Source organism: Planctobacterium sp. R6 (assembly GCF_055755215.1).
The window spans coordinates 1-57,671 of the sequence record NZ_JBVTQY010000022.1 but is presented as its reverse complement, the minus strand read 5'-3'; the positions used below and the strand labels follow the sequence as shown (position 1 = coordinate 57,671).

Below are 57,671 nucleotides of genomic sequence, written 5' to 3'. Positions count from 1 at the left end.
TCTCTTTTGCCCAGGCTGCAAATTCCACTAACGAACACGTGCCGGACTGCCCCTTGCCTTCACCGTCAACGATGCGATAGATGATCTGATGGCGGGTTGGCTCCGGGTGTTCATGTTGATCGATGACCTGGCGCACCGACCATTTCCTGCCTGGCTGACTATTGGTATAAAAAGCGCCGGCCTCGAGATTAAAGCCTTTCAATAGTTCCTCGTGAAAAATGGCATCGGCCAAATCAATAATGTGTTTGATTTGTTCATCGCTGGCATCAATCACTAATTCTGAGCGGTTTATTGCTTCGTGAATATGCTGCTTTTTAATTTGACGGGTGTCAGGGTGATAACCCACACTTTGATAACGCATCAGGCTTTGTGGGTATCTGCGCCAACTGAAGATGTTGTTGAACAGCAGCGCTACCAAAAACAGTACACTGCAGTTAAGTAGTGTGGGGGTAATAACGTACCAGTATCCTAATTCGGTAATACTGGTGCCGCCGATAACAGCGGCTAATGCTGTGGCCCCGCCAGGCGGATGTAAACTGCGGGTCAGGTGCATGACTAAAATGGACAGCGCCACTGCGATGGCGGCAGCCAATCCAACCGCAGGGATAAAAAGTGCGCAGGTTACTCCGATAATGGCGGATAACAGGTTGCCGGCAAACAATGCCCAGGGGGTGGACAGCTGTCCGTGTGGTACGGCAAACAGCAAAACCGTAGATGCACCCATGGAGGGCAGTATTGCAGCGGTTCCGGCAGTACCGGTAAAAAACTGAGTAAGGTAAAAACAGCAAAATATGGCCAGTACGCCCCCCAGTGTTGCCACCAGTTTTTCAGACGAAACCACATTACTTTGGAGCCCCAGGAAGCGGACAATAGCGTGCAGCATGATATAAAACTATTATTGAGTGTAATTTTTTGCGATGGCGTAATGTCTACTATTACGCATTGAGTTACAAGAATTGAAGGTTTTTTAATATGCGGTTTAATTATTACTGATTGGTATTATGCCTTCAGGCAAAAAATACCGGGCCACGAAACAAAAACTGAGGTGATTATGGTGATTGCGAACTATTTTGCTGGCAAGTCCCGTCAACTGTTGATGGGGTTGGGTCTGATGCTGACGGCCTTACCGGCGCTGAGCGAACCACCGGCGCAACTGCAACTATGTACCGCCTGTCACGGCCTTTCCAATCTGGAGTACAGTGCCGGGTACAATCAGGCACACTGGAAAACGCTGATGAGTTACATGGTCGACTTGAACGAGTCTCAGGCCGATGAATTAAGCGCCTATCTTGCTAAACAATATCCTGAAAACCAACGTCGAGCCTCTGTACAGGTGCCCGGTGAGAGGCAGCTGAGTTATCGTTATTGGCAGGTTCCGACACTCGGACAGCGTGCCCGCGATCCGGTGCAGGGTAAAGACGGTGTGATATGGTGGGTAGGGCAGTGGGGAAATATACTCGGGCGACTGGATCCCAAAACCGGTGCGATGAAAGAGTATGTGCTTCCCCCCGGTACATTTCCCCACAGTGTGACACTGGATAAAAATCTCACTCCCTGGTTTTTGGGCAACAAAAACGGCACTGTCGGCTATTTAGAGCCTGAATCTGGCACTTTTAAGGTGTTCAGAATGCCAGATGCCAATGCCCGGGACCCTCACACCGGCGAGTTTGATCCGCAGGGGATTTTCTGGTTTACCTTACAGCACAGCAATATGATTGGGCGATTAGATCCGGCTACCGGTGATATTAAACTGGCCACACTGCCAACCCAGGGCTCGCGCCCCTACGGCATTAAGATCGATTCATCAGGCACCCCCTGGGTATCCTGCAACGGCAGCAACTGCCTGATCAAAGTTGACACCGAATCCATGCACCTGGAGGAAATCAAATTGCCCGGAGACAAGAGCCACTCGCGACGCCTGGCCATTACGCCTGACGATATGGTGTTTTATGTGAATTCAGGTATGGGTAAACTGGGCAGATATCATCCTAAAACCGGCACAATAACAGAGTGGGACAACCCCAGTGGAGAGGACAGCCATCCCTATGCGATTGAATACGCCGATGGTGCCATTTGGTTTAATGAATCCAGCAAAAGGCCGGAAACGCTGGTGCGCTTTGATTTAGCGACAGAAACCATGCAAAGCTGGCAAATCCCCAGCAAAGAAGGCGTTTACAGCGGACTTATAAGACATATGCGGATGGGCAATCAGGGACTGATTATTCATCAGACGGCCACCAATCAGTTAGCTGAAATTACCTGGTCGCAATAGCTTATTTGGCGATTAAGACAACTGGATGGGGCTGATGTTTGCTATCCGATTAGCCCAATCCTTTTTTTAACAGGCGTTTCAACGTGGCTGGCTTGACCGGTTTTGCGATAAAGCTGAAGCCCTGTTCCATGGCCATTTCCCGAATGGTTTCGGCATGATCGGCACTGTTAATAATTACCGGGATTGCTTGACCCAAACTGGCGCGAATGTGTTGCACCGCGTCTATGCCATTTTCACCATTGTCCAGGTGGTAATCGGCCACAATGATATCGGGGGCAAAATGCGCACAGGCTTTCAGCGCCTCCTGGAGATTGCTGGCACTGTGCACCAGGCATCCCCAGGTTTCCAATCGTAGAGTCATGGCTTCCAGCAAAGCCGGTTCGTTATCAATGACCAGCACATTCACACCCTGCATATCGGTTTTACACACCGCTTTGTTTTGCAGGGTTTCACCCGGATTAATGTCTCCTTTAATACAGGGCAGCGTAATTCTGAATTCACTGCCCTGTTTCCAGGTGGAGTCAAAGCTTAGCTCATGACCCAGGATACGGCATATACGGGAAGCAATGGCCAGGCCTAACCCAAGCCCCTGGCCTGTGTGTTGACGGCTGGCTTGTTCGAAATCTTTAAAGATACGCGCTTTATCTTCATCCTTGATGCCCTCTCCTGAATCTTTGACGATGATCATCAACTGCTTTTCAATGCGGCATTCAATATTGACGAATCCAGATTCTGTATAGCGGATCGCATTGGTCAGTAAGTTCTGCAATACCCGCTTTAACAATCTGGCATCGGTACGGGTGAGTTGATGCAAAATGGCGGCCTGAAAAACCAGCCCTTTTTGTTCACACATGAGTCGGTACTCGTCCAACAGGGGCGTGATCAGTTGATAAACATCGACATCTTCCACTTGTGGTGAGATCACTCCGGCATCCAGCTTGGTAAGTTCCAGTACAGAATTAACAAGTTGTTCGGCGTTTTCTAAAGCGTTCTGAATATTACTGCTCAGCTCAGCCAGTTCTGGTGTTTGCAGCTTTTCTTTTAGTATGGAATTAAACAGGGTTGCGGCATTGAAGGGTTGCAGTAAATCGTGACTGATTGCCGCGAAATAACGGGTCTTGTCCTCATTCGCCTGAACAGCCAGTTGTCTTGCATCTTCCAGTCGCTGATTCATCGCCTCCAGATCCTGGGTACGTTGCTGAACCCGGTTTTCCAGATGTACATTGAGTTCTTCCAGGGCCTTCTGGTTTTCCACAAATTCCGTGATATCGGTATAGGTGGTAACAAACCCACCACCGGGCAGTGGGTTGCCTTTCATTTCTAATACTTTATTGCTGGGATGCACACGGCGAAAACTGTAAGGTTTTCCGGAACGCAGGTAGGCGACACGTTTGGCAACTTCTTCGTCGATCTGGCCTTTCTCAATATCACCAAATAAGCCGCGTTGCGCGTTAAGTTGAATTACCTCTTCCACCGGGCGGCCCACGTAAATTTCGCCGTCCGGGTAGTTGAACATATCGATATAAGCGCGATTCCAGGCCACGATACGCAGCTCTTTGTCCACTACGGAGATGCCCTGGTCGATGTTCTGTATGGTGGACTGCAGCAGGGCGCGATTAAACTTGTACACTTCACTGGCTTCGTCCACCAGTTCGACCACTTCACTGAGCGCTACATTGTTGCTGCCGCTGGCCGATTCCAGCACCAACCGGGCGGACGCACCGCCAATAATGGCAGACAGCTCCTGTTCTAATTTATCTGACAGTACTTTGGGGGCCGTGCTATTCCAGTCGGGTTCAGTCTCACCATAATGGCTATGAAAAAACTCCTGTACCCGGTCGGTTTCCAAAAATCGGGATAACAAGCTTTGGATGCTGGCCAGACTCAGGTTGTCGTAGCCGCGTTTTTGATTGTCGTTGCGCACCTGGTTGTTGATAAACAATGAGGCCTGCAACTGTTCGGCCACCAGAGGGCGTTGACGCCAGCACAGCCAGAAAAAAGTAAGCAGGTTACCGCCTAAACTGATCACCAGACCATGGCTGATAAAATCCAGTTGCAAACCAAACATGGCGGTTGGCAGCAACAAACTGAACCCCATAAAACCCTGCTGCAATATTTCACTGTCCGGAGCGCTGGAAAACAACAGCGTCGGCAGTAACAGGGTGTAGCTCCAAAGTGCGGTGCCCACCAAAATACTGTACAGGGCGGCCTTTTCATTGGCATTGCGCCAGAACAGTCCCAACAACAGTGCCGGAGCACATTGTGCCACGAGTGTCATGGCCATCAGACCGGTATTGGCCAGCAAACCATAGTCCCGGGTGATTTGGTAATACAACCAGGCCGAAAGCAATACGATGATAATGGTGAGACGGCGAAACAGGATCAGCTTTTTCGGGCTTAGTCGTTCGGCTACCTGCAATTGCCGCGTGCGGCTTACTAACCAGGGGGTAATCAGATCGTTAGACACCATGATACTGAGTACAATGGCGCTGACGATCACCATGCTGGTGGCAGCAGCAAATCCGCCTAAAAAGGAAACTAAGGTCATAAACTGACTGTCGGCCGCCATAGGCAATAACAACATAATGTTGTCAGGCGCCAGTTGGCTATCCTGAAACCAGAGTAAACCGGCCGATGCGATGGGCAGGGCAAATACATTTAATGCCAGCATATACAGCGGAAACAACCAGCGAGAGGGCAGCATTTCTTTTTCGCTGGTTTGTTCGATAAAACAAACGTGAAATTGGCGGGGCAGACAGAACATCATCAGTACCCCGATAAAGGTCTGGCTGACATAGGTGTACCAGCTGGCCGATTCGTCGCTGTGATAACTCAGGTGCTGACTCTGAGCGGTCAGATCTGCAATGCCATCAAACATAAACCAGACCACAAAGATGCCAACGGCCAAAAAGGTCAGCAATTTTATGATGGACTCAAACGCGATGGCCAGCATCAGGCCGGGGTTGTGTTCAGAAGTACGAACCCTGCGGGTACCAAACAAAATGGCAAAGGCCGCCAACAACAAAGTGAAGAATAAGGCGCTGTTGCCACCGGCGCCACTGTTGCCGGTAACAATATTGACACTGTTGGCAACGGCGCGAATTTGCAGACTGATATACGGCACGATGGCAATCACGCACACCAGACTAATCAGCGCTGAGATGCGCATAGAGCGACCATAACGGGTAGCGATAAAATCCGCCATGGAGGTCAGGTTGTTGTCGCGGCAAATTCGCGCGACTTTCAGCACCAGCGGCCAGGCCAGGATATAGACTAAAATCGCCCCGGTGTAGGTGGGCGTGATCCACCAACCGGTTTCGGCTGTCTGGCCAGGTACACCATAAAAAGACCAGGAGGTGCAGTACACTCCCAGGCCCAGACTGTAAATAGCCGGTTTTATCTTCTGCCAGCGGCTGGCTCGGTCACCCCAAAAAGCAATGCCGAATAACACCAGCAAATACAACAGCGAGGCAATCAGTAACAGTGTAGGTGTCAGCATGGGACTTTCAGCATAGAGTTGTTATTCTTGGCGCGTTAACAGCCCACTTTAACGAATCTCAGCCTGAATGAGAATGGGTAATTAGATCCATGGATAGGGGCCATCGGCACTGACGGGCACTAAGGCCATGGTCAAATGATGCAATGATGATAGTGATATCACCCTTATCAGGATGCGGGCAGCGAGGACTTTTGACGGTCATTGAACATCATTAGTGATTAACGTTTGCATGATCAAACGCCAAATCAGCAACGATGGCGGGATGATAGTGAGTCATACAATAGGTGTGAAGGGAGTATTTAACCACTGCACCTGTGGGCAATTAAATTGAACAAAGAGTATGGTAGTGATGCTCAAACATTGGCATCTTTCCGGCCTTGAGTGTTTTTGTATTTAAGGCGTATTGGTTTTAGGGGAGCGCACCTTATTGAGGTATTATCCGCCCTGAATTATCGCAAGCGTAGGGAATTAAAGTGGAAGTTATCAGAAGTAAAGAGTTCACCGCAAATAGTGCCTGGGGAGCGAAGGATATTGCTAATATGAACGGCATTACCACCCGGTTGCATTGGACAGATCAACCCTATAAATGGCACGTCAATGACGGTGAAGAAGTGTTTGCTGTTATGGATGGTGTTGTGGAAATGTTGTACAAAGAAAACAACGAAATTAAGTCTGCAATCCTGCATTCAGGCGACATATTTTTTGCCTCTGTAGGTACGGAACACGTTGCTCACCCTAAGGGGCAGGCCAGGATTCTGGTGGTTGAGCGAGCGGGTAGCGTGTAGTACATACACAAAAAAGGCCAGCATTGCTGACCTTTTAAATGTGTGATTGCGAGACGCTTAGATATTCAGGTAATCCAGAATACCGTCTGCGGCTTTGCGACCTTCATCAATGGCAGTAACCACTAAATCTGAGCCACGCACCATATCGCCGCCAGCAAAGATTTTTGGGTTGCTGGTTTGATAGGCGTATTTGCCTTGCGATGGGGCGCGTACCCGGCCTTTTTCATCCAGAATAATACCGTAGTCGGCAAACCAACTGGCGGGGCTGGGCTGGAAACCGAAAGCGACGATAACGGCATCGGCTTCCAGAATATGCTCTGAACCTTCTACCGGTTCAGGGCGACGACGACCTGCGGCATCAGGTGCACCTAACTGGGTTTTCACCAGTTTTACGCCCACTGCTTTGCCGGTTTCGTCGACAGCGATATCCAGCGGCTGCAAATTAAAGCGAAAATCAACACCCTCTTCACGGGCATTGGTAACCTCGCGGCGTGAACCAGGCATGTTGGCTTCGTCACGACGATAGGCACAAATAACGCTTTCAGCGCCCTGGCGTACCGACGTTCGCACGCAGTCCATCGCGGTATCACCACCGCCCAGTACGACGACTTTTTTACCTTGCATACTGATGTAATCAGCCGGATCTTTTTCCAGCTTCATCAGGCGATTTGTATTGGCAATCAGGAAGGGCAGCGCATCGTATACACCTGGCGCCGCTTCGTTGTCGAAACCGCCTTTCATATACTTGTATGTGCCCATACCCAGAAATACCGCATCGTATTTATCGATCAGGTCCTGGAATTGCACGTCTTTTCCTACTTCCGTGTTGAGCACAAACTCCACACCCATTTCGGTAAAGATTTCGCGGCGCAATTGCACCACTTCTTTTTCCAGTTTGAAGGACGGGATACCAAAGGTCAGCAGACCGCCAATTTCCGGGTATTTATCGAATACCACGGGTTTAACACCGTTGCGCACCAGGATGTCGGCACAGGCCAGGCCCGCAGGACCGGCACCAACGATAGCGACCTTTTTACCGGTTTGCACCACGTCCGACATATCCGGACGCCAGCCCATTTTAAAGGCGGTGTCGGTAATGTATTTTTCGATACTGCCAATGGTGACCGCACCAAAGTCATCGTTCAGGGTACAGGCCCCTTCACACAAACGGTCTTGCGGACACACACGGCCACAGACTTCCGGTAAGCTGTTTGTCTTATGGGAAAGCTCTGCGGCTTCCAGAATACGCCCTTCGTTGGCCAGCTTTAACCATTGCGGGATAAAGTTGTGTACCGGGCACTTCCATTCACAATAAGGGTTACCGCAGTCCAGACAACGGTCGGCCTGTCCCTCTGTTTGGGAAGCCGACAATGGATGGTAAATCTCGCCAAAGTCAGCGCGGCGCACGTGCACCGGCTTTTTCGGCGGATCGATACGTTCTACATCAACAAATTGATAAACATTCTTAGCCATAAATTACTCCGTTACTGCGCCTGCACTCTGAGCTCATTCGTAGAGCGACTGATATGGCCAAGCAGGTTCTTCACATCACTGGTTTTGGGTTTGATCAGTTTGAACTGTTCTAAATAATCCGCGAAATTAGTCAGGATCTTCAGTGCGTGTTCGCTACCGGTTTCTTCATAGTGTTGATCCACCAGGCCGCGAAGATGCTCTGACAGAATGATTTTGTCACCGATGTCCAGAATTTCCACCAGTTCCTGGTTTACCCGGTTTTGCAGATCGCCTTGCTCGTCAAGAATATAAGCAAAGCCACCGGTCATACCGGCACCAAAGTTCACGCCAATCTTGCCTAAAATAGCAACAATACCGCCGGTCATGTATTCGCAGGCATTGTCACCTGTACCTTCTACCACCGCGATTGCCCCGGAGTTACGCACCCCAAAACGCTCACCGGCACGTCCGGCGGCGAACAATTTACCGCCGGTGGCGCCGTACAAACAGGTGTTACCAATGATGGCGCTGTTGTGGGGGTCGTATTCCACGCCTGCGGGTGGGTAGATCACCAGCTTGCCGCCGGTCATGCCTTTGCCTACATAATCGTTGGCATCACCTTCCAGGCGCATTTCCAGGCCACCGGCATTCCATACGCCAAAGCTTTGCCCGGCTGTACCCTTAAAGCTGATGTTTACCGGGTAATCTGCCATGCCCTGGTTGCCATAATGGCGGGCAATAAAGCCAGACAACGACGCACCTACAGAGCGATCGGTATTGCGTATGTTGAAATTCAACTGAATACCGGACTTGTTTTGCACCGCAGATTCGGCGCGAGCCAGAATCGCCAGGTTCATATCACCGTTATCCAGAGGCTTGTTGGTCACTTCTGAACAGAACAGGCGCGTATGCGAACCGGCTTCCGCTTTGGCCAGCATGGGTTTTAAATCCAGTTTGCGCTGTTTGGCGTTGACGCCGTCCAGTACCTGCAGATATTCTGTGCGACCAATCAGGTCGTCCAGCTTCTGAACCCCTAAACTGGCCAGAATCTCTCTGACTTCCTGAGCGATAAACTTAAAGTAGTTCATCACCATTTCCGGCAGACCGATAAAGTATTCGCTGCGCAGTTTTTCGTCCTGAGTGGCAACACCTGTGGCGCAGTTGTTCAAATGACAAATACGCAGGTACTTACAACCCAGCGCTACCATAGGTCCGGTACCAAAGCCGAAGCTTTCTGCGCCCAGAATCGCGGCTTTAACCACGTCCAGACCGGTTTTTAATCCACCGTCGGTTTGTACCCGTACTTTGTGGCGTAAACCATTTTCTACCAGAGCCTGCTGGGTTTCAGCCAGGCCAAGCTCCCAGGGGCAACCGGCATATTTAACTGAAGTCAGTGGGCTGGCACCGGTGCCACCGTCGTAACCAGAAACAGTGATCAGGTCTGCATAGGCTTTGGCAACACCGGTTGCGATGGTGCCTACACCTGGCTCTGATACCAGTTTTACCGAGATCAGCGCTTTTGGATTGACCTGTTTTAAGTCAAAGATCAGCTGTGCTAAATCTTCAATCGAATAGATGTCATGATGGGGCGGTGGTGATATCAGTGTTACACCTGGCACTGAGAAACGCAGTTGCGCTATATATTTGTTCACCTTATCGCCGGGCAGCTGGCCACCTTCACCGGGTTTTGCGCCCTGGGCCACCTTGATCTGAATAACATCGGCGTTCACCAGGTAATGTGGGGTTACCCCAAAGCGGCCTGATGCCACCTGTTTAATTTTCGAGTTGCGGGAATTACCGAAACGCTTGGGATCTTCACCCCCTTCTCCGGAGTTGGATTGTCCACCCAGGGTGTTCATGGCAATCGCCAGCGCTTCGTGGGCTTCCGGGCTCAATGCGCCGATAGACATGGCCGCACTGTCAAAGCGTGGATAAAGACTTTCAGCCGGCTCCACCTGATCAATAGAGATAGGCTCTTTGCCGGTATTCAGTTTTAATAAATCGCGGAAATGCGCCGGTGAACGTTGATTCACCAGATCTGCAAACACCTGGTAATCGGCATAATCGCCGGATTTAACCGCTTTTTGCAGACTGGTTACCACGTCCGGATTATAGGCGTGGTATTCACCGCCATGCACGTATTTCAGTAATCCACCATGACTCAACTGCTTGCGTTTTAGCCAGGCAACACGGCCCAGGTTCATCAAATCCTGCTCGAAATCACTGAAGCCTGCACCCTGAATGCGCGATGGCACACCACGGAAACAGATTTCCATGACCTCATCAGCGACACCCACTAATTCAAACAGTTTGGAACTGCGGTAACTGGCGACCGTAGAGATCCCCATTTTCGACATGATCTTAAACAGCCCTTTGTTGATCCCCTTGCGGAAGTTCATAAAGGCCTGCATGTGGCTTAATTCAATCTCGCCTTTTTCCACCATCTGCTCGATAGTTTCATAAGCAAGGTAAGGATAAACGGCAGTAGCTCCAAGTCCTAACAACACCGCAAAATGATGAGGGTCACGGGCTGAGCCGGTTTCCACCACAATATTTGCGTCACAGCGCAAAGACTTGTCCACCAGGCGGCGCTGAACTGCACCAACGGCCATCGCAGCGGGAATGGGTAAGCGATCTTTTTTGATATTGCGATCAGACAGTACCACAAATACTGCTTTTTTGGTTTTCACCAGGTATTCGGTTTCATCACAGATACGTTCAATGGCGCGTTTTAAACCTTCTTCAGGCTTGTAGTTCAAATCCACCACTTCGGAATAGTAGTGTTCCGGATCGTACTCTCTCAACTGCACTAAATCGGTATAAGTCAGAATAGGCGAAGAAAACAATACTCTGTCGGCATAGCCGGAGGTTTCACTGAAGACGTCCTTTTCCCGACCAATACAGGTGGCCAGAGACATCACGTGATTTTCCCGCAGCGGATCGATAGGCGGGTTGGTGACCTGCGCGAATTGCTGACGGAAATAATCATACATAATGCGTGGTTTTGAGGACATCACCGCCATCGGCGTATCATCACCCATGGATCCCACAGCTTCCTGACCATCACTGGCCAGCACTTTAACCACCTGTTGTAACTCCTCATAAGAGTAGTTAAACAGTTTGTGATAGACGTTCAGTTCATCATCGTTGTAGGTGCGCTGACCAATCAGCGTTTCTTCGTACTCTTCGATGGGTTTTAAACGACGGATATGGCTATCAATCCACTCTTTGTATGGGTGACGGCCTTTCAAATCTTCATCAATTTCGGTACTGCGCCAGATTTTCCCGGTGCGGGTATCTACCGCCAGCATTTCACCGGGGCCAACCCGGCCTTTTTCGACCACATCAGCGGGTTGATAGTCCCAAATACCCACTTCTGAGGCCAGGGTAATAAAGCCGTCTTTGGTGATGACATAACGGGCCGGACGCAAACCGTTGCGATCCAGGTTACAGGCCACATGACGACCGTTAGTTAGTACGATACCAGCCGGGCCATCCCAGGGTTCCATGTGCATGGAGTTAAACTCATAGAAAGCACGTAAGTCCTCATGCATGGTTTTATCGTTCTGATAAGCGGGTGGCACCAGCAAGCGCATGGCGCGGAATAAATCCATACCACCGGCCAAAAACAGTTCCAGCATGTTATCCAGCGAAGACGAATCGGAACCTTCCATATTTACAAAAGGTGCCGCTTCTTTTAAATCCGGGATCAAAGGCGTGCGGAATTTATAGGTTCTGGCCTGTGCCCAGTCGCGGTTACCGCGAATGGTATTAATTTCACCATTGTGGGCCAAAAAGCGGAAAGGCTGTGCTAACGGCCACTTTGGCAGGGTATTGGTGGAGAAGCGCTGATGGAAGACACAAATGGCTGATGCCATGTCTTTGTCAGCCAAATCCAGATAAAAACGTGGTAAATCTTTCGGCATTACCAGGCCTTTGTAGATCGACACCAGATTTGACAATGATGCGATATAGAAATCTTGATCTTTAGCAAGGCGTTTTTCAGCGCGGCGACGGGCCATAAATAACCGGCGCTCAAGATCCACAGCTCGCCAGCCTTGTGGCGCATTCACAAACACCTGTTTAATCGTTGGCAAACAGGAAACCGCCAGGTCTCCCAGTACTGAAGGATCAGTAGGGACTTCGCGCCAACCTAATACCGCCAGTGTTTCGTTTTCAAGTTCTTCATCCAGGATGGCCATGGCCGTCTGGGCTTTTTTGTCATCCTGGCTAAGGAAAATCATTCCGACCGCATAGTTCTTTGCTAAAGTCCAACCATGCTCTTTGGCGACTTTTTGAAAAAATGCGTCAGGTTTTTGTAATAAAAGTCCACAACCGTCACCGGTTTTGCCATCTGCAGCGATACCGCCACGGTGCTGCATGCGGTCCAGGCCATGAATTGCGGTGTGCACCAAACGGTGACTTGGCTCGCCATTCACATGGGCGATCAGGCCAAAGCCGCAATTATCCCGACTGTCATTGGGATTGTATAGTTTCATTAACTCAACTCCTTCAACCTAAGACTGGGCAGGGTATATGTTCTCTCACCCAACGTTATCGTTGGTGTTCTTTCAATTTTGCGACTTCCATGTTCTTATTTTGTGTCGTCAGGGGTATACCAGTCTGGCTCGAATCTTTATGCAATTTGTTTTCAAGCGGGCTGATCAAAATAACTGTATTACAGAAATAAATCAATTGCTGTAATAAAATTACAAACGGGAAAGTGGGATAAAAATATTGTTTTCATGCTGCAAAATTACACTATTGTGACAAAGTTTTCATTTGGGGGTTTACCAATAGGATAAAACTTCTATTTTTGGAAACCTTATTAAAATCACCCGCTAATAGAACAGTAAGTTTACAGCTAGAACAGTTTAGAATATTTATGTTTATTATATGAATAAACAATAGTGATGCTGTTCCACTCGTGGCAGACCAGGCAATTACTTGCTAGGATGCGGCTAAAAATTTAAGTGAGTTGAGTATGTCGTCAAAACCAGAACAGCAACCCAATCCGGTTGAGCAAGTTCAATCCCAGCAACTGGATTCCTGGGCGGAAAGGGCTGCCCGTTGGATTTCTCAATACGGCGCAACCAAAAGCACCCTGGTGCTGTTTCTGTTTAGTCTGGTGGTGACTTCCATAGGTTCATTTATTATTCGCTTTGTTATCGGGGCGCATATCGAGCTGGAAGATTTGATCACGGCGATTGTGCTGACCTGCACCGTGGCGCCAATGGTATTTTTAGTGTTTAGTGCCCTGGTTAAACAGTTGGAAGTATCCCGGCAAAAAATGCAATCTGCGGTTGCCGAGATGGAGCGGATGCGGGAGGCAGACATTCGTCTGCATCAGGAGCTACAAAATAATATTCATCAACTCAATAAAGAAATAGAAACCCGTCAGCAGGCGCAACTGGACCGCGAGCGGGTGTTTGCTGAGCTGGAAAACCAGATGCACAACCGCACGGAAAAAGAAGAACAGGCCCTGCGCTATTCTATCTTGCTGCGCTCTATTATTGATGCCTCGCCGGATTTGATTTACTACCGCAACGAAGAAGGCAAATTTGCCGGTTGCAACCGGGTTGCCGAACAGATGACGGGTAAAACCGAAGAAGAGTTGATGGGGCTGACACCGCATCAGGTTTACGATGAAGAGCTTGCCCGCCAGGTGGTGATGAGTGACAACGAAGTACTGGAAAGTAACGCCAGTATCACTGAAGAACTATGGTTGCGCTTTGCTGACGGTCGCCGTCGCTATTATGAAATGCGCAAGGTGCCGTTTTTTGATCCCAAAGGCAACCGTTTAGGCTTGCTGGCCTTTGGTCGTGATATTACAGAGCGCAAGCAAGCTGCCGACGCGGTGAAAAAAGCCAGTAAAGATAAAACAGCATTTATTGCCACCATTAGCCATGAATTACGTACGCCGCTAAACGGTATTGTCGGTCTGAGCCGTATGCTGCGGGATACTCAGCTCAACAAGGAACAATTTAACTGGGTCAGTACCATTTATGCCAGTGCCATTACCCTGGGCAACATCTTCAACGATATTATTGACCTGGATAAAATCGAACGGGACAGACTGGAACTGCAGCTTAAAACCGTTAATCTGAAAGAGTTTTCTCTGGAGCTGGGCAGTATCATCGAATTACTGGCGGCCGATAAAGGCCTGAGCTTTAAATCCCATCTGGTCGAACCCATTCCACCATTTCTGGAAGTAGACGGTACCCGCCTGCGCCAGATTTTATGGAACCTGCTGTTTAATGCTGTGAAGTTTACCCCGCAGGGCCATGTCAGTCTGACCATCGAAGCATCGATGCCGGAGGACGGCATTTCACTGGTGAAGTTTAAGATCACCGATACCGGGGTGGGGATACCGCAGGAAGAACTGGAAAAGATCTTTGCCATGTATTACCAGGTGGACCATCCCAACCATAAAAGCGCTACCGGCACCGGCATTGGTCTGGCGATATGTCAGCAGATGGTGTCTATGATGAAAGGCCATATCTCAGTAAACAGCGTACTGGGTGAAGGTACCTGTTTTACCGTTGAGTTACCGCTGGCGGTAAGTTCTCAGGGCATACGCACGCAACAGTTGATGACGCGCTCGCTGGATATCCTGTTGGTAGAAGACATTCAACTTAACGTTATGGTGGCCAAGGCGCTGTTGGAAAAATTAGGGCAAAAAGTGTCGGTGGCCATGACCGGCGAAGACGCGTTGGAGCAGGTGCGCAATCATCATTATGATCTCATTTTGCTGGATATTCAGTTGCCCGACATGAACGGTTTCGAAGTGGCTTCCATTTTGTGTAAAGAAGGGTTGATCAAAAATACCCGGGTGGTGGCACTGACCGCAAACGTGATTAAAACCCGTCAGGAATATCTGGATAACGGCATGGATGACGTTATCGCTAAACCTATTAAAAAGAGCCGGGTGATTGAGGTATTTAACCAGTTGTTTGCTGAAAGTGAGCCACAACAGGCCAGCGCTGCACTGCCGGAACCCGGTGTTACCCCTGATAAGCACTTACATGCGGCACTGGATATGGAACTACTGGAAATGCTGCTGGATACCATAGGTATCGATATGATGCAAAACAGCCTGACGGTGTTTGAGCAAATGATGCCAAATTATCTGGAACTGCTGCAACTGAGTTTAAGTGCCAAGGAAAAATCGGAAGTGTGTAGCCATGCCCACAAAATTAAGGGCGCGGCCGGATCTGTAGGCCTGTCAGCTGTGCAAAAGATTGCCAATAAAATCCAGCAGGGAGATCATCCTGCCTGGTGGCAAAATGTCTATGATTGGGTCGAAGAGTTGCAACAAGCCTATGAGCACGATTTGCAAAAACTGAAAGACTGGATGGCCGCTCAGGACAATGACATTGACTAAGCCGAGGCGCGTTTAAGCAAGGGGCGGGCAAGCTCCTTCTCTCGCTCAGTTGCTTCGAATCACAATTAAAGCGCCTCTGTTGTTTGTAATCTATTTGTTAAACGTTTATAACAATGCGCTCTGTTGCATGGGCTGAGTGCTGAGTTATGTTCCGAAGCATCACATTTATTATCTGGTTGTGCTATTTGATCCTGGTGGGGCTCCTGTCTTACTCGATTGCTGTGACTTCCGAAAAAAATCGCGCCGACCAGCAGATTTCAGATGTTGCCAGTCGCCTTGGAATAGAGCTGGATAAATTCCGCACTTTACCGCGGGTACTGGTGTTGCACCCTGTCATTGTCGAAGCCCTGCATGCTCCCACTGCCGCGACACTGAATAAAGCCAACCAACTGTTGCAAACTTATAACACCCATCTGGCCAGTGATGCAGTGTACCTTTTGTCGGCAAACGGCATGACCGTTGCGTCGAGTAATTGGCACGGGCCGGATAGCTTTGTGGGCAATGATTACGGATTTCGACCCTACTTTCAGCAGGCCATTGAAGGGACGGACGGAAACTATTTTGCTTTGGGTACTGTGTCTGGTAAACGCGGCTATTACTTTTCGTTTCCGGTGCGCGATGCCGGGCTTATCATTGGTGTTATGGTGGTCAAAGTGGCGCTGAGCGTGATTGAAGACAATGATATTAACAGTGGCTTCGAACTCTTACTCACCGACAATCACGGTGTCATTTTCTACAGCTCTAACCCGCAGTGGAATTATTCTTCATTGGTGTCATTGGCGCCGGATGTTGAAGCTGAATTGATCCGTCAAAAGCAATATGGCGCAGGCCCCCTGGCCGTATTAACCGACCACAATGACTTACCGTCACTACTACAGCAGTCCGAAGTGACGCTGCCCAATCAGGTTGCCGACACCAGCTATCTGGTGGCTTATAAAGTGATGAATCAGGTGGGTTGGCACTTGCTGGCATTAACGCCCCGAAGTCAGGTGTTTGTATTGGTTATGTGGACCCTGCTGGCAGCCAGTGCGTTGTTTATTTTAATTGCTTTACTGAGCCTGTATTGGCGGCGACATCTGATCGCCCAGCGTCAGTTAGCTCAGGTTAATGAACAACTTGAACAACGGGTAGAGAAGCGCACAGCCGAATTGCGCCAGACTAACATTGCGCTGGTGGATACAATCGATAAACAGGCCCTGACCGAACAACGCTTAAAAGAAACCCAAAACGAGCTAATTCAGGCCGGTAAACTGGCACTGCTGGGGGAATTGTCTGCCAGTATTAATCACGAGTTAAACCAGCCCTTAACGGCGTTACTGACTTACAGTGAAACGCTGCTGTTGATGCTTAAAAAAGGTCGTACCGATGGCATTGAACAAACCATCGAAGAAATTATTAAGCTGACCCGCATGATGGCGAAGATAGTCGCACAATACAAACTGTTTGCGCGCAAATCGGCAGGCAGGGTGGGGCCGGTTGATTTGCAGGAAACCGTGCGTGCTTCGCTGGCGATACTGGAGAGTAAAATTCAAAAAATGCAGGCTGAAATTCAGATCCAGCAAAGTGATCCTGGCTTACAGGTGATGGCTGAATCGGTGCCGTTGGAACAGGTTCTGGTTAACCTGATCAACAATGGCTTGCAGGCCCAGGAAAGTTGCCAGCCGGTAAAACTCAGTATCACGGTGGAAGCCATGCCACAACAGGTACGTATTAGTGTCCGGGATTATGGTCCGGGTCTTGAACCGGGTGATCCCAATCGGGTGTTTGAACCTTTTTACACAACTAAAGGACGAGGGTTGGGGTTGGGATTAACTATTTCTCAGCGCATTATTGAGTCTTTTAACGGTACCATAACCGCGCAGCAGCACCCCGAGGGCGGTGCGATGTTTTCTCTAATTTTGCCCAGGAGCATGGCGTGAGCGCAATGACCTTACCTATTTATATAATTGACGATGAACCTACCATTTTGCGTTCGCTGCAACAGTTGTTGCAGCTGGAGGGATACAAGGTTGATGTGTTTACTGACGCCCGCGAAGCCATGCGCAAACTGGAACCGGACTTTAACGGCGTATTGATTTCCGATATCAATATGCCAGGAATGGATGGCGTTGCGTTATTGCGCGAAGCGCTAAAGCTGGATCCGGAGCTTTCCATTGTGATGCTTACCGGGCATGGTGATATTTCTACAGCGGTAGAATCGATGCGCCTGGGAGCCTATGATTTTATCGAAAAGCCGTTTTCCAATGAGCACATTCTGGACGTTATCAAACGCGCGGGTGAAAAACGTGCATTGGTACTGGAAAACCGTGAACTGAAAAACGAACTGGATGCGCAAGCCGGTGCTGGTCCGCGAATTTTAGGGCATACCACTAAAATAAAAGCCCTGCGGCGCATACTTCTGCAGATACGGGATATCCCGGCAGATGTCCTGATCAAAGGCGAAACCGGTGCCGGAAAGGATCTGGTTGCGCGCTTTTTGCACTACAACAGCAAACGACAAAATGAGAATTTTGTGGCAATCAATTGTGGTGCCATTCCCGAATCCATGATTGAAAGTGAATTGTTTGGGTTTGAGGCTGGTGCCTTTACCAGCGCCCAGAAAAAGCGGGTGGGAAAAATCGAACACGCCAATGGCGGTACGTTTTTTCTGGATGAAATCGAAAGTATGCCCATGGCACTGCAGATAAAGCTGTTGCGGGTACTGGAAGACAGACGGATTGAACCGCTGGGCTCCAATCGTCAGGTTGAGCTGGACATTCGGGTAATCGCCGCCGCTAAAGTGGATTTACTGGAGTTGGTGGAAAAAGGCGAGTTTCGCGAAGATCTGTACTATCGACTCAATGTGATCAACGTGGAGATACCGCCGTTAAGGGAGCGCAAAGAAGACATATCGCTGTTGTTTCAACATTTTGCCGCTATTGCCAGTACCCGTTTTCACACGGACGCCCCGCGCCTGACCAACGAGCAACTGCTTCGCCTGCAGCAACACAACTGGCCGGGAAACATCCGGGAATTGCGCAATGCCGCAGAACGCTTTGTTCTGATGGGAGGACAAACGGCGTTTGATGATGGGACGCCAGGCGTTGAAAATGACAAGCTGACACTGGTTGAAAAAGTCGCCCATTATGAAAGACAGCTACTTCAGGAATCATTGCGGGCCAATGAAGGGCGACTGACCGATGTACAACAGCACCTGGGATTACCCCGTAAAACCCTCTATGACAAAATGCGCAAACACGGCCTGGACAAAGGGGATTATAAGTTATCCTGATTCCTATTTGTTAATGGCAGGTAATGGGTGGATGTTCACCCATTTACAAAAATGTAACGTGTGGGAGTTCACCCAAAAAGCCAGGTGAAATAAAGTTCTCTATATTTAACTAATTGAAAAACAACAATAAAAAACAATTTTTTGGATTGGCAAAGTCTTTGCAATTGTTGCTTTGATGTTAATGCGTGATGATTCGCCCTAAGCGCCACGCTGCATTGTCTGAAGACCCATAGGACACACTTTTAACGTTAAGGTAAAACAATGATTAATAAAATTACCCAGGTTATTCGCTACGACCGCTTGCTGACCTCCACTTGCATGTTAGCGGTAGCATCATCTCTGAGTATGGCTGTAGCCGCACAAACCGCTGAAGAACAAGACAAAGATATTGAAAAGATTGCCGTGGTGGGCTCGCAAATAAAAGGTGCGGAAATAAGTGAAGCATTAGCCGTATCGCAACTGAGCGCTGAAGATATCGCCACCATGGGAGTTGATTCCGGTGATGAATTGTTGCAGCTGATCCCGGAAAATGGCCAAAACTTTTTTAATGAGGCCGGCAATATCAGCGGTGGTGTCAATGCCGCGCGCGGTGATGTGGGGGCGTTTAACCTGAGAAATATCGGGACAGGTAATACATTGGTATTGCTCAATGGTCGTCGCATGGTGAATTCCGCGGCTTATCAAACCGAAGTGGTTGGTGGCAGCTTTGTACCGGTGAATACTGTGAACTCTCAAACTATCCCGGTGTTTGGTGCTAAACGGGTAGAAGTTTTGCGCGATGGAGCGTCAGCTATCTATGGTGCAGATGCCGTCGCAGGTGTCGTCAATACGGTTACCCCTAACGATTTTGTCGGGTTTGATGTACGGGTAAAATGGCAGGAGTATGAGAACCTGCCTCGCAATGATCAAACGCTGTCCATGCATTGGGGTAAAGACATCAATGATGGCAAAACCAATATCGGGGTGATTTTCAATTATTATCAGCGAGATCGCGTTAATTCACAGGACGATCCCCGCTGGTCCAATGCTGACCTGACGGATCGTTTATCTCCGGATTCACCCTGGTATGGTCACTCTGAGTTTGATTCTACCAGTGCCAACTCATTGTATGGTCAGTTTGATATAATGGATCGGGTGGCAGCTTCTAATCCGCTGCGCACTGAAGGCTTGGTCGATGGCAGCGGCGAATTTGAAACTTTCCCCTCCGGTGATGCCCGATGTGTTTGGGAGCTGGGTAATGGCCTTTGTGCAGCACCAGACGGGCAGGGCACAGAGCGTTACAACATGAATCTGGATCGCGACCTGACCTCTGAACTGGAGCGCACCAATGTTTTCATCAATATTAATCACACTTTCGAAAACGGTTGGGAAGCCTTTACTGAAATCATGGGTTATAAGTCCGATACCAATCTGAGACGTCACCCGACAGCATCGTTTTCCTCCTCTAAATTAATTGTGGCGGCTGATAATTACTACAATCCCTTTGGACCGTGTGGTTCACCCAACAGGTTGGACAATCCGGCAGTCATGGAGGGGGTACCCTGCGAGGGGCTGGCACTGGAAATTGATAACTACCGCTTTGCTGAATTGCCGCGTATTGTTGATAACTCGGGTGAAACCTATCGTTTTCTGCAAGGATTACGGGGTTATCTGGGGAACTGGGATTGGGAAACCGCGGTTTCCTATTCGAAAGGTACTAAAGATGATGTCACCCACAATCGTGTTTCCAATACGCTGATGCAGGAAGCGCTGAACGATACCACTGCAGCCGCTTATAATCCTTTTGCTGTCGGCGTTGATTCCAATATCGAACGGGCATTGATAGATGTGTATCGCAAAAGTGAGTCAGAGTTAACCACGTTTGATTTCAAAGTTTCCAATGCTGATCTGTTCGAATTACCCGCCGGCGCTGTAGGCTTCGTTGCTGGTGTCGAATGGCGCGAAGAGTCATTTAAAGATGATCGCGATCCACGTCTGGATGGCACAATTCAGTTTATTGATGATGATGGCGATACCTATCCGTTTGTGTCTGATGTCGTGAATTCCAGTCCTACGCCGGATAATAAAGGCAGTCGCAATGTCAGTTCGTTGTTTGCTGAATTCCAGATCCCAATTTTGGACAATCTGGATGTGCAACTGGCTGCGCGTTACGAGAACTTTTCCGATGTTGGCGATACCACTGTAGGCAAAGTGGCCTTTGGTTACCGACCCTTTGAACCTGTGTTGTTGCGTGGCTCCTGGTCTGAAGCTTTCCGGGCCCCGAATCTGGTTACTATCAATGAAGAAATCGTCGCGCGCACCCAAACCCGCACTGACTATGCGTGTTTGTATGCGGCTGAAAATGGCGGGGACCCTGACCAGGACGCATTAGATTGCAATTATTCGCTGCAACGTATAGCCCAGGGCAGCGAAGATCTGCAACCTGAAAAATCGGACAACACCTCTGTGGGTATTGTTGTTGAGCCGCTGGAAGGGTTAGCGATCACTCTGGATTACTGGAGCATCAAGAAAAAAGACACCATTGGTCTGCTTGGCGAGGAAAACCATTCTTTACTGGACCTTCTGTACCGTCTGGAACAGGGCACGGCAAATTGTGAAGGTGCGACATTTAATTCAGCCGTAAATCGCGGCGATATCGATCCCGATGAAGCGGCATTTTATAACGCCGCAGGTATCTGTGCTGCGGGTCAGATCAACTACATTGACGACCGGTACGCCAATTTAGATACCCGTACCGTGTCAGGGCATGATTTAGGTGTGTACTACACCTTGCGCTCCGATTTTGGTCGATTCAAGCTGGATTACAATGCCTCCTTCCTGGATAAATTTGAGCAGGAAGCGGGGGGCGTTGCACAACAACTGGTGCAGGCGCAGGCCGATGGCATACTGCCGGCGCATTTCCCGGTGATGGGCTTTGATGATCTGGTGCGCCGTAATGGCAACCAAAAAGAAAAACACAGCCTGCGCATGACCTGGCGTAAAGATGCCTATGGTGCATCGCTCTCTGCCTACCGAATTGGTAGTTTTTATCAGGCAGAGCTAACACTGGAAGACGGCACCCGCTACAACATACCGGCCATGACGACTTTTGATGCCACCGTGGACTACACCGCGCAAATTCATGAAGTTGACACACGCTTCCGGTTGGGGGTGAAAAACCTGACGGATGAACGCGCTCCTTTGGCGGCATCCAGCTTTGGTTACTTTGAAGATGCCCATCAGGATTATGGACGTTATTTCTATCTGGACGTACGCGCCAGCTTCTGATCCTTACAGCATAAAACCGGCGTCACTCAGACGCCGGATGTAATCCATTAAAGAGAACGATTATGATGAAAATGTTTTCCATGACGGCAGCGTTGTTGTTGCTGTCTGTTTTTCAAAGCGCTTGCGCGACGATACCCACGCAACCCTGGCAGGGGCGAGAGGTGGGCAATTACTCATTTACCCAATGGCCTGGCGGGAAAATCAACGTGGAGTTTATTGTTCCACAAGGGGCCGGTGAAGATACGCCGGTATTACTGGTTATTCCCGGAGCAAAACGCAACGCCGATGAATACCGTGATCAATGGCATGAACTGGCGTTAAAACACCAGTTTGTGGTGTTGGCGATTGGTTGTAGTTTGCAGGTTTGTGACAGTGAGTATTTATATAATCTGGGGGGGCTGACCGACCACCAGGGGCAACCGCAACCCGAAGCCATGCAGTTTTATTCGGTTCCTGAGTTGGTATTTGACGACTTTGTGCACCGATTTGGCTCGGCGCAAACCCGGTTTGCGTTGTACGGGCATTCTGCCGGTGGCGGATTTGTACATACCTTTATGTTGAATCGCCCCAATGCGCCGGTATCTCAGGCGGTAGCGGCCAACCCGGCGTTTTTTACCATGCCGGATGAAAGCCCGTATCCTTTTGGACTCGGCGGTACTGCGCATACGCCAGAGTCGGTTGATGTCTGGTTGCAACAACCTCTGACCATTATGTTAGGGGATCAGGACACCGGGCCTCGTACCAAGGCGCTCAGTAACAGTGCCCGGGCCAATGCTCAGGGACGCAACGTGTTTTCTCGTGGATTGCGGTTTTACGCCACAGTCATGAACACCGTGATAGAACGCAATATCGAATCCCCATGGCGCATCGATGTGGTACAGGGTGTCGGTCACAGCAGCACTAAAATGGTGCCCGGAGCCGTTCATTATCTGTTTCCGGAAATGCTGAAGGAGTAATGAGCATGGCCCAAGACTTACCCATTACAGACAATCAGCAAGCCGCCAGTGGCCGCGCCGGATACCAAAATCTGGGCATGTGGTTGGGACCTTTGCTGTTTATATTAATTGCAATCTCCCCAACCCCCGAAGGACTGAGTGATACCGCCTGGATGACGGCGGCGATCGGTGTATGGATGGCAATCTGGTGGTCCACAGAAGCGGTGCATGTTGCCGTTACGGCGTTACTGCCTTTAGTGGTGTTTGCGCCACTGAATATTTTGCCTATAAAGGCGGCATCTGCCCCCTATGCTAATCCGACGATTTACTTGTTTTTAGGAGGTTTTATTATTGCGACGGCATTGCAGAAAGCCAACCTGCACAAGCGTATCGCCTACTTTATTTTGAGTTATGTCAGTCGTTCTGCGCGTTCCATTATTCTGGGGTTTATGATTGTCAGTGCCATTTTGAGTATGTGGATGACAAACACATCGACCACCATGATGTTGCTGCCTATTGCATTGTCCATCGTCTCTACCATGGAAACAGAACAATCCGGTTTTTCGCTGAAAGAGCGGCGGCATTTTCAATTGTCGTTGTTACTGGGCATTGCTTACGCCGCAACCATTGGCGGCATGTCTACGCTGGTGGGCACACCACCCAATGCCTTTTTAGTGGGCTTTATGAATGAGACCTACAATGTGCAACTGGATTTTGCAAAGTGGATGCTCATCGGAGTGCCACTGAGTGTCACTCTGCTCCCCATCGCCTGGCTGGCACTAACTCGTTGGATTTACCCGGTCTCGTTTGTAACCCCGGATAGTGCGCGTATGCAACTGGCAAAACAACGCCAGGCATTGGGGCCGGTCCGTCAGGAAGAATGGCGGGTAGGGATAATTTTTAGTCTGGTGGCACTGGCGTGGATGACCCGGCCTTTGCTGTCGACCTGGTTATCTATTGATGGACTTTCCGATGCCGGAATAGCGATGTTTGCCGCTGTTGCACTGTTTATTGTTCCTGCGGGAAAGGGACGGGAAGGTGCATTAATGGCATGGGAGGACATGAAATCCATTCCCTGGGGGGTACTGGTTTTGTTTGGTGGGGGCCTGAGTCTGGCTGCGGCGGTATCGGATTCTGGTCTGGCGCAATGGTTAGGCGAGGGGCTGGTGAACATGAATGCCTTTGGCATGATTGTGTTGGTTCTCTGTGCGACCACCCTGGTGATCTTCCTGACTGAGCTGACCAGCAATCTCGCCACATCGGCAACCTTTCTGCCGGTTGTGGCTGTGTTGGCGCTGGAAATGGGAGGCGAACCTATGATGCTGATGATACCAGTGACACTGGCGGCAAGTTGTGCCTTTATGCTGCCGGTGGCAACACCACCTAATGCTATCGTGTTTTCCTCGGGTTACATCAGTATTCCGCAGATGGCGAAAGCCGGATTTATCCTCAATCTGATGAGTATCCTGTTGGTAACAGCACTTGCCGTGTGGGTGGCTCCGCTGATTTTCTGAGCCACGCAATTGCATCTGAACAACAACACCTGAGATTACTGTGAATGCACAATAAGAATCAAAAACCCTTATATTTGCCCCATGCGGGGCCATCGCTTTTGGATATGCCTTTGCTTAACAAAAGCAGTGCCTTTAGCGAAAGTGAGCGTATTGCCTTTAATTTAGAAGGCCTGTTACCGCCTCAATACGAATCGATAGAGCAGCAGGTTGAGCGCACCTTTAAGCAATACCAGCAATTAACATCGGATATGGCACGGCATATATTTTTGCGGGATATTCAGGATAGCAACGAAACTTTGTTTTATCGTCTGGTTGAACAGCATATCGAGCTGATGATGCCGATCATCTATACCCCAACGGTGGGTGAGGCTTGCCAGCAATTCTCGGATATTTACCGTAGTGCCCGGGGATTGTTCATTGCCCATCATCAGCAAGATCGAATCGATGACATTTTACACAATGCCACCAAGCGCAATATCAAAATCATTGTGGTGACTGATGGTGAGCGGGTACTGGGATTAGGGGATCAGGGCATTGGTGGCATGGGTATTCCGATCGGAAAACTATCGCTGTACACCGTCTGTGGTGGTATCAGTCCCGCGTATGCCTTGCCTGTGATGTTGGACGTTGGCACCAACAATGAGGCGTTACTGTCTGATCCCATGTACATGGGATGTCGTCACCGCCGCATCAATGAACAGCAATACCACGAATTTGTGGATGCTTTTATGCAGGGCGTAAAGCGACGTTGGCCCAACGCCCTCATTCAATTTGAAGATTTTGCGCAACATAACGCAACGCCGCTGTTGCAGCGTTATAAGCAGGAGTACTGCTGCTTCAATGACGATATTCAGGGCACGGCGGTGGTCGCTGTTGCAGTCATGCTTGCCGCCTGTGCGGCTAAAAAAGTGGATATCACTCAGCAACGCGTTGTTATTGTCGGGGCAGGGTCAGCAGGCTGTGGAATTGCAGAACAATGGATTGCCTGTCTGAGAGAGCGAGGGCTGACCGATGAACAGGCACGGCAGCAGATTTATATGCTGGACAGGGATGGAATACTAACCACGTCCACCCCTGATATGAAGCCATTTCAGGCCCGTTTGGCACATGCTGGCTTACCGGCAGGGCTTTCGAGTCACACGGAACACAGTTTGCAGGATGTTATGCATGCGGTGCAACCGGATATGTTGTTGGGCGTTAGCGGTCAGCCTGGTTTGTTCAATGAAGCTGCCATTAAAGCAATGCATCAATATTGCGCGCAACCGGTGATATTGCCGCTGAGTAATCCCTCACGTCTGGCTGAAGCTCAACCCGAAGACGTCTTGCGCTGGACGAATGGCGCAGCCTTGCTTGCAACGGGCAGTCCGTTTGATGATGTCAGCCTGCAAGGGGTTCAGCACGTAATTAGTCAGAGCAACAACAGTTATGTGTTTCCTGCAATTGGTCTGGCAGTGGTCAGTACCGGCGCTAAGCGCATCACGGATGCGATGTTGATGGCGGCCAGTAAAGCGTTGGCCGGTTGTTCGCCTTTGGTTAATCAGGGCTGTGGCGGGTTACTACCACCTTTGCAGGAAATTCAGGCGATCAGTAAAGACATTGCGCTGGCCATCGCGAATGTGGTTGTTCAGGAAGGGGATGTGCCCGGGCTGAGTGAGGCTGAATTGCGGCAGCGTATAGAGGAAAATTTTTGGACTGCCAATTACCGACCTTATCTGAGAAAAGCGTTTTAATCACTACCCGGGCTTCGCCAAACTGGCAATCGCGTTCAGGCTGCAGTCTGGTTCTGCCTGTCCCCGCTCGATGGCGGGGATAAAGTGACACTTAGCAATCAGAGTTCATCGGCGGGCACGTGTTTAATTTCCGGCCAGTTGTTGTCGGCTTTGACAATATTGCCGGCAACATCTTTTAACCAAAACGCGTGAATTTCTTCGTTTTTATTAACGAACAATTGTCCGTCGACAATTTTGAAGGCCTTGCCATTGACTTCAAATTTTTTGCCAAAGCTGGTGCCGGTTGAACAATAACCACCGTAAGCAGGGGCATACTGCTGCGGATTTTGGTTGAAGGTGTTGCGGTTTTCAGCAGAGCTGAACCGATAAATGGCTCCCTGGTAAACAGCAGTAAATTCAGCCTTACCCATCACAGGTTTGTTGTCAGTGAAATAGGCCACGGCATCATGCCCTGCCAATATCACGCCATTGTCATCGGTTTGGGTATCAATCCCAGCCAGAGTATTTAAGCTAAAGAAAAGTGCAAACAGTGTAGAAACGATACGGATCATTATTGTATTCCTGTAGTGTAATTAACAGACAACAAGACCTCAGGAGTACAGGAGTAATTTCTGACTTTTGGGTTATGAGTTAGCGCGTTTTGGTTTGAAATTTAATTCGAAAACCATGTTGGATGCGGGTCTACAGCAACAGCCAGGTGGCGGTGCCCAAAAACGCAAAGATACCCACCACATCGGTAATTGTGGTGAGAATAACACTGCCCGCCAACGCGGGGTCGATTTTCAGCTTTTTCATCACGATGGGCAGGATAACACCCGACAGGCCCGCTGCAACCATATTGACCATCATGGCGAACGCAATCACCAAACCTAACATGTAATCTTGTTTCCAGACGGCAACAACCGAGGCAATCAAAACCGACCAGATGATGCCATTGAGAAAGCCGATAGCCAGTTCTTTGCTGATCAACCAGCGAGAGTTTGAGGCGCTGACATGGCCCAGTGCCATACCTCGAATAACCAGAGTGAGGGTTTGGTTACCGGCCACACCCCCCATGCTGGGAACGATAGTATTGAGGATGGCAAGAACCGCCAACTGACTTAATGTGGCTTCAAACAGGTCGCTGACCATGGCGGCCATCAGGGCCGTAAACAGGTTGACACCTAACCAGATGGAGCGGCGTTGCGTACTTTTGAGTACCGGAGCGAAGGTATCTTCTTCATCTTCCAGACCCGCCATACTCATCATGGAGTGTTCGGCCTCTTCACGGATGATATCAACCACGTCATCAATGGTAATACGGCCTACCAGTTGATGATTGGCATCTACGACAGGTGCCGACAGCCAGTTGTGACGCTCGAACAATTTGGCTACTTCGGTTTCGTCCAGATCCACCTTGATGACTTCTGGTTCTTCTTCCATGATTTCTTCAACACTGATCTCCGGGGCCGCAGTGATCAGGCTGGTAAGAGGCACCGTCCCAATCAACCGGTCATAGCGGTTGGTGACATACAGCATGTCGGTATCTTCCGGCAGTTCCTGCTTGAGTCTCAGGTAGCGCAGAATCACTTCTACACTGACTTCCGGTCGCAGTGTAATGGTGTCGGTGTTCATAATGAAACCGGCGGTACCTTCACCATAGGATAAGGCTTGTTCTGCTCTGGCCCTGTCCATGCTGTCCATGGACTCCAGGACATCCTGAACCATTCTGTCAGGCAGACCGTGCAGCATTTCTGCAAGGTCGTCGGTGTCCATATCTTCCAGGGCGTCAGCAAGCTTTTCAGGCACCATTTCGCGCATGATGCCGTTGCGCACATCCTCAGACAGTTCTTCTAACACATCGCCGTGGTAATCAGTATCGATGAGTTTCCAGAGCAAAGAACGATTGCGAACCGGGGTGGATTCTAAAAGTAACGCGACATCTGCGGGGGGAATGCTGTGCAGCATTTTGCGCACATGCACAAACAGGCCATTACTGAGCGCTTCGTTAATGGCATCCAGTTGCGTGGTGACGTATTCCTGTTCGAGCTTATTTTGTTCCATCAGTGTGCTTCCTCACCAGAGGGCACAAGAGAGAATGTTGCCATGTCAATCTTTGCTGACTGGCTTTGCGGATACTGAGAAACGTTGCTGCGGGCTGATATAAGGGTGTAGAAAGCTGTACCGAATCCGGCTAAATCACGATGTTTTAGATTTAGATAAGGTGTTCCCGGCACTTATCGACACTCCTTATTTTTGCGATGAACTGATTTCCATTAACAACCTGAAAGTCCTTTACAGATGAGCGTTCTGTATACACAGGTCATTGTTATTGTTCGTTTATTATAGTTTATAGCAATAAGTGGCTGCTGGATATCTACTAATGAAACAAATCACAATCCAGGTTTAAATATTGTGAAACACTACTCAGCTTCGTTAAACCGCGCGGAGAATAATGCGGAAACTGCCTCTAAAGCCGGCTCGGCATCATTGCCTTCGCAAATGACCTTCACCTGTTTGTTTTGTGACCCTTCCAGCATCATTAAGCCCAAAACACTGTCTGCAGAAGCACTTTTACCGTCTTTGTGCAGCATAATGGTTGCGGAAAATGAGGCGGCCAGCTTCACCAGTTCGGTGGCTGCTCTGGCGTGAAGGCCCAGTTTATTGGTGATGGTTAGGGTTCGTTCTGCTCGATTCACGCGTCCAGATCCCGGTGTCTGATTTGCACATCAGGGTGAGCAACAGAAAAATAATTCGCCAGGGTTTCAGCGATGAATACTGAGCGATGTTGTCCCCCGGTACACCCTATGGCAACGGTCACGTAACTGCGGTTGTTTCTCTCCAGATGCGGCAGCCAGGTTTCGATCAGGTTTTGAAATTGACCGATCACTTTCACCACGATGGGCTGTGCTGTCAGGTATTGAGCAACGGGCGCATCTTTACCTGAATAGGGTTTGAGTTCCGGTATCCAGTGTGGATTAGGCAAAAAGCGCACGTCAAAGACGTAATCGGCGTCTTTCGGAATACCGTTTTTAAAGCCAAAGGATTCAAAAACCAGGACCAGTCGTGAGGACTTCTTGCCCAGAATGCGTTCTCGCACCAGTTCTGCCAACTGATGGATCGACAATTTATCGGTATCAATGTGGAGGTCTGCGCGTTCGTAAATAGGGACCAAAAGTTCCCGCTCTTTAACGATAGCGTCAGCCAGAGAAATGTTGTTTTTGGACAAGGGATGAAGGCGTCTGGTTTCGCTGTAACGCTTTACCAAAATATCGTCACTGGCATCCAGATAAATAATGGTCAGGTCGGTTTTGTTGGGCAAAAAATCCAGATTCTCTGTGAGTTGTTCTGGGTCTTTAGGTAAGTTGCGCACGTCAATACTGACGGCAATCTGGTCGTATTCACTGACAACCGCGTGGGTCAGTGTGGGTAACATACTTACCGGAAGATTGTCTACGCAATAGTAGCCAAGATCCTCAAGTGCCCTTAATACTACAGACTTTCCTGAGCCGGACCGTCCACTGATCACAATTAATTTCATACCAATGCTTCATATAATGCGTTGTCTGAATGGCAATTGCGGATTACTTTGGTGACCTCTTTGTCACTGAGTTTTTGAGCTATACGGGCCAGGGTTTGCAAGTGACCTTCTGTTTGCTCAACGGGCACCAAAATCGCAAAAAATATATCGACCGGTTGATTGTCGATTGCGTCAAATTCTATACCAGGCGAGCAGGTGAGTACAATAGCCAGGGGACTACTCAGACCTTCAACACGACCATGTGGTATGGCGATGCCGTTGCCGATCCCGGTACTGCCCATTTTTTCCCGGCACAGAAGACTGTTCAGAACGTCTTCTTCATTGAGTTCGCTGAGTTTTTCACTGGCAACAACACTGATGATTTGCAGAGCGCGTTTTTTGCTGGTAATGGGGACTGCACAGCGCGTGCAGTCCGATGAAAGGATGTCTTTGATTTCCATCCTCGTTTAGACTCCTCTAATGACTCTTGAGCTTTTCTTTATGCTTAATAACCTGCCTGTCGAGCTTGTCGATGAGAGAGTCAATGGCAGCGTACATGTCTTTGTGCTCGGATGTCGCAAAAACTTCTCCACCGTCGAGGTGCATGGTTGCTTCTGCTTTTTGATTGAGTTTTTCAACGTTTAAGATGACATATACATTGTTTATGTGATCAAAATGTCGTTCCAGTTTAGTGAATTTTGTATCGACATAATCGCGAAGAGAATCGGTGATTTCGACGTGATGACCTGATAAGTTTATTTGCATAATTGGTCGTCCTTCTTGTAGGGAAGTCTATAACAGACTCTTACGTTGGTTAGATGGAGGAATCGAGAGCGATTCCCGGTATTTTGCAATGGTTCGCCGGGCTACCATAATGCCCTGATCGGCTAACAATTGCGCAATTTTGCTATCACTGAGTGGCTTGGCCTGATTCTCAGCGGCCACCAGTTTTTTAATCAATGCCCTGATGGCGGTAGAGGAGCATTCCCCACCATTTTCTGTGGCCACATGGCTGGAGAAGAAATACTTCAGCTCAAAGATACCTCTCGGGGTGTGCATGTACTTCTGTGTGGTCACACGGGAAATCGTAGATTCGTGCATATCCACCATTTCAGCCACGTCGTTAAGCACCATGGGCTTCATCATTTCCGGCCCGTGCTCGAAAAAGCCGTGCTGTTGCTGGACAATACAATTGGCCACTTTGAGTAGGGTGTCGTTACGGCTTTCGATACTCTTGATAAACCACTTCGCTTCCTGCATATGCGAGCGAATAAACTGCCCGTCGGCACTATTTCTGCTGCCCCGGCTCATGGCGGCATATTGCTGATTGATATTGAGCTTTGGCACGGAATCGGGGTTGAGTTCGACAATCCAGCGTCCGGATTTTTTCATGACCGAGACATCGGGGATCACATAATCTGGTTCTTTGGTATTTAAGGTACTGCCCGGATGCGGATTCAGGGTTTGCAGTAACTTTAATACTTCTTTGAGCTGTTCTTCACGCAATTTAGATTTTCTGATCAAGGTACGAAAATCTTTTGCCATTAACAGATCGGAAAAGTCACACAGCAGTGATTTTGCTTCCTGTAACCAGGGAGTGTCTTTGGGGAATTGCCCCAACTGCACCAGCAAGCACTCTTGTGGTGTGATTGAGCCTGAACCTAAGGGGTCGAAGTGTTGAATGCGTTTTCTGACACATTCCACTTCGTCGATTTCAATTTCTTCATCATCGAGGCTTTCGAGGATTTCCTCAACCGAAACGGTGAGATAACCGGATTCATCAATAGAATCTATGATGGCCAAAGCAATGGCTTCATCGGTTTCGCTGAACGGGGTCAGGTGTAATTGCCAGAGCAGGTGATCCTGTATGGATTCACTGGTTTCACCCTGATACACCTGGTCGTCATCCGGGCCTACACCACCTGACGAGGCGGGTGCTGATGACGCGCTGTAGTATTCATCCCAGGTGCTGTCTATCGGAAGCTCATCGGGTAAGTCGTTCTTTTCCAGCGCATCACTTGAGTCAATGCCGTCTGAACCACTGAATTCGTTGTCGCTGTCGGCGCCATTCAACTCAGCCGTTTTGGGTTCTTTGAGTAATTCCAACGCTTCATCGCTACCGGCTTCGGTATTTTCATCCACTTCCAGCAATGGATTGGCGTCTAACGCATCCTGAATTTCTTGTTGCAGGTCAAGCGTTGACAGTTGCAGCAGACGAATTGCTTGCTGCAATTGAGGGGTCATTGTTAGCTGTTGGCTAAATTTTAGTTGTAAAGACGGCTTCATTAAAAATGGTTTTTTCCGACTCCAGAGCTCAGGGTTACTGTGCCCCAATCTTTAGATTGTTGTTAGTGTTACTATAGCCTGAATTGCTCACCCAGGTATACATCTCTTACTTGCTGATTTGCTAAAACTGTTTCGGGTTCGCCTTCGGCAATGACCTGTCCATGACTGACAATATAGGCCTGTTCGCAGACATCCAGCGTTTCTCTGACATTGTGGTCAGTGATCAGTACACCGATCCCCCTGTCCCGCAAGTGGTGAATAATCTTCTTTATATCATTAACAGAAATAGGGTCAACGCCTGCGAAGGGTTCGTCCAGCAAAATAAATTGCGGATTGGCGGCCAGAGCGCGGGCAATCTCTACTCTGCGACGCTCACCACCAGACAAGCTCATGCCCAGATTGTGACGAATGTGATTTAAATTAAATTCATCCAGCAGTTCATCGGCAAGTTCTTCGCGTTGCTCGTTATCCAGCTCTTTGCGCATTTGTAAAATGGCCATCAGATTCTGGAATACACTGAGTTTTCTGAAAATTGAAGATTCCTGGGGCAAATAACCGATGCCATGACGCGCCCGCACATGCATAGGTTGCAAGGTCAGTTGATGCTGATCAATAAAAATCTCCCCTTTGTCCAGGGGAACGAGACCGACGATCATGTAAAATGTAGTGGTTTTCCCGGCCCCATTGGGTCCCAGTAAACCAACTATCTGGCCGGTACTAACTTCAATGCTGACATCTCGCACCACCTGACGGCTTTTATAGGATTTTGCCAGATTATTCGCGTATAACGTGGGCACTTAAATGAGTTTCCTTGTTCGGTTGCGCTTGCAGATTAATTTTTATCGTCGGTCTGAAAAACAGTGGTCACTCTGCCGTCGGCTTCGTTGCTTCCGGCGATTAACTGTTCTTTCTCTAAATTAAAGCTGATCTTTTCACCTTTCACCATACTGGTGTCCTGATAAAGTTCTGCCGCACCATTAAGCTCCAGGGTCCGAAACTCAACAATGTAACGAATTTCTTCAGCTTTGGCGGTGATTTTACTGCCGTCATCCATAGTTTGGGAATAAACAGCGGGTTTGCCAAGCGCCACAAATATTTCTTTGCCTTTGCCATCCTCTGCCGAGACTCTCACTTCGTCAGCATTAATGGATAGGGTGCCCTGGCGCACGTTAACATCTTCTTTGAATACAGATGTTTTGCGTTTGCCATCGACAAACTGAGATTTTGAATCAACCTCAATGGGAAGTTTAAAGTCATCTTTCCCAGCCCATGCCGGACATGACAGCAGGAGCAATACACTGCTAATGGGCAACAGGTTGTTGATAAATCGTTTTAACATGGTCTTTGAGTTCCAGTTTACGGGTCAACAGATTAACTGTTAAGCCGTTGCTTTCAATAATGAAATCCAACCCGGTGATGGTGACCGGGTTATTCGATTTGGCTGTTTTGTTGAGCAAATCAATTTCTACAAAGCTGGTTTCGATAGTTTGTACAAAGTCGTCCTGATTAAGACTTTTGATAAGGACATTTTGCTCAAGTTCAATACGTTGATCACTATACAGTGTCCCCTCATTTGCAACAATTTGCCAGGGGGAGTCTGTTTCATCGGTGTAAATGGTGTATTCGGGTTGTTCAAACAGCGTAAAGCCGAGAATATCGTAGTGCTCCATCGAGGAGGCAAACACCTCGTGGTTGACGCTGCCAGATTCGTTATAGAGGGTACTTTTCATATTGCGGGCCTGATAATTGGGATTCCAGGCTTCCGGTGTGTCGTCTATGGTTTGTGGCGTATTATCATCGGCAATCATATTCACGTAGAGGGTTAGCAATACGATAAATAACAGACCGATACTGATGTGAATACGACTCATACGCTACTCGCCAATATACCTTGCAGTTTTCCTTTGCTGAATAATATCAGGTCACATAATTCCCGAACACATCCGAATCCACCCGGTGTGGTGGTGTGGTAATTACTCAAATGCAGTACGCCCGGATGCGCATCGGCGGGAGCCACTTTTAGTTGGGCTAATTCAAACATGCCGGTATCGGGTAAATCATCGCCAATCGCGGCAGTGTGCTGCGCGGGAATATTCAGGGAGTGTTGCAGTGTTTGTAACGCAGACTTTTTCTGCTCTTCGCCTTGGATAATATGACGCACCCCCAGCGCTGAAAACCGGTCAGAGACTATCTGCGATTTTCTGCCGGTTATGATGGCAACTTCGACACCGGCGGCTAACAGTGCTTTCAGACCATAGCCGTCTTTGGTGTGAAACGCCTTGAGCTCTTCTCCCTGGTTACCCAGATAAATGCGACCATCGCTGAATACCCCGTCTACATCACAGGCCAGCAGTCTGATGTCACGCATATACTCTATCAGTTGAGGGGCCAGCGGGCCGTAAAGCGTGTCAACTTGTGTCATTAAACCACCCCGGATTTGACCATATCTAACATATTTAACGCACCAATGGGACGCTGCTCGTCATCTACCACAATCAGGCCACTGATGTTGCGGTTCTCCATTTGGGTCAGCGTTTCGGCCACCAACATATCTTTGCGGGCGGTATAGCAGTTTTTGGTCATCACATCTTTGATGAGCGTGGCGTGAACGTCTTTTCTGGCATCGATAACCCGGCGTAAATCGCCATCAGTAAACACCCCAATCAGCTTGCCTTGCTCGTCGACGATGCCCGCCAGGCCTAAGCTTTTTTGAGTGATAACGACCAGGGTATCCCGCACACTGCTGTTTGCGTCGACGGTAGGAACGCGATCACCGGTATGCATAATATCTTGTAAGGTGAGTAACAGTTTTTTGCCCAGTGAACCACTGGGGTGCGACAGGGCAAATTCTTCAGCAGTAAAGTTTTTGGCGTCCAGCAACGCGATTGCCAGCGCATCTCCTAACACCAGGGTTACACTGGTGCTGGATGTTGGGGCCAGTCCCAGGGAGCAGGCTTCCTGCGGCACGGCAATCGACAGGTGGATATCAGCATAACGCCCCATGGCAGATTCCGCAGAGCGGGTCATCGCAATGATTTTTATACCCAGCCGCTTGACTACCGGCAACAAAGACACCACTTCGGAGGTTTCACCAGAGTTGGAAATCGCCAGTAACACATCTTCCTTACCCAGCATCCCCAGGTCACCGTGTCCTGCTTCTCCTGGGTGCATAAAAAATGCCGGTGTGCCGGTGCTAGCCAGTGTTGCCGCAATTTTATTGGCAATGTGACCGGATTTTCCCATACCGGTAACGACAACTTTGCCCTTGCAACCAAGCAGCAACTGACAGGCCTGGATAAAGTGTTCATCAAAGGCGTTTCTGAGGTTTTGAATCGCATCCAGCTCGATATCCAGAACCCGTTGGGCTGAGGTAATCAGTTGTGCAGTATCGACTTTCATTAGGCTTTTACCCGGTTATGCCACAAACAGAAAGGTGAGGTAGCCGATATATCCGGCCACCAGAATGCCACCTTCCCAGCGGGTTATTTTGCGCACACCACGTAAACCAAAGCTGAATAACAGCAGCAATACGGTGAACACCAGCATCACGTGAATGTCCCGGTTAGCAGCATCAGCATCGATTAGGCCCGGTGCGATTAATCCTGGCATCGCCATTACCGCTAAAATGTTAAAGATGTTAGACCCGATAATGTTACCCAGTGCCATGTCATCTTCGCCTTTTAATACACCGGCAATACTGGCCGCCAACTCGGGAAGGCTGGTACCAATGGCAATGATGGTCAGGCCTATCATCAGTTCGCTCATGCCAAAATATCTGGCGATGTTCACCGCTGAATCCACCATAATATCGGCGCTGATGGGCAATAACACCATGCCCACCATAACCCAGAAAATCGCTTTGTGGGTTGGCACATCGGATGGAATTTCTTCAGCCGTGTCGGTGCCATAAGGATCTTTGCGATCAGCCTGAATGGACAGCCAGGTAAGACCGCCAATTGTAACAAAAAACAGAATCATCAACGCGATACCCTCGCTGCGACTCAAACTCAAATCCGCCAGAAACCAGGCCGCGGTGAGTGACACGATAAGTAGTATCGGCATTTCCCGACGAATAGTGCCGGAGCTGACCATCAGGGGTTTGAACAGCGCGGTAAGGCCCAATACCAAACCGATATTGGTGATGTTTGAACCGATAGCATTGCCCACTGCGGTGTCGGCGTTACCGGCCATTGATGCAGTGGCTGATACCATGATCTCCGGGGCTGATGAGCCCATGGCGACAATGGTCATCCCGATAACCATGGGGGAAATACCGAAGTTTTTAGCCATGGCTGAAGCGCCATAAACGAACCTGTCAGCACTCCAGCTCAGCAGTGCAAGTCCAACGATAAAAAGGGCAATGTCTGTCAGCATGAATAAAAATCGATCTTCTTGAAATGTAGTGGCAAGGGAATGACTCTAATATGGGTACAACTTTAAAAGTTTAAACTATTTGAACCTCAATGTTGAAGTAAGTTCGGCAAATACCGGCGTTTATTGAGTCCGGGTGCACAAAAATTGCGCCGCATCGTCGCGGACTGTACCTGACAAGGCCGGGTAATTTTGTCTGGCAAAGCCCGGTCGGGTGAAAATCGATTGTTTCTGAAATTTAGAATATATCTTGTTACTTTTTGATTTTGTTTTGCCGCCTTGAAACTTCGTAAAATAGCACCAATATCGGGGCATCGGATAAAATGAGCTGAACGACCTTAGTATCGGGATACACACTGATACACACTCCTTTACAGGCTACTGACAGAATAAGGTTTCAACTTGCTCTATAATTTGTAAAAAGCCAACACCGAAAAGGACTGAAAAAGGGAGAGGGCGGCGCGCTCGGGATCGCACACTATGAAAAATCTGGTCGAAATTAAAAATCTGACATTCAAACGGGGTGATCGCACGATTTACCACGATATTAGTATGTCTATACCCGAGGGTAAAACCACCGCAATTATGGGGCCGAGCGGTATCGGTAAAACCACCATGTTGCGTTTAATTGGTGGGCAGCTCAAACCCGACAGCGGTGATGTGCTATTTGCCGGTAAGTCAATCCCGGGAATGAATCGGGCGCAATTGTATGCATGTCGCCGTCATATGAGTATGTTGTTTCAAAGTGGCGCCTTGTTTACCGAAATGTCGGTCTTCGACAATGTGGCATTTCCGCTCAGAGAGCATTCACACCTTTCTGAGGATGTGATCAGAACTATTGTACTGTTGAAATTGCAGGCGGTGGGTTTGCGCGGCGCGGAAAAATTACTGCCCAGTGAGTTATCCGGCGGCATGGCAAGGCGGGCTGCGTTGGCCCGCGCGATTGCGCTGGACCCGCGCCTGATCATGTACGACGAACCCTTTGCCGGGCAAGATCCCATATCGATGGGCGTGCTGGTAAAATTAATTAAAGATTTGAACGATGCACTGAACCTGACCAGTATCGTGGTAACCCATGATGTGACAGAAGTGCTCACTATCGCTGATTACATTTATATTATCGCTGAAAAGCAGGTTATTGGCGAAGGGACACCGGAACAGATCAAAAATTCTGATTCTGCCCTGGTACAACAGTTTTTGCGCGGTGAAGCAGATGGTCCGGTGCCTTTCCATTATCCGGTTGACGATATCAGCTCAGCGTTGTTAGGGAGTTAATATGGAGTTTTTTGCAAGGACCGGACGCAATACTATCGATGGAATAACCCGGATAGGTCGTGCGTCAGTGATGTTTTGGGGCGCCATTGTCGCCCGTCCAAGACCGATGAAATCGATTCCGCTGACCATTAAACAAATGTATGTGGTTGGTGTGCAATCCTTGTTGATTATCCTGGTATCTGGATTGTTCATCGGCATGGTGATGGGCCTGCAGGGCTATACCGTGCTGGTAAATTACGGTGCCGAAGAAAGCCTGGGGCCAATGGTAGCATTGTCTCTGTTACGGGAACTTGGGCCGGTGGTCACGGCGCTATTGTTTGCCGGGCGGGCCGGTTCAGCACTGACGGCAGAAATCGGTCTGATGAAAGCCACAGAACAGCTCAGCAGTTTGGAAATGATGGCGGTAGACCCGCTTCGTCAGGTTATCGCTCCCCGATTATGGGCGGGCATTCTGACCATGCCAATGTTGGCACTTATTTTCAGTGCTATTGGTATTTTAGGCGGTCATCTGGTTGGTGTTGACTGGCTGGGTGTCGATGCCGGCAGTTATTGGTCAATCATGCAATCTGCCGTGGACCTGAATGAAGATATTATGAATGGCGTCATCAAAAGCGTGGTGTTTGCCATTGTTGTTACCTGGATAGCGGTATTCAATGGTTATGACTCCATTCCTACCTCTGAAGGGATTAGTAAAGCGACAACGCAAACTGTGGTGCACTCGTCGCTTGCGGTACTGGGACTGGATTTTGTTTTAACCGCTGTAATGTTCGGAACTGAATAGGAGCTCATTAATGAATTCTCGTAAAATGGAAATTGCTGTTGGATTGTTTGTTTCGCTGGCGGTAGCCGCATTTTTGATGTTGGCCTTGAAAGTCGCTGATCAGGGTATGCAAGGCTCGGGCGAAACGTATGAGCTGTTTGCCAAGTTTGACAATATTGGCGGGCTGAAAGCGCGCTCAGCGGTGAAGGTGGGCGGTGTGATCATCGGTCGAGTCGACAGTATTTCGCTGGATAAAGACGATTTCACCCCTGTAGTGAAACTGGTTATTAGTCAGGAATATGGTGATTTCCCTGATACCAGTTCGGTGTCGATTTTGACCTCCGGGCTGCTGGGTGAGCAATATGTGGGTTTTCAACCGGGTTTTTCATTTGATGGTGTAGACACCCTGAAACCTGGCGATTTCATCGAAGATACTAAGTCTGCGTTGGTACTGGAAGATCTGATCGGTCAGTTCCTGTTCAGCCGAAACGATGAATAATACAGATTAAAAATGATATTTGAGGGCAATAACATGTGGTTTAAAAAATTGGGATGGCTGCTATGCCTGTCGATGTTCTCGCTGGGCGCGATAGCAGACGAAAATCCCTATAAAATTTTACAAGAAGTAGCGACAAAAACATTTTCTCGCATCAAAGCGGAACAGGCTACTATTCAACAGGATCCTGACTTGCTGAAAGTTGTGGTTGAAGAGGAATTATTGCCCTATATCGATTACAAATTTGCCGGTGCCAAAGTGTTGGGTAAGCACTTTAAGTCGGTGCCCCGCAAGCAAATTCCGACCTTCTTTGAAGAGTTTCGCAAGTACCTGATTGCTACTTATGCGGTGGCTTTGGCGCAATACGAAGGTCAGGATGTGGTCTTTGAACCGGAGAAAGATTTCGATGGTAAAAAAGCGGTAACGGTGCGCGCTATCGTCAAAGATACCGAGCGTCCGGACATCAAAATTGCATTCAAAGTACGCAAAAACAGCAAAACCAAAGAGTGGAAGGCCTATGACATGGTGGCGGAAGGGATCAGTGTCTTGTCCAGCAAGCGCAGCGAATTCGAGTCGATTTTGCGTCAGGAAGGTATCGAAAAAGTGATCGCCATTATGCAAGAAAAGAACGCTCAAAAAATTACACTGGATAATGATGCTTAAATCAGTCGACAAAATTACCCTGACTTATCACGAGGGTTGCCTGAAACCAGAAGGCAGCCTGACTATCGAGTCAGTCCCTTGCGCAGACAAGCAGATAGTGCCGTTGCTGAGCCAGTTTAACGAGGTTGTAAAGCTGGATCTGGCAGCCGCTGAAAACAATGATACGGCGGGCCTGGCCTGGTTAATTAATCTCAAAGCTAACCTGAAAAAATCGGGTAAATCACTGCAGCTGCTCAATGTACCCAATGCGTTAAAAAAGCTGAGTAAACTGAGCGATGCTGATAAACTGCTTGAAATAGACTAAAACAGACAGGTCATAAAATGGATCCACAACAGATAGAAGCGATTTTACAAGACAATTTACCACTGAGCTTTGTGAAAGTGGACGGTGATGGTTCCCACTTTCAGGTGATAGCCGTGGGCGATTGTTTTGACGGTGTTAGCCGGATTAAAAAACAACAAATGATTTATGGTCCATTGCAAAGCCATATTTCCAGCGGCGAGTTGCACGCGCTGACGATGAAAACCTTCACCGAGGCGCAGTGGCAAAAAGACAAAAAATTACTGTTCCCCGATCTGAGTTAATTCCTCTTTTACTTTCGTTCACCTTTTTCCCACCGGATTATTCATGGATAAATTACTCATCAAAGGCGGCCAGCCTTTATCTGGCACGGTCACCATTTCGGGGGCGAAAAATGCGGCGCTGCCCATCCTGCTCGCCAGTTTGCTGACGACTGAACGCTGTGTTTTCAGCAATGTGCCTTTTTTACGAGATGTGAATACCAGCCTGGCACTGTTACAGCAACTGGGCGCTGAGGCATTCAGAGCCGAAGATGGCGATGTCCATATCAACCCGGCCTCTGTAAATAACCACACGGCGTCGTACGATCTGGTCAAAACCATGCGGGCCTCAATCCTGGTGCTGGGACCATTGTTAGCCCGCTTTGGGGAAGCCAATGTGTCTTTGCCTGGAGGCTGTGCCATTGGTGCCAGACCGGTGAATTTGCACCTGGAAGGCCTGGAACAAATGGGCGCCAGTATTGAAGTTGCCAATGGTTACATTCGGGCCACAGTGAACGGGCGTTTACAAGGCGCGCATATTGTGATGGACAAAGTCAGTGTTGGCGCCACCGAAAACCTGATGATGGCGGCCACACTGGCAGAGGGTGAAACCGTTATCGAAAATGCGGCCAGAGAGCCTGAGATAACCGATTTAGCCTTGTGTCTGCAGGCGATGGGCGCACAAATTACCGGAGCGGGATCGGCCACTATCCATATTAAGGGCCGTGCACAACTGGGTGGATGCCAGCATAAAGTCTTACCAGACCGGATTGAAACCGGCACCTTTCTGGTCGCTGCAGCTGCTACCCGTGGCAAAGTGCTGTGTCAGAATGCAGCGCCTGACAGTCTGGAAGTGGTTTTACGTAAACTCAGCAAAACCGGGGCTGTGATTGAAACCGGGAAAGACTGGATCAGTCTGGATATGCAGGGAAGGCAACCTAAAAGTGTACAGATCAGTACCGCTCCACACCCGGGCTTTCCGACCGATATGCAGGCGCAGTTTGTGGCATTAAACGCGGTAGCAGAAGGCACCGGCACCGTCACGGAAACAATTTTTGAGAATCGTTTTATGCACGTACCGGAATTGCAGCGCATGGGAGCAGATATTGCGCTGGAGGGACACAGCGCAATTACCAAAGGCAATTCAGTATTAAGTGGTGCCCAGGTAATGGCTACCGATTTACGTGCTTCGGCAAGCCTGATCATTGCCGGTTTGACAGCCGCAACCGGTGAAACCCTGGTGGATAGGATCTATCACCTGGATCGCGGTTATGAAAAAATAGAGAAAAAGCTCCGGGGCCTCGGGGCTGACATTACCCGAATCAGTTAAAACCTTTTATCATTGCAGGCACCTTCGGGTGCCTCGTTATTTCTGTAGCCAGTACTAACCGGCCCGCAATACGCTGTCTAAGTCGCCAATGACGACCGGTAAAACGATGGTTTCACCACCGCGTTTTACTTCAAAGTCCAGGGTGGTTCCCGGTAGGGTATTGGCCACAATGGACTGCACTTCCAGGGCGCTGTTGATTGTAGCGCCATTGACACTGATCAATACATCACTCACCTGAATACCGGCTCTGGATGCCGGGCTGCGGTTTTCCACGCCGATAATAATCACCCCGGCAATCTCGTGATCACTGCCTTGCAGACCTGCATAACCCCGGATAACGCGGCCTTTGCTGATAATGTCACGCATCACCTTTTGAGCCATTTGAGACGGTACCGCAAAAAATACACCGGGCACGTCTTTCGGTTGACCCCCTTCTAAAATCTTGTAATTGGCATTGTTGATGCCTACCAGGTAACCATTGCTGTCTACCAGGGCCCCACCGGAATTACCCTGGTTTAGGGTGGCATCCATCTGAATAAAGTTGCGGTGGCCGCCTATGCCTAACTGGCTCACCTCAGAGCGACCGGTGGCACTGATAATACCCTGGGTGATGGTTTGTCCCAGATTGTAAGGGTTGCCAATGGCTAACACTAAATCACCCACCTGGGTTTTGTTGGATTCTTCCAGTTGCGGAATAACCGGCAGATTATCAGCATTGATTTTCAACACGGCTAAATCGGTGAGGGGATCGGAGCCAATTACCTGGGCTTCATAAATACGGCTTTGTTCAGCCACAATGACTTCAATGGAGTCGGCCCCTGCAATAACATGCAGACAGGTCAATATGTAGCCGTTATCACTCATAATAACGCCGGAACCCAGTGAGGTGCGCTCGACTTCATTGTTGCGAAACAACGCGGAGCGTCGAATGGTTTTCTGACTGTAGATATTAACAACGGCTGGAGCGGAGCGATTTATTGCTTCGGCAAAACTCACCTTTTTAGGCATATCTCCGGGAAAGATATTGCTCATCTGTAGCTGGTTGCCATTGCGTAATTGTGGGATCAGTAGCAATAAAATTATCGATACAGCAATACCCAGTAAGATGGATTTAATGATAAAGAAAATTGAGTTTTTCAAGCTAACCCCCGCGATTGTAGCGGGGCCTAGAATAGCATTGATTCAGTTTGAATCAATATGGGAAGCACTTGAGCAGTGCATTTAGCACTGCTCAGCGATGCTGATGTTGTGTTAGCGAATGACCACGTACAGGGATGATTCACCACGACGCACATTCAGGGCCAGAACCCCTCTTTCAAAATCGTTCAGGTAGCGGCGCAAATCTGCTACGTTGGTGATGCGATTGCGGTTTATACCGACAATAATATCGCCCTGTTCCAGACCTAAACGGTTTGCGTAGGAGCGCGGTTCAACTTCTGTGACTTCGACACCTGCTTCACCATCTTCCGTGGTACCATCGGCAAAGGTCGCGCCCTGGAATGCCGGGTGAATGTCCTGTGCCGCGACATTGGATTCGGTAGAGTCATCCAGGGTTACCGAAATGTCCATTTCTTTGCCTTCGCGGATCACCCCAATTTCAACAGTCGCCCCGGCGCCGAGTGTCGCGATTTTAGCGCGTAATTCGCTGAAGCTGGATACCGAGCGACCATTCAGGGAAACAATCACGTCACCGGCTTTCAGGCCACCTTTGTCTGCGGCTGAATCCGGGGATACCTGGCTGACATAAGCCCCTTTGCTGACGCTTAAGTCCATTGCCTCAGCGAGACCAGAGTCAACATTGCCGCCCGTAATACCCAGCAATCCGCGACGTACTTCACCAAACTGGATCAGTTGATCTACTAAGCTTTTCATCATATTGCTGGGAATGGCAAATCCGATGCCCACGTTACCGCCGGTAGGGGCAACAATGGCAGTATTGATACCCACCAGTTGGCCTTTCAGATTCACCAGAGCACCACCGGAATTTCCGCGATTAATCGCGGCATCAGTCTGAATATAGTTTTCCAGGGCATTGATCCCCAGTGCCGAAGAACGGCTTAAAGCACTGACGATACCGGATGTTACTGTTTGCCCGATACCAAAGGGGTTGCCAATGGCCACAACAAAATCGCCAACCCGCAGCTCATCCGAGTCTGCCAGTTTGATATCAATCAGTTTGTCGGCTTCTACTTTTAACAAAGCGATATCTGAGTCTTTGTCTTCACCGAGCTTTTTGGCTTCCAGTTCGCGACCGTCACTCAATAACACGGTGATTTCGTCGGCATTGTCGACGACATGAGCATTGGTAACGATGTAACCATTTTCAGCATCAATAATGACACCACTGCCAAGACCGGTGAACGGTTTTTCCTGCACCTGTTCTCTGGGGGAGTTAGGGCCATAAAAATAACGGAACAAATCAGGTACCCGTTGGCGAATTTTTTGTGTGCCTTCAACAGATATGCTGACCACAGCGGGGGTGGTTTTTTCCAACATGGGTGCCAGTGTCGGCACGTCATTGTCACCACCTAAAAAGGGCAGGGCAGCCTGGCTGGCTGAGGATAGTCCCACCACTAAACTTAGGCATATGATTCGAGTCCAGGCGGACCAAATGCGCATTTTCATTGTTTCATTTTCTCCGATGATATAACTCTCATAAAGACCTGAGTGACGCGCCTAAGTTCCTAAACCCTTGCTGTTAAGATGTTTCAGAATGTTTTTTTGCGTCACCCGCGAACAGGCCAGATTGTCCCTCTGAGTAATCCAGAGGCTGATAATCTGTATTCCGTTCTTTTTTGGGTTCTTTCTTCTGGGTTTTCAAGTGCAAAGTGGCTTGCTGATGAAAGTACTCCAGTTGATTCAGTTCTTTGTCGGTGGTGGTTTCATCAATAATTAATCGATAGTGATTTAACTGCTCGGCCAATACTGCGCACTGCTCCTGAATTTTCCCCAGGGCAGACTGCGTTTCGGAAATATGAATGTTGGCTTGCTCGGCAATCAACTGTTTTTCTGATTTTTCTTTGGCTTCTTCATTGGCGTCAGGACGCTTTGGCTCAAAGAGTGTTTTTCCGATAAATACACCGATCCCGATACCGGCAATTAATAATACGATTCCGATTAACCAATCCATAATACACCTCGCTAACAACTCATTTGAGCATAACACAAATTTTAAAATACCAGCGCAATTATGCGGTTGCGGGCGCCTTTCAACAAGACGGACTTCTGCCAACAGCATATAAATTGTGCGTTAATGTGCATTTTTTATTTGTAAGCGCATATAATCAGGCGCCTTTGAACTGAACCACATTATCAGGACTGTCGGAATATGTTGCACATGACGCCGTTGGAAAAGTATCAACAAGATTTGAAATCTGCGGATTTTCAGTATGATTCGGCGCAGGAAAATGCAGTTAAAGAATTACAACGTCTGTATGACGAATTAACTCATCCGAAGCAAAAGAAAACCTGGCGGGTAAAAATTAAAGCGGCCTTCGGCAAAGGCATGAACAAGCCCACGACCCAGGGGATTTACTTTTGGGGCGGGGTTGGGCGAGGTAAAACCTACCTGGTGGATACCTTTTATGACTGCTTGCCTGGTGAACGCAAAATGCGGGTGCATTTTCATCGTTTTATGCACCGGGTACACAGTGAACTGAAAACCCTGGCGGGCAAATCCGATCCACTTAAAATCGTGGCCAAACAGTTTGCCGACGAAACCGACATCATCTGTTTTGACGAATTTTTTGTGTCAGACATAACCGATGCCATGATCCTGGGCACCCTGATGGAAGAATTGTTTGCTCAGGGAATTGTGTTGGTGGCCACCTCCAATATTGAGCCGCAGGGGTTGTACCGCAATGGTCTGCAGCGGGCGCGTTTTTTACCTGCTATCGATCTGATTGAGCAGAATACCCGAATCATCAATGTTGACAGCGGCGTTGACTATCGTCTGCGCACCCTGGAGCAGGCGGAAATTTATCATTATCCGCTGGATGATGATGCAGATAAAAACCTGCATCACTATTTTGGACAACTGGCCCCGGAATCCTGTGAAACTGAGGCGATGCTGAACATTGCCGGGCGACAGGTTCAGGCGGAACGCAATGCCGATGGCGTGGTGATGTTTGAGTTTGATGTATTGTGCGGTGGCCCCCGCAGCCAAACCGATTATATGGAGATAAGCCGTTGTTATCATTCGGTACTGCTGGCCAACGTCAAACAAATGAATCAACAGGTGGATGATATCGCCCGTCGTTTTATCGCTATGGTGGATGAGTTTTATGAGCGCAATGTAAAATTGATTATCTCTGCCGAGGTGGCCATTGACGAACTTTATACTCAGGGGCAGCTTTCATTTGAGTTTAAGCGTTGCATCAGCCGGTTAAAGGAAATGCAATCTCATGATTATCTCGCAACTCAGCATCTGCCTTAGAGGGAAATCATTGCTGGTGTGACTTGTGTCAGGCGGCGCGGGTAGCCGTTAGCACTTTGCTTGCCTGCTCGAAGATAAATGGCATGTTCGCCCAACAGAAGCCCGCTCAGGTGAAAAAAGCTTAAAATTTAAACGTGCTTTTACGATTAAAATCTGTATAATTCGCGCCCTGCCCGTTAATGGCAACAGGGAATGTGCCGAAATTGAACCGACTCGAAGGGGTTTTCCGTTCAATAGCATGGCGACTGTTATCCGGTTTGAGGTAACAGATTTTTTTGAATCAAATCTTTTTGGGTAAAGATTAATGAAAACTTTTGTAGCAACACCAAGCACGATCAAACGTGAGTGGTTCGTGGTAGACGCCACAGACAAAACTTTAGGACGTTTAGCAACTGAGATTGCTCGTCGTCTTCGTGGCAAGCATAAGCCAGAGTATACTCCTCACATGGATACTGGCGATTACATCGTAGTAGTAAATGTTGAGAAGCTGACTGTTACTGGTAACAAAGCTCAAGACAAGATGTATTACTCGCACTCTGGTTATCCAGGCGGCCTGAAAGAGACTAACTTCTCTAAATTACAGGCACACAAGCCAGAAATGATTTTGGAAAAAGCGGTTAAAGGCATGCTGCCCAGAGGTCCTTTGGGTCGTGCAATGTTCCGTAAATTGAAAGTTTACGCTGGTGCTGAGCATAATCATGTTGCTCAACAACCTACAGTGTTAGATATTTAAGGAGCATAGATAATGGCTGTAAATCAATATTATGGTACTGGACGTCGTAAAAGCTCTACTGCACGTGTATTTTTACGTGCGGGCACTGGCAACATCGTAGTTAACAAGCGTCCACTGGATGAATTCTTTGGTCGTGAAACTGCACGTATGGTTGTTCGTCAACCGCTTGAGCTGGTTGAAATGAGCGACAAGTTTGACCTGTACGTTACTGTTAAAGGTGGCGGTATCAGTGGTCAGGCAGGTGCTATCCGTCACGGTATCACTCGTGCATTAATGGAATTCGACGAAACTTTACGTCCTGCATTGCGCAAAGCTGGCTTCGTTACTCGTGACGCTCGTCGCGTTGAACGTAAGAAAGTGGGTCTGCATAAAGCACGTAAGCGTCCACAATTCTCCAAGCGTTAATTTTTCGCTTTTTGTCAAAAACCCGACTTCATGTCGGGTTTTTTGTTTTTTATTGCTACACTTAGGCCGATGTTAGGCCAACCGATATCCCTTCAGGTATTTCACGATAACCTGTAAAAAGCCTGTCAATCGTGACTAATTCGTTGTTTTGACCATGAATTCCTTGTGTTGAGTGTGGTTTTTCTTTTATCATTTTGGCCGACTTGGAAAAGCTTTATATTTACTTACAAATATCTGGCAAGAAAACAATAACTCACTATATCCGACCTCTGGAGTAAAGTGGATGAGCAATGCGCCCGTAGATAATGGCCGGCGTCGATTTCTGACAGTGTCTACCTGTGTGGTAGGTGGTGTTGGTGCAGTCGGAGCTGCCGTTCCTTTTATCGCTTCCTGGAATCCGAGTGCCCGTGCGAAAGCAGCCGGTGCCGATGTGGAAGTAGACATCAGTAAATTAGAACCCGGCCAACTTATGCGAGTTGAATGGCGTTCAAAGCCCGTGTGGATAGTACGTCGCACACAAGAGGTTTTGGATGCGCTGGCGGGTCATGAGGATCAATTACGCGATCCTGAATCCGTAGAACCACAGCAACCTGTGTTCGCCGCAAACCGTCACCGCTCTTTGAAAGAGGAATATCTGGTGTTAGTGGGTGTTTGTACTCACCTGGGTTGTTCACCACAGCATCTGAAAGACGGTGCCTTTGCTGAATATGTGGAAGGTGTTCCTGAGGGCTTCTTCTGCCCGTGCCATGGCTCTAAGTTTGATATGGCTGGTCGTGTTTTCCAAAGCGTACCTGCGCCACTCAACCTGGTGGTACCGCCATATCAGTTTCTGGATGACAACCGGGTATTGATCGGTTCAGAAGCGGAGGTAGCATAATATGTGGAAAAACTTACTCGACTGGATTGAATACCGAATTCCAATGATGCGCGTTGCGAATATGCACGCGATCCAATATCCGGCACCCAAAAATATGAATTTTTGGTATGTGTTTGGTTTTCTTGCCACCATCGTTTTAATTAATCAGATCGTTACAGGTATCTGGTTAACCATGAACTTCGAACCTTCTGCTGAGCGCGCTTTTGCCTCAGTGGAATACATCATGCGTGAAGTCGACTACGGCTGGATGCTGCGTTATATGCACTCCACAGGTGCATCTGCATTCTTTGTGGTGGTGTACATGCACATGTTCCGGGGCATGATTTATGGCTCTTATCAAAAACCGCGAGAGCTGATCTGGCTGTTCGGTATGTTTATCTATCTGGCGTTAATGGCCGAAGCCTTCATGGGTTATGTATTGCCCTGGGGTCAGATGTCCTACTGGGGCGCACAGGTTATCGTATCCCTGTTCGGTGCTATTCCGGTGATTGGTCCTGATCTGGTGATTTGGATTCAGGGGGATTATGTTATCTCCGGTGCCACATTAAACCGTTTCTTCGCCCTGCACGTCATAGCACTACCGCTGGTTATCGTGATTCTGGTATTTCTGCATATCGTGGCCCTGCACGAAGTGGGCTCGAACAACCCGGATGGCATTGATGTTAAAAAGCCAAAAGGCACACTACCGGAAGAAGAGAAAACCGACTTTACCATCCATGAGTACTACACTAATCGCTATGATTACACCAAGGATGTGATTCCGTTCTTCCCTCATATCGTATTGAAAGATATGGTGGCCTTCTGTTTCTTCCTCGCTGCATTTAGTTATGTGATGTTCTTTAATCCGGATATGGGCGGTTACTTCCTTGAGCATCCTAACTTTGAAATTGCTAACCCGCTGAAGACGCCTGAGCATATCTTCCCGGTTTGGTACTTCACGCCTTTCTACGCCATATTGAAAGCGGTACCTGATAAGCTTTTGGGTGTTATCGCTATGTTTGCAGCCATTATCATGTTGGTATTACTGCCCTGGATAGACCGCGGTAAAGTACGTTCATGGCGCTATCGTTGTGGCCTGCACAAATGGAATCTGATTGTGTTTGCGATTGTCTTTATCTTCCTGGGTTATCTGGGCGGTACGCCACAGGAAAACTGGAAGATTACTGCTTCGCAGATTGCGACTGTAATGTACTTTGGCTTCTTTGGTTTGCTGTGGTTATACAGTAAAAATGAAGACACCAAGCCATTACCAGAAAGGGTGACGAAATAATGATTAAGCACATAAAAAATACCCTTATTGCTGCGCTGATTGCTGTTCCATCGATGGTCTTTGCGGCTGGCAGCAACTACCCGCTGGATCACGCAGACTATGATTTAACAGATAAAGCCTCATTGCAAAATGGCGCTAAGTTATTCATGAACTACTGCCTGGGTTGTCACCAGATGCAGTATCAGCGTTACCAACGCACTTTTAACGATTTAGGCATTCCCGAAGAGCTGGGCCAGGAACATTTACAGTTCACGGGTGAGAAAGTGTCTGATTACATTCGTTCTGCAATGCCCACTGAGTCGGCAGCAGAATGGTTCGGTGCGCCGCCTCCGGATTTAACTCTGGTTGCCCGAGTACGCGGTGCAGACTGGTTGTACACTTATCTGAGAACTTTCTATGTTGATGAAAGCCGCCCGTTCGGTGTTAACAACATGGTGTTCCCGGAAGTTGGTATGCCGCATGTATTGCAGGAGTTACAAGGTACACCGTCTAAAACCACCGAAAAGCGTATGGTTGACGGTGAAATGGTGGACCGTTACGTCGGCATCAAAAGCGATGGTACAGGTGAGCTGAGCCCGTCTGAATACGATGCAGCAATGCTGGATCTGGTTAATTTCCTGGTTTACACCGGGGAGCCTATGCAGCTGGAGCGCAAAGCTATTGGTAAATGGGTCCTGGTATTTATTTTGGTACTGTTCGTATTTGTTTACCTGCTGAAGAAAGATTATTGGAGAGAAGTGCATTAATCTTGCTTCAAATCGTGTAGAATAAAAAAGGGGCAACGCTGCCCCTTTTTGTGTTTAGTTTTGAGAGTTAGCGTCTCATAATACTGGCCGCCTAATAAGCCGGGCAGTGAACAGATTGAGTTTTGTGGAGGATAATGAATGGCGGTAGCCACTAACAAACGTTCTATTATGACGTTGTTTTCGGACACCCTGGATATTTACAGTCACCAGGTGCGTATTGTACTTGCGGAAAAAGGTGTTGCGGTTGAAATCGGGTATGCAGATCCTAACAATCTGCCAGAAGATTTATTACAACTGAACCCTTATGGCACGGTACCAACCCTCATCGACAGAGAATTGGTGCTCTATACTGCGCATATCATAATGGAATATCTGGATGAGCGTTTTCCTCACCCGCCATTGATGCCAGTTTACCCGGTATCTCGCGGTCAGAGCCGTCTGATGATGCACCGTATTGAAAATGACTGGTACACCGTAGCGGCAAAGATTATGAAAGGCGAAGGCGACGTTCAGGCGCATCGCAATGAGTTACGCGAGTCTATTTTGGCATTGGCACCACTGTTCGCAGAGCAGCCTTACTTCATGAGTGAAGAATTCAGTCTGGTGGACTGCTATCTTGCTCCGCTGTTGTGGCGTTTGCCGGCATTGGGTATTGAGCTCAATGGCAACGGCAGCCGCGAAGTGAAAAACTACATGAATCGCGTTTTCGAACGTGAATCATTCAAGGCATCCCTGACTGATCAGGAACGTGAAATTCACAATCCACTTTAATGCTTGAATGGTAAAACGACAGTGAATATGACATCAAACCGTCCCTATCTGATACGTGCTTACTACGAATGGATAGTGGATAACAATTTGACGCCTCATCTGGTGGTAGATGCAACTTTTAAAGGTGTGATCGTGCCTGATGAGTACGTCAAAGACGGACAAATCGTACTCAATGTTTCGCCGTCGGCCTGTGGTAATTTACTGATAGGTGATGTGGACATTGAATTTGATGCCCGATTTTCTGGAGTGCCCAGGCACCTAGTGGTGCCTGCAAGTGCAGTGTTGGCTATTTATGCCAGAGAGAATGGTGCCGGCACCATGTTTCCAAGAGAAGAGAAACACGGTCAAACTGACTCCGCCGACACTGAGCTGGATTCATTAAAAAGCGTGCTGGAAGAGGGGGATTCTGACGGTAACGACGATGATCCACCAAAGCCGCCAAGAGGACGGCCCACGTTGAAAGTGGTAAAATAATTATCAAAGGCGCCTGCGGCGCCTTTTATTTTTGCGCTACTGTTGCCGGAGACTCTAATGACCACCCTGAGACGCCTCTTAATGGCCCTGTTGCCGCTGCAATCACTGTTTACCGTTACTGCCCTGCTGACCTTTTTAAGCGTACTCTATGTGCTATTGTTGGCCGGGAATGACTATCAGTCCTGGCTACTGCCTCTGGTTATGCTGTTTGCCTGGAGTGCATCCATTGCCTTTACCTTGCAAGGACACCGTTTCTTACAGGGGGTTAATACCCCCCAGACATTCTGGCAAAAGATAAAGCTTAAGCTGGTAACTGGGCTTGTCAGGCTACTGGAGTTGTTATTTATGCTTACTTGCGCAATATTGCTGTGGCTGAGTGTGAGGGCATTAGGAATGCTGTTTTAGATTTCAGGTCTTTATCTTTATGCCGTCTTGTGTAGCAGTATTGCAAAAAGCAAACTTCAGTGATCTGATGTGATTTTTCTGAGGGGCGAACCCCAAATTTATAGGTCCGGACTTCAGTCCGACAAAAAGTATAACTTCCGTCTCTGCATCCGGGTTAAAACCCGATCTACAGGATTGTCCGTGCATGGGAGTGCTGACACAGGTTAGCTAAAACCCATCAATTAAGAGGTCTATACCTGCTTTGATGGAATTTCTAAGATGAGAAAGCTCTGTATCTTCACGGGTTTTGAGAAGTCGCTTCGACACTGTTGCAATATCCAACAAATCAACAAAGTAGTCATGATTATCTAGTCTGCAAGGTATTTGTAAATCCTTGACCAGGTGTCTGCTTTGTGAAGATTTTATGGGGGCAATTAAGATGCTTTCGACGTCATTAAAAACAGTGTTTGTGAGAACAACCACAAGTGAAGATGAATAAGAACAAACTGCAAATTGCTCAATCATCTAACTGCCCAATCATTTCTGAAAATGTACCTGATCTTTTAATTTCGTCATTGTGTTGAGTGATTGCGTCAGAGTTCTCCGCCAGCCATCTTTCTTTTCGTTTTTTGGCTACGGCTAGCGACAGCGCATTCTCAAAGACTTCTGAAAGTTTAATATCAAGACTTTTGGCTTCATTTAAAAGGTTACGATTGATAGTGGTATTACAAGAGATTTTTTGCCGCATAGGGATATACCAAATTTGACTAACTTAATATAAATTATGCGCACAATAAATGCGCATGGCAAGTGGGTGTTTGGTGCGAACAGTAAACTTCAGTGATCTGATGTGATTTTTCTGAGGGGCGAATCCCAAATTTGTTGGTCCGGACTTCAATCCGACAAAAAGTATAACTTCCGTCTCTGCATCCGGGTTAAAACCCGACCTACTGGATTGTCCGTGCATGGGAGTGCTGACACAGTTTCGCTGAAATCTGAAAATCGCATTTCAGAGAGCATGGCCCATTTGATTTTTTTGCAGGGTTACTTGTAAGACATAACCAGGTCTAAATACTTCACTTCATCGTCTGCGATTTCACCGTCTGCGTCAGATATTTCCTTTGCCAAGGTTTGGGCTTTGGCTACAGCTCCATGCTCAGATATTTCATGTATAAGGTTCGAAAGGTAAGCATATATCTGATCTTCAGACATTCCAGTGATGCCGTTTATATTGGCAATACAACTGGTTTGGTATGACTCTATATTCACAGAAGATTTCCACTCTATGGTTTCTAAGAGTTCATCCATGTAATTTTGCTCTTCCAGAGAAACACGTTGGTCGACTTTATAAAAAAATGTCGCAAGCTCAATCAGTTTTTCACTGGCACTTTGTTCACACTCACTGAGTAGTGATGTGACTTTACTCTTAAAAACATTAAGAATGTTCATTTTCAGCTTCACTTTTTAACAATCTCAATCCATATAAATTTTGCATCTTGCCATGTGACGAATAGAGTACGCCGGCGTTGAGAAGCGGTGAAGTGAATTATTCGGTTGAGGGAAGCGAGAATGTTAAAGCTGACACCCATGTTAAATTTGTAAGGCAACCAACCGGTGTTGTGTTCGATGTGCTTATTTGGCCTTTAGGTCTTATGGACTCAAGTGCCAAAGGCACATGGGGGAAGCAGAGTCCCCCAAAGACTAGTTAATCTCAAAAGCACTAAAAACTTTGGTGACGCCACTGATATTTCTGACCTCATCAATGGCCCTTTGTGCTTCTGCTTCGGTCACTATACCCATTAAAAAGACTTCGGAGTCTTCCACCACCACGTCGATTTTTAATGAATTGACTTGTTTATTAGCCAGTAAACTGGCGCGTACCTTAGACGACAGCCAGACGTCGTGAGCCTGTGTGGAAACCGCCGTTGAGTTGGCGATTCGGATCTGGTTGTGCACGGTGACAATGTCAGCTGCCGCGGCGGCAACACGCTCTGCTTCAGCTTTAATATTGTTGTTTTGTGCTTGCCCTGTGAGCAACACTGCACCATTGTATACGTGCACATTCACATTGGCGTTCTTTTCTATTGCCGGCGTTTCGGAAAGGGCGCTTCTGATCTTCGTGGCATACGTTGTATCGTCAATTTGTGCCCCCAGAGAACGGGGGTCTTCATTGACGGTAATGGTACTCACCGCAGCACCGCCCACCAGCACGGCAGCACAGCCAGACAGCAGCCAAACAGAACCGAGTAGCAACAGAACTTTTTTCATTAATCGCCTCTTTAATTTTGGTTATTCGTCGTGATGAGCAGGAAATAAGCTGTCGTCGATGACTTCACACAAATTGTGGATCACTAATAAATGCACTTCCTGAATTCGTGCTGTACGGTTAGAAGGAACGCGGATCTCTACATCATTGGCACCCAGTAATCCGGCCATTTCACCGCCGTCTTTGCCGGTTAAAGCAATGATTTTCATGTCTCTGCTGACCGCAGCTTCCATCGCCTTAATTACGTTGCGGGAGTTACCACTGGTGGATATTGCCAGCAAAATATCGCCAGGCTGGCCCAGTGCCCGTACCTGTTTAGAAAACACTTCGTCGTAGCTGTAATCATTGGCTATCGAAGTGATAGTAGAAGGATCGGTGGTTAAGGCCATTGCCGGAAGGCTAGGGCGGTCGCGTTCATAGCGATTCAACATTTCGGAAGAAAAGTGCTGGGCATCACCGGCCGAGCCACCATTTCCACAAGACAGGATCTTATTGCCGTTCATCAGGGCCTGTACCAAAATGCCACCGGCGGTCAGGATCACTTCCGGCAGTGTTTCTGCGGCTGCAATTTTAGTTTGAATGGATTCGGTAAAATTTGCTTTTATTTGTTCGATCATTGTTTATGTCTCGTTTATTCGACGCATTGGTACCAATCTACTTTGTCGTCGTTTATCGCCACCAAGTCAATTCTGAAGTTGGTGATTTCAGGATTCAGCCCCTGGCTGCTTAACCAGTGCATTATCGCCTTGTGCAACTTTTTTCGTTTACCAGGCGTATAGAATTCTTCGGCAGTACCAAACTCACTGGAAGCTCTGGATTTTACCTCAACAAAAACCCATTGCTCAGCATGACGGAAAATAAGATCAATTTCTCCCCATTTGCAATGGTAGTTTGCCTCACAAAAAGTTAACCCTTGCTTAATCAGATAGTTGCGGGCCGATTTTTCAGCCCGTATGCCATTGAGTCTGGCCTTCAGGCCGCTAATCACCTTCAAGTAAAATCACTTCTTGTTCAGTAAATTGCGCCGCCTTGATGGTTCGTTCTGTTTGATTGAGGTTGTTGAGCCTGATGGTGCCGGTAAGGCCCTGCCAGGACTGGTTTTCAAACTGCGCTAATAAAGGTAAATAGGGTGCCATATTAAAGGCATCATAACCCATTGCGAAGAGGCGTTGCAGTGCATCGCGACGACCGGGCCAAAGTTTGTCGGTTTGTTTTTGCAACCAGCTATACTGCGCTTCTCCCAACATCCAGGGCATTTCGATAAAGTACAAATTACGCAAATCCCGCAAATCGTTGTTGCTCAGGTTGCGGCTAAAACTTCTGGATGTGGCATACACCGGAATAATTTCTGCGAATGGGCTGGTACTGGCTTCAATTAGTGGATTAATCAACTCTGTCTGGGTGGTATTCGCCAGAATAATAATGGCATCAATATCACGGCGATTGCGTTCGAAAGCATGAAGCTCCGGTCGCAATAAATTGCGAATTTGCGCTACGCGGGCTTTGCTGTCGGTCAGTGCCAATGTGTCATTAACGCCTTGTCTGACGTCGTTGTTATCGACAAAGTCCAGTATCACCGGGGCCTTGAGGTTTTTTTTCAGCCATTCTTCTGAAAAGGCGGATTTCATGCGTTGATAAGTGGCATTTTCCGATGCGATCAGCATGGGTTGCCTGATCCCTTGTAAATGCAGGTTTTGAGCAAGTTGCACCGCTTCATCTTCGGGGGCCAAAGAATAATAATATTGTCCCAATTGTTTATAGGCGTTTTCAGTGCGATTTAAAAACAGTACCGGTAGTCCTTCCGGAATAAGGGCTTGAATTTGATCGATATTCTCTTTCAGCAACGGACCAATTACCAAATCATAGCCAGTAAAATCCAGCTGTGGCGGGTTGTCTGTTGTCCATGACTGAGTGTCAACAAAATCCAGTTGGCGCTCTGCAAAGTTGGAGGAAAAATTGGCAGCCAGAATACCTTCTTTTATTGCTTCACCCTGTGCCTGTCTTGGTCCGGAGAGCGGCAATAATACCAGTACATTCTCAAAGCTGACTTTTGGACGCCCGAGTATCCCGGCGATATCATCAGGTAGCTGTCTGGCAAAAAGGTGGTTGGGAAAGCGACTTTGCCACGCGGAAAACTGCCTGTCGGCCGATTCGTCACTGTGAGTTAGCTGCCGTTGTACAATCAGTAATTGCAACAACGGATTGAGACGACTGATTTCCTTTTGGTGGGTTGCAATTTCCTGGTCTGACAATTTTTGCATTATGGCCCATACCTTAAGCTCATTGGCATAATCGGAAGGCCCACTGATGGCGAGGGAGTTTGCGGCCAGCCACCAGCGCTCTGATGCCAGGTATACCTGATACAACATGTCGTGCTTTTGTTGCATCCAGGGCGAATTATCCGGAATGCTCTCTAACATACTTTCTGTGGCAACATAGTTGCTGGTTTGCAATAAACACTGAGATTGTGTAATTGCCAGTTGTTGCTGTTGTGCGGATGACAGTAATTGCCTGGTTTGCACCAAATGAGCAATATCAATGGCTTTGGTGCAATGTGTTTTTGCCACGGTTTCAACCAATTCGATAAGGTAGCTGGCAGGTGACTCTGACTGCTCAGCAAGGGCCAGCAACGCTTCGGGAGAACGGTTAGTATGACGGGTTTCTGTTGGGGTTGGGCTGGCCTGCACCGATGTGGTTTTCTTCGGTGTACTGCCGCATCCCGCTAATAAAAGCACCAGAAGCAAGAGATTCAAATATTTGTTTTGCAACATAGATAACCACAAAATAGAGCGAATAGTTTAAAATGCAACTTCAGTATTACAACGACAGGCATTTTTGATGGCAACACATGGACAACTTTACATTGTCGCGACACCGATTGGCAATTTAAACGATATTACCCACAGGGCAATCGAAGTGTTGCAAAATGTCGCGATAATCGCTGCCGAAGATACCCGCCATAGCGCCAGACTTTTACAACATTATGCCATTGATACACGCATGATTGCATTGCATGAACACAATGAAGTGCAAAAAAAATCTTGGTTGATTGAACAATTGCAGTCTGGTCTTGATATTGCGTTGATATCTGATGCCGGAACACCCTTAATAAGTGATCCTGGCTATCCGCTGGTTAACGCCTGTCGTGATGCCGGACTCCGGGTAACGCCGATCCCGGGGGCCTGCGCCGTGATCACCGCTTTGTGCGCATCCGGACTACCTACCGATGCCTTTCAGTTTTTAGGTTTTTTACCGGTTAAACATCAGGCCAGAGAAAATGCGTTCAAAGCGGTACAGGGCAGCGCATGTACGTCAATATTTTATGAAGCTCCACGCCGCATAAAAGATACGTTGCTGCACATCAACGAGGTGTTGGAAGCAGACCGTCAACTGGTGATTGCCAAGGAACTCACCAAGAGCTTTGAGCAGTTCTTCAAAGGAACAGCGCAACAGGCGGTAGCCTGGTTAGAAGAAGAGGCTCAACGGGAAAAAGGTGAATTTGTATTGTTGCTGGCACCGGCTAAAAAGCAAGAAGGTGATTTGCCGGCAGAAGCGGTGCAACTAATGCAGGCCTTATTAGCGGAGTTGCCCGCTAAAAAGGCGGCAGCGATTGTTGCAGAGCATTATCACCTTAAGAAAAACGATCTTTACAAATTCAGTCTGAGTCTGAAATAGCGTTAGTTTTTAACTGAGTTGACCTTATTCCACAGGTTTTGAGTCCGGGTGAAAGAGAAAAAATCCTGAGGGTGCCAGCAGCGCGGGATCAGATCAGAATCTTCACCTTCGTTAAAGTCAGACTTGAGTTCCCTCAGAATTTCAATCAGTTTGGCTTTGCTGACTTTTTCCAGCTTTTTGCGGGTTGCCGGGTAAAACAAATTGTTGGTTTCGGCGTTTTTCAAGGTAGTTGTCGCCTAAGCCGTTAAGCTGCTTCTTTTTTGCTCTCCGGATTAAGTTCCACAA

The 57,671-nt window shown here is 48.3% G+C and carries 54 protein-coding genes (1 of these 54 running past the window's edge); 26 read left to right on the top strand and 28 right to left on the bottom strand.

Features of this window, described 5'->3' with window-relative positions:
* On the bottom strand, positions 1-883 hold the 5' portion of the coding sequence (locus AC0J20_RS14365; RefSeq protein ID WP_473022180.1) for an HPP family protein. Its footprint begins 26 nt before the window's first position; 883 of the gene's 909 nt are visible here — the first part of the coding sequence; its start codon is at positions 881-883; the stop codon falls past the left edge of the window.
* A 168-nt stretch (positions 884-1,051) separates the two neighbouring features.
* Here AC0J20_RS14365 and AC0J20_RS14360 point away from each other — a divergent pair, with 168 nt between their 5' ends.
* Complete coding sequence (locus AC0J20_RS14360; protein WP_473022179.1) at positions 1,052-2,272, top strand: Vgb family protein; 1,221 nt, start codon at positions 1,052-1,054, stop codon at positions 2,270-2,272.
* A 49-nt stretch (positions 2,273-2,321) separates the two neighbouring features.
* On the opposite strand, the gene AC0J20_RS14355 is transcribed toward AC0J20_RS14360, so the two are convergent.
* A complete protein-coding gene (locus tag AC0J20_RS14355; RefSeq protein ID WP_473022178.1) occupies positions 2,322-5,771 on the bottom strand; it encodes a PAS domain-containing hybrid sensor histidine kinase/response regulator in 3,450 nt (1,149 codons plus the stop codon).
* A gap of 473 nt (positions 5,772-6,244) precedes the next feature.
* Between AC0J20_RS14355 and AC0J20_RS14350 the strand changes: the two genes are divergently transcribed.
* Positions 6,245-6,556, top strand: a complete 312-nt coding sequence (locus AC0J20_RS14350) for a cupin domain-containing protein (protein WP_473022177.1) — start codon at positions 6,245-6,247, stop codon at positions 6,554-6,556.
* A 57-nt stretch (positions 6,557-6,613) separates the two neighbouring features.
* Here AC0J20_RS14350 and AC0J20_RS14345 read toward each other — a convergent pair whose 3' ends face one another.
* Both AC0J20_RS14345 and gltB read right to left on the bottom strand, forming a co-directional pair.
* Positions 6,614-8,029: an FAD-dependent oxidoreductase gene (locus tag AC0J20_RS14345; protein WP_473022176.1), complete on the bottom strand. Its 1,416-nt coding sequence runs from the start codon at positions 8,027-8,029 to the stop codon at positions 6,614-6,616.
* Positions 8,030-8,040: 11 nt separating this feature from the next.
* Positions 8,041-12,507: a glutamate synthase large subunit gene (gene gltB / locus AC0J20_RS14340; RefSeq protein WP_473022175.1), complete on the bottom strand. Its 4,467-nt coding sequence runs from the start codon at positions 12,505-12,507 to the stop codon at positions 8,041-8,043.
* 485 nt (positions 12,508-12,992) lie between these two features.
* On the opposite strand from gltB, the gene arcB reads away from it, so the two are divergent.
* From arcB to AC0J20_RS14305, 7 genes are all read left to right on the top strand, one after another.
* Positions 12,993-15,392, top strand: coding sequence for an aerobic respiration two-component sensor histidine kinase ArcB (arcB, locus tag AC0J20_RS14335; protein WP_473022174.1), 2,400 nt, complete (start codon positions 12,993-12,995; stop codon positions 15,390-15,392).
* 146 nt (positions 15,393-15,538) lie between these two features.
* Positions 15,539-17,311: a sensor histidine kinase gene (locus AC0J20_RS14330; protein ID WP_473022173.1), complete on the top strand. Its 1,773-nt coding sequence runs from the start codon at positions 15,539-15,541 to the stop codon at positions 17,309-17,311.
* Positions 17,312-17,316: 5 nt separating this feature from the next.
* Positions 17,317-18,663 carry a sigma-54-dependent transcriptional regulator gene (locus AC0J20_RS14325; protein ID WP_473022200.1) on the top strand — a complete coding sequence of 449 codons (1,347 nt, stop codon included), beginning with the start codon at positions 17,317-17,319 and terminating at the stop codon, positions 18,661-18,663.
* A 261-nt stretch (positions 18,664-18,924) separates the two neighbouring features.
* Complete coding sequence (locus tag AC0J20_RS14320) at positions 18,925-21,930, top strand: TonB-dependent receptor domain-containing protein (protein WP_473022172.1); 3,006 nt, start codon at positions 18,925-18,927, stop codon at positions 21,928-21,930.
* A 62-nt stretch (positions 21,931-21,992) separates the two neighbouring features.
* On the top strand, positions 21,993-22,886 hold the full coding sequence (locus tag AC0J20_RS14315) for an alpha/beta fold hydrolase (RefSeq protein ID WP_473022171.1): 894 nt from the start codon (positions 21,993-21,995) through the stop codon (positions 22,884-22,886).
* Positions 22,887-22,891: 5 nt separating this feature from the next.
* Positions 22,892-24,379, top strand: a complete 1,488-nt coding sequence (locus tag AC0J20_RS14310) for an SLC13 family permease (RefSeq protein WP_229528107.1) — start codon at positions 22,892-22,894, stop codon at positions 24,377-24,379.
* Between the two features lie 44 nt (positions 24,380-24,423).
* Positions 24,424-26,109 (top strand): NAD-dependent malic enzyme, encoded by a 1,686-nt coding sequence (locus AC0J20_RS14305; protein WP_473022170.1) that lies wholly within the window; start codon positions 24,424-24,426, stop codon positions 26,107-26,109.
* 98 nt (positions 26,110-26,207) lie between these two features.
* Here the strand turns inward: AC0J20_RS14305 and AC0J20_RS14300 are convergent, their stop codons facing one another.
* The 13 genes from AC0J20_RS14300 to AC0J20_RS14240 form a co-directional block, all read right to left on the bottom strand.
* Positions 26,208-26,660 (bottom strand): YHS domain-containing (seleno)protein, encoded by a 453-nt coding sequence (locus AC0J20_RS14300; protein ID WP_473022169.1) that lies wholly within the window; start codon positions 26,658-26,660, stop codon positions 26,208-26,210.
* Between the two features lie 130 nt (positions 26,661-26,790).
* The gene (gene mgtE / locus AC0J20_RS14295) at positions 26,791-28,152 is read right to left on the bottom strand and encodes a magnesium transporter (RefSeq protein ID WP_473022168.1); all 1,362 of its coding nucleotides are present in this window, start codon (positions 28,150-28,152) and stop codon (positions 26,791-26,793) included.
* 359 nt (positions 28,153-28,511) lie between these two features.
* Positions 28,512-28,787 carry an HPr family phosphocarrier protein gene (locus tag AC0J20_RS14290; RefSeq protein WP_473022167.1) on the bottom strand — a complete coding sequence of 92 codons (276 nt, stop codon included), beginning with the start codon at positions 28,785-28,787 and terminating at the stop codon, positions 28,512-28,514.
* A complete protein-coding gene (gene rapZ, locus AC0J20_RS14285) occupies positions 28,784-29,629 on the bottom strand; it encodes an RNase adapter RapZ (protein WP_229528112.1) in 846 nt (281 codons plus the stop codon). Before rapZ ends, AC0J20_RS14290 begins: the two co-directional genes overlap by 4 nt.
* Positions 29,626-30,069, bottom strand: coding sequence for a PTS IIA-like nitrogen regulatory protein PtsN (gene ptsN / locus AC0J20_RS14280; protein ID WP_229528113.1), 444 nt, complete (start codon positions 30,067-30,069; stop codon positions 29,626-29,628). The genes rapZ and ptsN overlap by 4 nt, the downstream gene beginning before the upstream one ends.
* A gap of 16 nt (positions 30,070-30,085) precedes the next feature.
* Complete coding sequence (gene hpf / locus AC0J20_RS14275) at positions 30,086-30,373, bottom strand: ribosome hibernation promoting factor (RefSeq protein ID WP_229528114.1); 288 nt, start codon at positions 30,371-30,373, stop codon at positions 30,086-30,088.
* Positions 30,374-30,400: 27 nt separating this feature from the next.
* Complete coding sequence (locus AC0J20_RS14270) at positions 30,401-31,894, bottom strand: RNA polymerase factor sigma-54 (protein WP_229528115.1); 1,494 nt, start codon at positions 31,892-31,894, stop codon at positions 30,401-30,403.
* 71 nt (positions 31,895-31,965) lie between these two features.
* The gene (lptB, locus tag AC0J20_RS14265) at positions 31,966-32,691 is read right to left on the bottom strand and encodes an LPS export ABC transporter ATP-binding protein (protein WP_229528116.1); all 726 of its coding nucleotides are present in this window, start codon (positions 32,689-32,691) and stop codon (positions 31,966-31,968) included.
* Positions 32,692-32,726: 35 nt separating this feature from the next.
* Positions 32,727-33,233 carry a lipopolysaccharide transport periplasmic protein LptA gene (gene lptA, locus AC0J20_RS14260; RefSeq protein WP_229528117.1) on the bottom strand — a complete coding sequence of 169 codons (507 nt, stop codon included), beginning with the start codon at positions 33,231-33,233 and terminating at the stop codon, positions 32,727-32,729.
* Positions 33,196-33,765 (bottom strand): LPS export ABC transporter periplasmic protein LptC, encoded by a 570-nt coding sequence (gene lptC, locus AC0J20_RS14255; RefSeq protein WP_229528118.1) that lies wholly within the window; start codon positions 33,763-33,765, stop codon positions 33,196-33,198. Before lptC ends, lptA begins: the two co-directional genes overlap by 38 nt.
* The gene (gene kdsC, locus AC0J20_RS14250; protein WP_473022166.1) at positions 33,762-34,316 is read right to left on the bottom strand and encodes a 3-deoxy-manno-octulosonate-8-phosphatase KdsC; all 555 of its coding nucleotides are present in this window, start codon (positions 34,314-34,316) and stop codon (positions 33,762-33,764) included. The genes lptC and kdsC overlap by 4 nt, the downstream gene beginning before the upstream one ends.
* Positions 34,316-35,293, bottom strand: a complete 978-nt coding sequence (locus tag AC0J20_RS14245) for a KpsF/GutQ family sugar-phosphate isomerase (RefSeq protein ID WP_229528120.1) — start codon at positions 35,291-35,293, stop codon at positions 34,316-34,318. The genes kdsC and AC0J20_RS14245 overlap by 1 nt, the downstream gene beginning before the upstream one ends.
* Before the next feature lie 15 nt (positions 35,294-35,308).
* Positions 35,309-36,268, bottom strand: a complete 960-nt coding sequence (locus tag AC0J20_RS14240) for a calcium/sodium antiporter (RefSeq protein ID WP_229528121.1) — start codon at positions 36,266-36,268, stop codon at positions 35,309-35,311.
* A gap of 477 nt (positions 36,269-36,745) precedes the next feature.
* On the opposite strand from AC0J20_RS14240, the gene AC0J20_RS14235 reads away from it, so the two are divergent.
* The 7 genes from AC0J20_RS14235 to murA are packed head-to-tail and all read left to right on the top strand — an operon-like array spanning position 36,746 to position 41,350.
* A complete protein-coding gene (locus tag AC0J20_RS14235; protein WP_473022165.1) occupies positions 36,746-37,540 on the top strand; it encodes an ATP-binding cassette domain-containing protein in 795 nt (264 codons plus the stop codon).
* A gap of 1 nt (position 37,541) precedes the next feature.
* Positions 37,542-38,321, top strand: coding sequence for a lipid asymmetry maintenance ABC transporter permease subunit MlaE (gene mlaE / locus AC0J20_RS14230; RefSeq protein ID WP_229528123.1), 780 nt, complete (start codon positions 37,542-37,544; stop codon positions 38,319-38,321).
* Positions 38,322-38,331: 10 nt separating this feature from the next.
* Entirely contained in the window at positions 38,332-38,799 is a 468-nt protein-coding gene (mlaD, locus tag AC0J20_RS14225) for an outer membrane lipid asymmetry maintenance protein MlaD (RefSeq protein ID WP_473022164.1), read from the top strand.
* A 33-nt stretch (positions 38,800-38,832) separates the two neighbouring features.
* A complete protein-coding gene (mlaC, locus tag AC0J20_RS14220) occupies positions 38,833-39,459 on the top strand; it encodes a phospholipid-binding protein MlaC (RefSeq protein ID WP_473022163.1) in 627 nt (208 codons plus the stop codon).
* Positions 39,452-39,763 (top strand): STAS domain-containing protein, encoded by a 312-nt coding sequence (locus AC0J20_RS14215; protein ID WP_229528125.1) that lies wholly within the window; start codon positions 39,452-39,454, stop codon positions 39,761-39,763. Before mlaC ends, AC0J20_RS14215 begins: the two co-directional genes overlap by 8 nt.
* Before the next feature lie 17 nt (positions 39,764-39,780).
* Positions 39,781-40,044 (top strand): BolA family protein, encoded by a 264-nt coding sequence (locus tag AC0J20_RS14210; RefSeq protein ID WP_229528126.1) that lies wholly within the window; start codon positions 39,781-39,783, stop codon positions 40,042-40,044.
* 43 nt (positions 40,045-40,087) lie between these two features.
* The gene (murA, locus tag AC0J20_RS14205) at positions 40,088-41,350 is read left to right on the top strand and encodes a UDP-N-acetylglucosamine 1-carboxyvinyltransferase (protein WP_473022162.1); all 1,263 of its coding nucleotides are present in this window, start codon (positions 40,088-40,090) and stop codon (positions 41,348-41,350) included.
* Between the two features lie 54 nt (positions 41,351-41,404).
* Here murA and AC0J20_RS14200 read toward each other — a convergent pair whose 3' ends face one another.
* The 3 genes from AC0J20_RS14200 to AC0J20_RS14190 all read right to left on the bottom strand — a co-directional run bounded on the left by AC0J20_RS14200 (position 41,405) and on the right by AC0J20_RS14190 (position 44,480).
* Positions 41,405-42,490: a trypsin-like peptidase domain-containing protein gene (locus AC0J20_RS14200; protein WP_473022161.1), complete on the bottom strand. Its 1,086-nt coding sequence runs from the start codon at positions 42,488-42,490 to the stop codon at positions 41,405-41,407.
* A 111-nt stretch (positions 42,491-42,601) separates the two neighbouring features.
* Entirely contained in the window at positions 42,602-43,975 is a 1,374-nt protein-coding gene (locus AC0J20_RS14195; protein WP_473022160.1) for a DegQ family serine endoprotease, read from the bottom strand.
* 73 nt (positions 43,976-44,048) lie between these two features.
* Positions 44,049-44,480 carry a ZapG family protein gene (locus tag AC0J20_RS14190; RefSeq protein ID WP_473022159.1) on the bottom strand — a complete coding sequence of 144 codons (432 nt, stop codon included), beginning with the start codon at positions 44,478-44,480 and terminating at the stop codon, positions 44,049-44,051.
* Between the two features lie 207 nt (positions 44,481-44,687).
* Here AC0J20_RS14190 and zapE point away from each other — a divergent pair, with 207 nt between their 5' ends.
* From zapE to AC0J20_RS14145, 9 genes are all read left to right on the top strand, one after another.
* On the top strand, positions 44,688-45,785 hold the full coding sequence (zapE, locus tag AC0J20_RS14185) for a cell division protein ZapE (RefSeq protein ID WP_324255604.1): 1,098 nt from the start codon (positions 44,688-44,690) through the stop codon (positions 45,783-45,785).
* 304 nt (positions 45,786-46,089) lie between these two features.
* Entirely contained in the window at positions 46,090-46,518 is a 429-nt protein-coding gene (rplM, locus tag AC0J20_RS14180) for a 50S ribosomal protein L13 (protein WP_229528132.1), read from the top strand.
* 12 nt (positions 46,519-46,530) lie between these two features.
* Complete coding sequence (rpsI, locus tag AC0J20_RS14175) at positions 46,531-46,923, top strand: 30S ribosomal protein S9 (RefSeq protein ID WP_229528133.1); 393 nt, start codon at positions 46,531-46,533, stop codon at positions 46,921-46,923.
* A gap of 283 nt (positions 46,924-47,206) precedes the next feature.
* The gene (petA, locus tag AC0J20_RS14170; RefSeq protein WP_229528134.1) at positions 47,207-47,800 is read left to right on the top strand and encodes a ubiquinol-cytochrome c reductase iron-sulfur subunit; all 594 of its coding nucleotides are present in this window, start codon (positions 47,207-47,209) and stop codon (positions 47,798-47,800) included.
* Between the two features lies 1 nt (position 47,801).
* Positions 47,802-49,070, top strand: a complete 1,269-nt coding sequence (locus tag AC0J20_RS14165) for a cytochrome b (protein ID WP_473022158.1) — start codon at positions 47,802-47,804, stop codon at positions 49,068-49,070.
* Entirely contained in the window at positions 49,070-49,816 is a 747-nt protein-coding gene (locus tag AC0J20_RS14160; RefSeq protein ID WP_229528136.1) for a cytochrome c1, read from the top strand. The genes AC0J20_RS14165 and AC0J20_RS14160 overlap by 1 nt, the downstream gene beginning before the upstream one ends.
* A gap of 138 nt (positions 49,817-49,954) precedes the next feature.
* Positions 49,955-50,587: a stringent starvation protein SspA gene (sspA, locus tag AC0J20_RS14155; protein WP_229528137.1), complete on the top strand. Its 633-nt coding sequence runs from the start codon at positions 49,955-49,957 to the stop codon at positions 50,585-50,587.
* A gap of 27 nt (positions 50,588-50,614) precedes the next feature.
* Positions 50,615-51,061 carry a ClpXP protease specificity-enhancing factor gene (locus AC0J20_RS14150; protein WP_229528138.1) on the top strand — a complete coding sequence of 149 codons (447 nt, stop codon included), beginning with the start codon at positions 50,615-50,617 and terminating at the stop codon, positions 51,059-51,061.
* 57 nt (positions 51,062-51,118) lie between these two features.
* Positions 51,119-51,466, top strand: coding sequence for a hypothetical protein (locus AC0J20_RS14145; RefSeq protein ID WP_229528139.1), 348 nt, complete (start codon positions 51,119-51,121; stop codon positions 51,464-51,466).
* Positions 51,467-51,673: 207 nt separating this feature from the next.
* Here the strand turns inward: AC0J20_RS14145 and AC0J20_RS14140 are convergent, their stop codons facing one another.
* The 7 genes from AC0J20_RS14140 to AC0J20_RS14110 all read right to left on the bottom strand — a co-directional run bounded on the left by AC0J20_RS14140 (position 51,674) and on the right by AC0J20_RS14110 (position 56,482).
* Positions 51,674-51,970, bottom strand: coding sequence for a hypothetical protein (locus AC0J20_RS14140; RefSeq protein ID WP_473022157.1), 297 nt, complete (start codon positions 51,968-51,970; stop codon positions 51,674-51,676).
* Complete coding sequence (locus AC0J20_RS14135) at positions 51,963-52,193, bottom strand: type II toxin-antitoxin system CcdA family antitoxin (RefSeq protein ID WP_473022156.1); 231 nt, start codon at positions 52,191-52,193, stop codon at positions 51,963-51,965. Before AC0J20_RS14135 ends, AC0J20_RS14140 begins: the two co-directional genes overlap by 8 nt.
* A 296-nt stretch (positions 52,194-52,489) precedes the next feature.
* A complete protein-coding gene (locus AC0J20_RS14130) occupies positions 52,490-52,894 on the bottom strand; it encodes a hypothetical protein (RefSeq protein ID WP_473022155.1) in 405 nt (134 codons plus the stop codon).
* A gap of 252 nt (positions 52,895-53,146) precedes the next feature.
* Positions 53,147-53,713 (bottom strand): BON domain-containing protein, encoded by a 567-nt coding sequence (locus AC0J20_RS14125; RefSeq protein WP_229528148.1) that lies wholly within the window; start codon positions 53,711-53,713, stop codon positions 53,147-53,149.
* A 21-nt stretch (positions 53,714-53,734) separates the two neighbouring features.
* On the bottom strand, positions 53,735-54,328 hold the full coding sequence (locus tag AC0J20_RS14120; RefSeq protein ID WP_229528149.1) for a phosphoheptose isomerase: 594 nt from the start codon (positions 54,326-54,328) through the stop codon (positions 53,735-53,737).
* 14 nt (positions 54,329-54,342) lie between these two features.
* Positions 54,343-54,699 carry a YraN family protein gene (locus AC0J20_RS14115; RefSeq protein ID WP_229528884.1) on the bottom strand — a complete coding sequence of 119 codons (357 nt, stop codon included), beginning with the start codon at positions 54,697-54,699 and terminating at the stop codon, positions 54,343-54,345.
* Positions 54,692-56,482, bottom strand: a complete 1,791-nt coding sequence (locus AC0J20_RS14110) for a penicillin-binding protein activator (RefSeq protein WP_473022154.1) — start codon at positions 56,480-56,482, stop codon at positions 54,692-54,694. The genes AC0J20_RS14115 and AC0J20_RS14110 overlap by 8 nt, the downstream gene beginning before the upstream one ends.
* Positions 56,483-56,549: 67 nt before the next feature.
* Between AC0J20_RS14110 and rsmI the strand changes: the two genes are divergently transcribed.
* Positions 56,550-57,386: a 16S rRNA (cytidine(1402)-2'-O)-methyltransferase gene (gene rsmI, locus AC0J20_RS14105; protein WP_473022153.1), complete on the top strand. Its 837-nt coding sequence runs from the start codon at positions 56,550-56,552 to the stop codon at positions 57,384-57,386.
* 2 nt (positions 57,387-57,388) lie between these two features.
* Here rsmI and AC0J20_RS14100 read toward each other — a convergent pair whose 3' ends face one another.
* Positions 57,389-57,610 (bottom strand): hypothetical protein, encoded by a 222-nt coding sequence (locus AC0J20_RS14100; RefSeq protein ID WP_473022152.1) that lies wholly within the window; start codon positions 57,608-57,610, stop codon positions 57,389-57,391.
* Positions 57,611-57,671: the final 61 nt, after the last annotated feature.

Excerpts from the sequence above, each read along its gene's own strand:
- AC0J20_RS14305 (WP_473022170.1), top strand. The coding sequence starts at position 24,424 with ATGCACAATAAGAATCAAAAACCCTTATATTTGCCCCATGCGGGGCCA.
- AC0J20_RS14310 (WP_229528107.1), top strand. The coding sequence starts at position 22,892 with ATGGCCCAAGACTTACCCATTACAGACAATCAGCAAGCCGCCAGTGGC.
- AC0J20_RS14330 (WP_473022173.1), top strand. The coding sequence starts at position 15,539 with ATGTTCCGAAGCATCACATTTATTATCTGGTTGTGCTATTTGATCCTG.
- AC0J20_RS14135 (WP_473022156.1), bottom strand. The coding sequence starts at position 52,193 with ATGCGGCAAAAAATCTCTTGTAATACCACTATCAATCGTAACCTTTTA.
- AC0J20_RS14195 (WP_473022160.1), bottom strand. The coding sequence starts at position 43,975 with ATGAAAATGCGCATTTGGTCCGCCTGGACTCGAATCATATGCCTAAGT.
- rpsI (WP_229528133.1), top strand. The coding sequence starts at position 46,531 with ATGGCTGTAAATCAATATTATGGTACTGGACGTCGTAAAAGCTCTACT.
- AC0J20_RS14120 (WP_229528149.1), bottom strand. The coding sequence starts at position 54,328 with ATGATCGAACAAATAAAAGCAAATTTTACCGAATCCATTCAAACTAAA.
- AC0J20_RS14150 (WP_229528138.1), top strand. The coding sequence starts at position 50,615 with ATGACATCAAACCGTCCCTATCTGATACGTGCTTACTACGAATGGATA.
- AC0J20_RS14140 (WP_473022157.1), bottom strand. The coding sequence starts at position 51,970 with ATGATTGAGCAATTTGCAGTTTGTTCTTATTCATCTTCACTTGTGGTT.
- AC0J20_RS14110 (WP_473022154.1), bottom strand. The coding sequence starts at position 56,482 with ATGTTGCAAAACAAATATTTGAATCTCTTGCTTCTGGTGCTTTTATTA.
- AC0J20_RS14325 (WP_473022200.1), top strand. The coding sequence starts at position 17,317 with ATGACCTTACCTATTTATATAATTGACGATGAACCTACCATTTTGCGT.
- AC0J20_RS14355 (WP_473022178.1), bottom strand. The coding sequence starts at position 5,771 with ATGCTGACACCTACACTGTTACTGATTGCCTCGCTGTTGTATTTGCTG.
- AC0J20_RS14245 (WP_229528120.1), bottom strand. The coding sequence starts at position 35,293 with ATGAAAGTCGATACTGCACAACTGATTACCTCAGCCCAACGGGTTCTG.
- AC0J20_RS14215 (WP_229528125.1), top strand. The coding sequence starts at position 39,452 with ATGCTTAAATCAGTCGACAAAATTACCCTGACTTATCACGAGGGTTGC.
- AC0J20_RS14345 (WP_473022176.1), bottom strand. The coding sequence starts at position 8,029 with ATGGCTAAGAATGTTTATCAATTTGTTGATGTAGAACGTATCGATCCG.
- lptC (WP_229528118.1), bottom strand. The coding sequence starts at position 33,765 with ATGAGTCGTATTCACATCAGTATCGGTCTGTTATTTATCGTATTGCTA.
- ptsN (WP_229528113.1), bottom strand. The coding sequence starts at position 30,069 with ATGGAAATCAAAGACATCCTTTCATCGGACTGCACGCGCTGTGCAGTC.
- AC0J20_RS14190 (WP_473022159.1), bottom strand. The coding sequence starts at position 44,480 with ATGGATTGGTTAATCGGAATCGTATTATTAATTGCCGGTATCGGGATC.
- AC0J20_RS14315 (WP_473022171.1), top strand. The coding sequence starts at position 21,993 with ATGATGAAAATGTTTTCCATGACGGCAGCGTTGTTGTTGCTGTCTGTT.
- AC0J20_RS14235 (WP_473022165.1), top strand. The coding sequence starts at position 36,746 with ATGAAAAATCTGGTCGAAATTAAAAATCTGACATTCAAACGGGGTGAT.
- AC0J20_RS14160 (WP_229528136.1), top strand. The coding sequence starts at position 49,070 with ATGATTAAGCACATAAAAAATACCCTTATTGCTGCGCTGATTGCTGTT.
- mlaC (WP_473022163.1), top strand. The coding sequence starts at position 38,833 with ATGTGGTTTAAAAAATTGGGATGGCTGCTATGCCTGTCGATGTTCTCG.
- hpf (WP_229528114.1), bottom strand. The coding sequence starts at position 30,373 with ATGCAAATAAACTTATCAGGTCATCACGTCGAAATCACCGATTCTCTT.
- rplM (WP_229528132.1), top strand. The coding sequence starts at position 46,090 with ATGAAAACTTTTGTAGCAACACCAAGCACGATCAAACGTGAGTGGTTC.
- AC0J20_RS14165 (WP_473022158.1), top strand. The coding sequence starts at position 47,802 with ATGTGGAAAAACTTACTCGACTGGATTGAATACCGAATTCCAATGATG.
- kdsC (WP_473022166.1), bottom strand. The coding sequence starts at position 34,316 with ATGACACAAGTTGACACGCTTTACGGCCCGCTGGCCCCTCAACTGATA.
- zapE (WP_324255604.1), top strand. The coding sequence starts at position 44,688 with ATGACGCCGTTGGAAAAGTATCAACAAGATTTGAAATCTGCGGATTTT.
- murA (WP_473022162.1), top strand. The coding sequence starts at position 40,088 with ATGGATAAATTACTCATCAAAGGCGGCCAGCCTTTATCTGGCACGGTC.
- petA (WP_229528134.1), top strand. The coding sequence starts at position 47,207 with ATGAGCAATGCGCCCGTAGATAATGGCCGGCGTCGATTTCTGACAGTG.
- AC0J20_RS14240 (WP_229528121.1), bottom strand. The coding sequence starts at position 36,268 with ATGCTGACAGACATTGCCCTTTTTATCGTTGGACTTGCACTGCTGAGC.
- AC0J20_RS14360 (WP_473022179.1), top strand. The coding sequence starts at position 1,052 with ATGGTGATTGCGAACTATTTTGCTGGCAAGTCCCGTCAACTGTTGATG.
- rapZ (WP_229528112.1), bottom strand. The coding sequence starts at position 29,629 with ATGAAATTAATTGTGATCAGTGGACGGTCCGGCTCAGGAAAGTCTGTA.
- mgtE (WP_473022168.1), bottom strand. The coding sequence starts at position 28,152 with ATGGAACAAAATAAGCTCGAACAGGAATACGTCACCACGCAACTGGAT.
- gltB (WP_473022175.1), bottom strand. The coding sequence starts at position 12,507 with ATGAAACTATACAATCCCAATGACAGTCGGGATAATTGCGGCTTTGGC.
- AC0J20_RS14145 (WP_229528139.1), top strand. The coding sequence starts at position 51,119 with ATGACCACCCTGAGACGCCTCTTAATGGCCCTGTTGCCGCTGCAATCA.
- sspA (WP_229528137.1), top strand. The coding sequence starts at position 49,955 with ATGGCGGTAGCCACTAACAAACGTTCTATTATGACGTTGTTTTCGGAC.
- AC0J20_RS14130 (WP_473022155.1), bottom strand. The coding sequence starts at position 52,894 with ATGAACATTCTTAATGTTTTTAAGAGTAAAGTCACATCACTACTCAGT.
- rsmI (WP_473022153.1), top strand. The coding sequence starts at position 56,550 with ATGGCAACACATGGACAACTTTACATTGTCGCGACACCGATTGGCAAT.
- AC0J20_RS14320 (WP_473022172.1), top strand. The coding sequence starts at position 18,925 with ATGATTAATAAAATTACCCAGGTTATTCGCTACGACCGCTTGCTGACC.
- AC0J20_RS14300 (WP_473022169.1), bottom strand. The coding sequence starts at position 26,660 with ATGATCCGTATCGTTTCTACACTGTTTGCACTTTTCTTTAGCTTAAAT.
- arcB (WP_473022174.1), top strand. The coding sequence starts at position 12,993 with ATGTCGTCAAAACCAGAACAGCAACCCAATCCGGTTGAGCAAGTTCAA.
- AC0J20_RS14270 (WP_229528115.1), bottom strand. The coding sequence starts at position 31,894 with ATGAAGCCGTCTTTACAACTAAAATTTAGCCAACAGCTAACAATGACC.
- mlaD (WP_473022164.1), top strand. The coding sequence starts at position 38,332 with ATGAATTCTCGTAAAATGGAAATTGCTGTTGGATTGTTTGTTTCGCTG.
- mlaE (WP_229528123.1), top strand. The coding sequence starts at position 37,542 with ATGGAGTTTTTTGCAAGGACCGGACGCAATACTATCGATGGAATAACC.
- AC0J20_RS14210 (WP_229528126.1), top strand. The coding sequence starts at position 39,781 with ATGGATCCACAACAGATAGAAGCGATTTTACAAGACAATTTACCACTG.
- AC0J20_RS14125 (WP_229528148.1), bottom strand. The coding sequence starts at position 53,713 with ATGAAAAAAGTTCTGTTGCTACTCGGTTCTGTTTGGCTGCTGTCTGGC.
- lptA (WP_229528117.1), bottom strand. The coding sequence starts at position 33,233 with ATGTTAAAACGATTTATCAACAACCTGTTGCCCATTAGCAGTGTATTG.